Source organism: Anoxybacillus mongoliensis (assembly GCF_014201515.1).
GTDB lineage: Bacteria > Bacillota > Bacilli > Bacillales > Anoxybacillaceae > Anoxybacillus > Anoxybacillus mongoliensis.
The window spans coordinates 57,672-100,279 of sequence record NZ_JACHEQ010000010.1; the positions used below are offsets into that span (position 1 = coordinate 57,672).

The following is a 42,608-nucleotide window of genomic DNA, read 5'->3' on the forward strand; positions in this document are numbered from 1 at the left end:
ATCGCCGTTTTATACATTTTTCCTTCCAACGTTCCTTTTTGCATATCAACAATGAGTTCTTGTTTATTTTTTAAAATGACTTTCGTTTTCTTTTTTTCATACGGTTGTATCGTCTTGATGTGGGATTGTGCAATCCATATGCATCGATCGCTGTCAGGAGAACATGTTGGAAAGAAATAGAGCCGAAGTGCTTCACAAACGGAGATCGGAACCATTTGCCGAATGCCGAGAATATGTTTTGCTGCATGTACTTTTCCTTCATATGTACTTCCGTAGTAGCGGCAACTTTGTTGCATAATTTCTTTCGGTGATCGCTCGACGTTGTACGTATTGTACAGTTCGTAAACAATCGTGCCAAGCCGACCGTATTCATCGTATTTTGGCACAAGGGCAGCCGTTTCCTCCATAATAATATATTCTTCCATCCGTTCCATCTAAACTCCCCCTCACAAATATATGTTCGCCTTCATTATAATGAATTTTCATAATTTTAACAATAAAAAATCTCGGAAAACTCCGAGATTAAACGATAAATTGCTTCCCTTTTTCCGCTAAATGTTGCGCTTTGTCGCTTAACGTTTGTACATTTGCAGCAATCTCTTGCACAGCAGAAAGCAACTGTTCATGTGCGGCGGCTGCCGTTTGTGTTTGTCTTTCTGCTTCTTGTGCGATCGTTTCTGTCTCTTTCATCGTCAAAGCAAGATCGTCAAATGCGCTCGTCATGACCGCAATTTTTTGAGCGACATCGTCCATTTGAACCATCACTTCGTTTGTCGTTTGCTGAATGCGGTCGAACGTCTGATCTGCTTCACGCGCTAATGTCATGCTTTTTTCCGATTCATGCCGCACTTGTTGCATCGCTTCAACGGATTGCGATGTATCTGTTTGTACTTCTTGTAATAGTTCACGTATTTGTTTTGCGGATAAAGACGATTGTTCCGCAAGCTTCCGCACTTCATCTGCCACAACGGCAAATCCGCGTCCGTGCTCGCCTGCGCGCGCTGCTTCAATCGCTGCATTTAACGCAAGTAAATTTGTTTGATCGGCAATATTTGTAATCATCGTCGCCATTTGAGCGATATGAGCGGAACGTTGATGCAACGCTTGAATCCATTCGCTCGATTGCGTAATGAAATCGTTCATCGTTTTCATTTGTTCGATCATTTTATCCATCGCTGCCGTTCCTTTTTCCGCTTCACTCGTCATCGCCCGCGCCGCTTCTGCCGCTTGTTGTGAGCGAGATAAAATATAGTTTGTATCATCGACAAGCGTATGAACAGCTTCGACGTTTTGTTGCGCCCACATGCGTTGCTTGCTCGAACCCGCTGCCACTTCTTCCATCGTCGCTCCCACTTGTTCCATCGCGTGCGCCGCTTCTTCTGTAATGGCGGTTAATTCGTGCGCGGATGCAGATACGTCGTGTGTCAATTGTTGGTTCGCACCGATCATGGAACGGAATGAAGTAATAAGCGATTGAAATGACTGAGCAATTCGAGCAAATTCATCGTTTGACATGACGGACAATTGCACCGTTAAATCACCGCTTGCCGCTTGCATGCTCGCTTGTTCAATCGTTGCAATTTGTTCCCGTACCGCCATGTAAAAAGCAATAAATAAGTAAATGACGACCGCCACCGCAAGTGCACCGGCACCAATTGTCACCCATTTTTCAAACATGATTACCTCATATTCATGTTGTAAATGGTTTTGGAACGCATCTAGTGAAAAGCGGGAAAGCTCATGTAATTTTTCAAACGCACCGTTCGTTTTCTCATATAACTCGACCGACGTTAACGAAATTTGATTCGTTTGTAAAAATTCACGTTGAAACAAACTCACCATGCTTAATAAATCTGTCGAAATGACATCGTTGTATTGTTGCACTTTTTTACGTAGCGGTTCATCATCGACAAAAAGCGGCGCTGTTGAACGGCTAACGGTTTGCATCGCTGTTTCTAACACGTTCGTCCAATACGTCATTTTCGATCGTTCGATTTCATACAATTCACTTTTTAACGTTAGCTCTGCGGCAAACGATTGCGCTCCCCCGATCGTTTCCGTAAGCAATGGAACTTGTTCGACTACAAGACGCGCTAAATAATGATTGTTCATATCATTATCAAGCGAGACGTTCGAGCGATCGGCAACGTGAAGCAACATTTTTTGCAAGTCGTAAATGAGCGCATTATGACGTTTCGTTGCTTCTGATACAGTGAATGTTTTCCAATTTTCTTGTATGTCGTTCATTTGTTGTAAAAGCTGTTTCCATTGTTCTTCTTCAATAAACGAAGCTTGTTGTTGTTTATGGACGGTTTGCATCATGGTCATGGATTTTTTTATCATTTTTTGCGCTTCAGCAACGCTCGCTTCATTCCCATGACCGAGAAGGACAGTCGTTGTATGTTCCCGATGTTTTTGTATACCGTACATCGCATCCATCATCGGAGCGATGTATGCGATACCTTGTTGTTCTTTCTCAATAAACGTTTCTTTATGTATTAACAGTCGAAGATATAGCACGCTGACTGCAAACAACGTAAACATAAAAATCGTCGCTAACAACACGAATTTTTTACTAAAAGGCAACCGATTGAGTAGCTTTTTCCCGAACGTAAACATCGCGCCATCCACGCTCCTTATGAAAACAAGATGTACATATTGTTTTCTATTTTATCAGACGATTCATAAAAATTATATAAAAAAAATAAAAATTAGGCCATTAGACCTAATTTTTATTTCGAAACAATGCAAGCGCCTCTTCGGCAGTTTGTTGGGCGGTTTGTTGGAGCGGTGCGACAGCACGAATCAAGATTTCTTTTTGTTGTTCATGTTGAGCTATACATTGCTGAATATACGAAAATAGTGCTTCTCCATCCCAATGATCATCCTCGACATGTGCAAATACGGGCTGATTGGCTTGATTGGCAAATGCATCAATTTTCGGATCGTATGATAAAGCAACAAACGGTGTATGACCGACCGCTGCAAAAATTAACGCATGCAAGCGCATGCCGACAAGCAATCGGGAACTTGCGACCATCGCCATTTTTTCTTCAATGCTTGCATCATAAGGTGCAACGACGGCATGCTCTTTCATCATGGCTAATACGCGACGAGACGTTTCATCATCGTGATGCCCATGCATCGGAATAAATACGACATCAAAGCCTGCTTGAACCGAGCGATCAAGTGCAACGGCTATTTTTCTTTCAAAATCACGACCACGCGCCCACTCGCGCACCGAAACAGCAATGACAGGACGTGTAAACGATTGTTCTTTCCACCATGTTGTTGGGGATGTCGGTGGCTTTAGCCCCATGACTGGATCAGGCACGACCGTAATCGGCTTTTTTATCCCTAACGTTTTTAATAACTCGGCAGATGGCTCGTCGCGCACCGTTAGGCGATCGACTTGATTGAGCGTCCATTTCATGAGCCATTGATTTTGTTTTTTAGACACAGGACCCATGCCTTGCGCGTAAACCATGACCGGTTTGCCGAGCCATTTAGCGATTTGCATAACGCCTGTATAGTACGGAATGCTACGCCATCCCGTTTGGTCTTGAAGCAAACTTCCCCCACCGCTAATTAAGCCATCGCTTTCACGAAGAGCTTGAATGATGTCACCGATTCGCCAACGATTGACCGCACGAACCCCATACGTTTGTTTTGTAAATGTCGGATCGTTTGACAGCACCGTCACTTGCACGTTTGGATCATGTGCCCGAAGCGCTTGAATAATCGCATATAAAATTGCTTCATCGCCAACGTTATGAAAACCGTAATATCCAGAAATGACAATGTTCATCGTATCACCTTTTTCCATACCCACTCATATACGTAAATAAGCACAATACCAATGAATAGCCCAAGTCCAAGACTATACATTGTACGAATGAATGAAATAAAAAGTGGGATGTGCAAATGTGTAAATGTATTTATTATTGACAACCATCCGATCGTTCCGACAACAAAAAGAATAGACCCTAATTTTTTTTGTTTATTGATGACAAATAAAGCGAGCATGTACGCTGGAAAACCGAGCAAAAATTCTTTCGTACGTGGGCGTACATATAACCATTCTTCTAACTTTTGTCTCGCTGCTAACTCAAGCCCGCTCGCCGTACCTGTATTGCCAGAACGTAACACGTAATACGCTAACAAAGCAAAAACAAAGAAACTAACAACGACATGTCCGATCGTAATCGGCTGTTTCCATAGCCGTTTTATAAACGGAAGAAGCGGCTCTTGAATGATCGAAGGTAAAACGAGCACAACCATCGCTACAAGCGGAACGACATAAACGAGTTTCACCCCTCGAAACCCTTCACCGACATAAGCCATATACTCATTGCCATACAACATCGTGACAATCCAACTGATTCCGACAAACGAAATAGCGATGGCGCGACCGTATGCCATAAACGTTCCGCGCCAGCCTTCCCGAACGGAAGAAGGTTTAGCGGCATATATTGGGGTGATGATAGCAACAAGCAAGGCGACTGCCTTCAAGGCTAAATCTATCGCCAACACCGTTCCTGCAATACTTAGAACGAGCGTTCCGCCAGCGGCAAGCGATGCCAGCATCGGTGACGCGAGCGAACGAATCGCAAGAAAAACGAAAGCTGTCGCCCCAACAATCAATCCGATCGTTGCTATATTCGAGCGTTCAATTGGCGCAAACGGTTCACTTTTTCCGAGCGTATAATGACTTGGCATATGTTGAACGATTTGTTTCATCACAGCGACTGTTTTTTCAATATTTTGTACTGTTCCTGCGGATGTATACGGACGAACAAATAACGCGCGTATGTTTCGCTCTTTAATCGCACGAATAGCAACATCCACCGCTTCATTTGGTTTTCGTTGTTCTAAATTTAAACTATGCAAACGAACGACGTCCACATTCATTGCTTTCGCTAATGTCGTCAATCCTTTTGCTTCATAAAACTCGGTGGACAACAACGCATATCCTGCTTTCTTCCATCTTTTTCCCCATTTTTCGACATCGGTCGGATACCCAGCCACTTCTTCTCCCGTCGGCAACAGTTTAGATATATGTTCATTTTTTAACGTTTCGATTTGTCGAAGCACACGGACACTTGCTTCGTTCATATCACGGGCATCTGGAACACGAAGCACGACCATCAAGCCTTGTTCAATGAGACGAGCGATTTTCATTTCGTCATATCCGAGTGGAACGCGTTCGATTTTTTTTGCATTTCCTTCGATAACATAATACGTTTTTCCATTTACTTGCATGGCCTTGACATCGTCACCAAACGTTGCTTGTAGCGATGAAACGATCGGGAACGCCTGATCAAGCGGATAAACGACAAGTCCGCGCGAAGGAATATGATCGACCGTTTCATTCGATAAAACGAGTGTATGTTTAAATTCGTCCATTTTTAACAACAGAACATGTCCTAATTTTTCGAGCGAATCAAGCGTTTCTGCTTCCACGCTAACCGTCGTTAAACCTGCCTCTTTTAGTTGCTTCCATACATCTGTTTCATTTTCTTCTTGCAACCATACTTCAATTTCATCGTATGGCATGATCATTTCATACGTTCGATTGTTCCACTCTGCCTCATGCCGCTTGCTGAGTGCTGGGGCGATCAGCATAAGCGAAATGGCGATGATAATCAACAACCATTTTTTCACACGTTTCATCCTTTCTTCTTTTGATTCAACCATTGGCGAAGCTCTTGAAGGGTTGCCCCACCGAGCGCGAGTACAATTCCAAAATAAAACAAACCGCCTCCGATTGTTGCTATCGCTACATAAACAAGCGAAGCCATTCTTCCCCACGTCGGAGAAATAAAAAATAAACCTACGCCCATTAGTACAGAGGCAAAGAAATATACGAACATTTTTCGATTCCAAAAGACGAGCGACATACGACGGCGAATGGCAACATGGTTCATCCATGTAATAAACGCGTATGTCACAAGCGTCGAAATACCAGCACCAATTAATCCGTACCATGAAATAAACAAGACGTTCGTTCCCCATTTTACGAAACAGCCGATGACGATAATGACTGCAGCGCGTTTCGAATCGCCAATCCCTTGTAAAATGCCTGTTCCAAGCAATGCAAGCGATGTGAATACGGAGCTTGCTAGCACGATAGCCATCGTCAAACTTCCTTCGTTATTTGTAAATAAAGCGATATTTAAAGGAACAGCAAGAGCGGCTAAGCTAGCTGCGATTGGCCATGATAAAAAGTGCGATAGCTCGAACGACTTTTGAATCGTTTGTTGCGCTTGCCTTGTTTCCCCTTTTGCTAATTGCTTACTTAAAAGCGGAATGAGCGGAAGAACAAGGGAAGATGAAAACACCGTTGCTATTTGCACAAGTGCTGTTCCACGACTATATAGTCCGAATAAGTAGCTCGTTTCGCCCATTTCTGTCCCATGCCAACGAAGAGCAAGTGGCACGGAGAGTGAATCGACTAAATTTAAAAATGGCATCGCAAGCGCACCAAACGCAATTGGAATCGACAAAGCTAAAATCGTTTTGCTTGTCTGTATCCATTGCACACGTGAAAGCCGTACGCGCTTCGGACGGTAAGGAGAGCGGGCATACAACGCCCGTAAGTATACGAGACTTGCGAGCGCACCAAGCGGTGACCCGATCATAATTCCCCCGGCGATCATATCATCGGCATATGCAGCTTTCACCATATAAAAAGCGACAAGTAAAATAAAAGCGACGCGCACGAATTGTTCGAGCACTTGGGATGCGGCAGTCGGCTTCATATCTTCAAGTCCTTGGAAAAACCCACGATATACAGCCATATACGGTGAAATAAGCAACGTCGTTGATACGACAATAATGGCGAATCGTGCCTCTTGACCGCCAAGCGCCTTGGCAATCCATGATGAGCCTCCTGCAAGAAGTGAAAAACTGAGCACCCCGAAACTAAATGCCAATATGCTTGCGGTTTGCACGAGGCGCGCCACTTCATCTTCTTTTTGTTGCGCACGAGCTTCCGAAATTAATTTCGATACAGCAATCGGAATCCCCGCAACCGATAAAATGAGCGCAACCATATAGAGCGGATAAACGAGACTAAAAATGCCAAGCACTTTATCTCCTGCAATGTTTTGTAACGGAATGCGAAAAATGCTGCCGAGCACTTTCGAAATGATCGTGCCAATCGTTAAAATCATCGTTCCTTTTACAAATGACTGGTTCATTTTCCGACAACCTTTTGCTTTAAAATCGTCCACGCAAAGCGTGGCAATGCCAACATCCGTTTTGCTCGCGTCGGCTGCTTTACTAAGCGATACAACCATTCGAGATTTAGGCGAATCCATAGTTCAGGTGCTCGCTTAACTACTCCAGCGAGCACATCAAAGCTTCCGCCAACGCCCATCCAGACACCGCGCCCGACTGTATGCATATGTTCAGCGATCCATTGTTCTTGTTTTCCCATACCGAGCGCAACAAATACAAAATCGGGCGCTGCTTGTTTCACTTCTTCTACAATCGTCTTATCGTTCCAGTCAAAGTAACCGTTACGTACTCCGACTAAACGAACATGTGGATAACGATGGCGAATATGTTGTGCTGCCGCTTGCACGACTTCTTCTTTCGCGCCAATCATATATACGCGATATTGATGCTCATCGGCGAGCTGTAAACAACGACATAACACGTCGTAACCAGCGACACGCTCCGGAAGCGGTGTTCCGAGCCATTCAGCTGCTTTCACGACCCCGATCCCATCAGCAACGACATAATCGGCTTGTTGAATCGTTGCCATATATGTAGGCTCTTCATTTGCTTTCATCACAATTTCAGGATTCGCCGTCACGATAAAGCACGGCTTTTGTTGTTTGACGTGCGCATGAATGACGGAAACAACTTCATCCATCGTCGCACGTACAAACGGAACTCCAAGTATGTGAACCGTTTGAAACGACATACAAAACGCTCCTTTAATTCGATTGTTCGACAACATTATTAATCATATCACAATGAATATGACATTGACTATTTCTTCTTCGCCATAACATTGGTAAACTAATGGTATACATACATGCAAAAGAAAGGGTTGCATTTGCGATGGAATGGACAAACGATACGGTTAATCGAGCTGTCATGGCGCTCGTTCAACAATTAACAAAAGATTGGACGAAGACGAAAGTACACTCGGAAATATTAGAGATTTTCATGAACATGCGTTTAGAAACGAAAACGGAGGAAGAGTATGTCGGATTGCTTTTAACGAACGTTGCTTTTGCGACAGAGTCAAGCTTTGCATTAAACAAAATTTTTGAACTCATTTTACTTCATAAACAATTTCCACCTGCTGAAGCGGTGCAAGCATGGGTAACAGATGCACATAAAAAAATTCAAGAACAATTGCCAACGTTGCGCGAAGTATATCGCAAACATTTCGGTGACGAGGAAAATATAAAACGAAAGCTTGAACTGAGCTATTGCCCTGTATTGTTAGGCAATCGAATCAAAACAGATTTCATTTTCGCTTTCATTCACGAACAAAACCAACCGATGATGAAAGACTTTTTTGACGCCGATCCAAAAGTCGTGCTTGAGGCGCTTCATCATATTAGTGGATTTTTTGCAAGCAAAATTTTAGAAGGCATTGAACTCATATAAAAAGGGAGCGAGCAGCTCCCTTTTATTGTACTTTATTCATTAGTTTCGCAGATGTTAAAAACTCCGCCAACGCCTTTGCAATTTCTGCACGCGTCATGTAGCCACCTGGCACAAAACGATTATTCTCCCGTCCAGTGAAAATACCAGCTTGGTACATTTTTTCGACGCCTTCTTTTGCCCATGCCTGAATGTTTGTAGCATCTTTAAAATCTGTCACTTTTTTCGCTGTATTTAACTGTGTTTTATCATAATTCAAGAATGAAAGTTCTAGCGCTCGTTTGAACATGACCGCTGCTTCCGCACGAGTTACTGGCGCATTCGGTGCAAATACACCATTACCTTTTCCTTGAATAATGCCATATTTCACCGCTGCAGCAAGCTCGCCATTTTCGTTGAACCATTCTGTTCCTTTCACATCTTTGAATCGTTTATCATATGTCTCACTTGGCAATCCAAGCGCACGAACAAGTAAAACAGCAAATTGCGCACGTGTCATTTTTTCTTTTGGCGCAAACATTTGATCTGTTTTTCCTTTAATAATATACTTGGATGCAAGCGCCTCAACATATGCTTCTGCCCATGTTTTTCCGCCATCTACATCCGCAAATGTTTTATTATTTTCAACAACGACATACGTGGAGTTTGTTAGTGATTTTACCGTTGCTTGATCGCCGTTAAATACAGTTGGTACAGATACAAGCTTGCCGTTTGCATCAACTCGTACCGCCACCGAACGGTGCGGAATAAACATTTTCGAACCTTTTAATTCACGTTCCACATATTGTGTAAATCGTGTGATTGCCTCGCTCTTTCCGTTCGCTGTAGCAACAATGTGAAACTCCACCGCATCGGATACCGCAGATACTCCTTGAGGTGGGTTTACTTTTATCATTTCAATCGCAATTTTTATATTATCTATGCTTGAACCTAGCTTTTGTGCCAGTTCAGTAAGTTTCGCTTGCATTTCTGCCACAGGTAACTTATATGATGCTTTATCGGTCTGAACGTTCACTACCGCTTTTGACTCTTTTGTAGCAGCGTCCACAAATAGCTTCGCTGGCACTTCCGCTTTCGCCACCTCATTCGCAACAAGCGTACCGATGCCTAACACGATTTCTTTATTTTGAGCTGAAACAAGATTAACAATGTCCGCAATTTTCTCTACTTTCACTTCGGTTACTTTTTCTTTTTGTCCTTTGCTGTTTGTTTGTTCCTTTGTCGTTACCGCATCTTGGCCAACGCTCACTTTACCATTTTCCGCTCCTGTAGTTGGTGGAGGGGTTACAACAGAACCACCGCCTGTGCTGCCACCACCGCCTGTGCTACCAGATGTAACTGAAACTGTCTTTTTGGCGATTGTTATCCCGTCAATTTTAGCAAAAACATCAATCGTCCCTGTTTGACGAACAGTCAAGACATTACCACTAAATGTTGCAATCGTTGGGTTGGATGTTTCCCATTGAATAGATGTTGTTAAGTTAACTGTTGTGGTACTTCCTTGAACAATCGGAACACGCAGTTCATATTCATTTCCTATATTAGCAATTGTCGCGCCCTTCTCTGTAAATGCACTTTGAAGCATCGTGGAACGCGCTTGTTTATTTGTATCAATAACTTGATCATTCAAATTCGATTGCAATTGGAATAACTTCTCAACAGACAAACCAACAGAATTAAGCTTACCTTGTAAAGTAGAAAAACTCCCTGTGTTTAATGTGTTCTGCACAGCAGTTTGAATGATTGACGAATACGATACATTTGATCTCACTGCATTTTGTATAATAGCAGTTTCTAAATTAGACTCCATGGCTAATACGAAATCAATGAGTTGATCTGCTGTGACGTTGTTTGCTTCATCAAACAGCGTATTAAACTCATCCGCATAATTTGCACGGAAGTTTTTTACCGCCTGTGCAAGATCAGTCGAAGTCGCATGTTTCGTATAAATGACATTGGCTACACCTTTAATAAGTTCAACAAGTGCATTTTGTTTATCCGTTTCACTTAATGATAGCCCACTAACAGCGTTTGAAATATGAGAGTATTGAATAGTACTAATATTATTCTTTGCATTTTGCAAAGTCGTCGCATCAGCATTTTTGTAAAAAATATAAAATCGATTAGCTAGCTGATCAATTTTTTGATCAACTGTTTGTGCTGCTTCAACATGTGTAGCTTGTCCGCCAATCGCAACCGCTGGTGTGAAAGCAACCGTTGTAGCAACCATCGCCCGCAATGCCTTTTGACTCCATGGATACTTTTTCATTTCATCACCTCATTTTAAATATATGTAAATATGAAAATACCAACAAATGTGTTCTATACTTTTATTTCCATAAGTTTATAGTACTTCAATTCTATGACGATATCAAGATGCATTTCCATTTTTCACTTCATTTCATTCTCCTATGTTCATTCTCCATTAAAATCGTGTATCATAAACATAGTAGTGGAACAAGAGAAAGGAGATCATTCAAGTGAAAAAGTGGATCATTATCTCATTTAGCATCGTTGTTTTGCTTCTTGGGAGTGCAGGAGTCTATTATTATTTTCTTACAAATAAAAAAGTAGACTTGAAAAAAGAAGATGAAAAAGTAGCTGAAATTGTCGAAGAAGAGTACGAGATTTTATTGCCTGATGACAGCGAATCATCTACACCAGGAAACCAACAATCATCTACAACGAAGAAACAAAACAACAGAAACGATCCATCAAACAACAATGGAACAGAACATGAAGGGAAAAATGAATCATCATCTCCATCCAATGAAAAAGGAACAAATAATGAAAGCGAACCAAACAAACAAAATAACACAAATGAACAAAACGAGCCGATCCAACAAATCACCGTCGCAAGTATTAAAGAAAAATATCGTCCGTCGTTTGAGCATCTACAACAGCAAGCCAATGCAAAAATTGATGCTCTCGTCGATCATGCCATTGCGGAGTATCGTGAAAGAAAAGAGAGTGGACAATCTGTATCGTTTAATTATTTCTTCGTCAAATACAACACCGCAGCGCAAGAGCTTGAGGCAAAAACAGATGCAGCATTCAACATCATTTATAACGCTCTAGAAAACGAACTAAAAAAGAACGGCTTTAGCCCAAATCATGCAAAGGAATTTCAGGAAATATACGAACAACAAAAATCAGCGCAACGCAACGCACTATTAAAAAAAGCGTTGAATAAACTGTAAAGGGAGCCTTTTGCTCCCTTTTACTCTTCATCACAATCCTCACATACTTCAAAGATATCCTCATCGTCCCAATCCTCGTCGTCCCAGTCTTCATCTACCCCAAGCGCCTCGGCTAATTCGTCGATCTCCTCTTCCAAAATCAAATCTAAATCTTCAAGAGTGGTATATAAATCATCAATGCGCCTAGAAAGCGTGCTTGCTGATATGCCATAAACCTCCGCAAGTTGTTTTTGCGACATCCACTCTTCTTGTAAAGCCGTTTCCAAAAGAATGTAATGCAACGCAGCCGCGTATACTTCCGGTTTTCGAATATTCGGGTTTTTCGCACGACAATATTGGCGCCATATGATGCGTACTGTATCCATCGCACTCATGTCGTCAATGGTTGCTTTTTGTTCGAGTATCGTTAATACTTCTTGATGTTTTGGTGACAGCTCGTCCGTATCAATGAGTGTAATAGATAAAGATTGTTGGAAAATATATGGATATTGCTCAATCCATTGGTGAATGTCTTTGTTGCATTGCTCCCAATGTGTTTGCACAAAATGTTTCACAGCATTCGAAGCGACAGTCGGCATAGGGAAAAATGTCGAAAAACAAGTTGTATATATCCCATGTGGAACGAAAATGCATGTAATCACCTGTCCTATTTTGAGTTCGTAATCAACATGCTGATCTAAAAACTTTATTTGTTTTGTTTCACCTGTAATAAGATCTGTTCCAAATGCGAGGGAACCGTCGATATGATCGATTTGCACAAATGACGGAAAAGCTTCTTTCCAAGACGTCAAAATAGATAGCACAGATGGTCGAACGTCGCGTTTACGAATGGTGCTCAAGTAATAGTCGAGAATCGTCATACCGCGCATATCTTTTTTAAAAAACATGACCCATGTGCTAATGAAAAATCGAAAAATGATAAGTGTATCTTCGTCACGTTCTTTTTTGTTTATGTATGCTTTTGTATGTTGATATAAAAATGACTCATGTTCGAAAGCGGCATAGCGAATGAAATCATGCATATGCTGCTCAACCTCTTGGTCGACGAGCTTATGAATAGAAATGACATTATTTCCACAACAATGTTTATATTTTTTCCCACTCCCGCACGGACATAACGCATTTCGCGCTACTTTGCTCATCCTTTTCACCCCAATGCTTTTTCTTCCATTGTAACACGCCAAAATGAAAGAAGATACATCCTTTGTTTCTTTCATTTTTATCGTGTACAATGGAAAATAAACTACTAATAAAAAAGGAAGAGATACATGATTGGACAAGTTGTTACATGGCAAGTGAAAGAACAAAAACCGTTCGGTTACATCGTCACAAATGAAAAAGAAAGCGCCTTGCTTCATGAAAGTCAATGTGAAGGCGAATTACAAATCGGCGAAAAGGTGAACGTATTTTTATATCACGATCATGAAGGGCGTATGCGAGCAACGATGAAACGACCGCTCATTACGACGTCATCATACGGTTGGGTTGAAGTCGTCGATGTCGTGCCACAATTAGGTGTTTTCGTTCATATTGGCATTGAAAAAGACGTGTTATTATCGCTCGATGACTTACCGCCGCTTCCAGCGCTTTGGCCGCAAAAAGGAGATCAATTGTACTGTTCGCTTCAAGTAGATAAACGCGGGCGGCTGCTCGCGAAATTGGCAGATGAAGAAACGATGAAACAAATAAGCGTTCCCGCCCCTGCTTCTGCGTTTAACACAAACGTACGCGGTCGCATTTATCGTTTAATTAAAGCAGGATCTTTTCTCATTACAGACGTTGGCTATGTCGGATTTATTCACGAATCGCAACGAAGACGTGAGCCACGCCTTGGCGAACTTGTCGAAGGGCGCGTCATCGCGGTGAAAGAAGACGGAACGATCAACGTATCACTACTTCCGCGAAAACAAGAAAGTTTACAAACAGATGCAGAAACCATTTTCCGCTATCTTGAAAGCCGGGGCGGCGCGATGCCATATAGCGACAAAAGCGATCCAGAAGACATTCAGGCGCGTTTTCATATGAGTAAAGCGGCATTTAAACGCGCGCTCGGACGATTAATGAAAGAAGAAAAAGTGTACCAACAAGACGGTTGGACATATATCAAAGGGAGAGAAAACGAATGATTCGCTTTGCGACAATCGGAACGAACTGGATTACGGAGACGTTTATTCGTGCCGCAAAACAAGTGCCTTCGTTTCATTTACAAGCTGTTTATTCTCGTCAACAAGAAACCGCAAACGCCTTCGCTGAAAAAACAGGAGCGACCGAAACGTTTACAAACTTACATGAGCTTGCAGCGAGCGAACATATCGACGCCGTATATATCGCAAGTCCAAACTGTTTTCATGCCGAACAAGCGATTATGCTCATGAATCACGGCAAACATGTCATTTGTGAAAAACCGCTTGCTTCTAATGTCAAAGAAGTGAAAGCGATGATTGAAGCGGCACAACAAAACGGTGTCGTGTTGATGGAGGCGATGAAAACAACATGTTTACCAAACTTTCAAGCGATTCAACGTCATCTCACAAAAATCGGGCGCGTCCGTCGCTACGTCGCAAGCTATTGCCAATATTCTTCGCGCTACGATGCGTTTAAGCAAGGAACGGTCGCAAACGCCTTTAACCCTGCCTTTTCAAGTGGCGCATTGATGGACCTTGGCGTATATTGCTTATATCCGCTCGTTGTTTTATTTGGCGAACCGAAAGCCATTCAAGCTCACAGCGTTCGCTTATCGTCGGGCGTAGACGGCGAAGGAAGCATCATGCTCGATTACGGTGATATGGATGCAGTTGTCATGTATTCAAAAATCGCAAACTCGTATGCTCCTGCCGAAATTCAAGGAGAAGAAGGTACGATCGTCATCGATACGATCCATACGCCAACACGCGTACATATTCATTACCGTGACGGTCGCATCGAAGACGTCACCGTTCCGCAACCGTACGAGCCAATGTATTACGAAGCGCTCGAGTTTATAACGCTCATTGAACGTGGTGAGAAACAATCAACCATCAATTCACACGCTCGTTCACTTGCAACAATGAAAATTATGGACGAAGCAAGAAAACAAACAGGCATTGTATTTCCTGCTGATGAACATTTCGCCTAAAGCGGAATGTTCTCTTTTTTTATTTCATGAATATATTTTTATAAAAAATAATTGGGTGTGCTATAATTTAATATAATCATTTGCACATGAGGTGATATGATGCGCATCTATAATTACGAGTTGCTGAAACATCTCTCTTATTCGATGGAAACTCTTCAATTACTTTCAAAAATTGATGAATACAAAGGGAAGCAAGATTTGTATAAGAAACAATCCCCCCAAATACTCGAAACACTTAAAAATGTAGCCATCATTCAATCAACAAAATCATCAAACGCGATTGAAGGAATTATCATTACAAATAAACGGCTGAAAAGCATTATGGCAGAACAGACGTTACCGATGGATCGATCAGAAGGGGAGATTGCTGGGTATCGGAACGTGTTGAAACTGATCCACGCCTCATCTGATGCCATTCCGATATCCCCTTCTATCATCAAACAACTACACCGTGATTTATACGAGTATGTCCCTTCACAAGGAGGAGAATGGAAAAGTCAAGATAACTATATTAGCGAAACGTTGCCGAATGGGGAAAAGTTTATTCGTTTCATTCCCGTACCTGCTTTTCAAACAGATGAGCACATGCGTCTTCTCTGTATGACTTTTCAAGATACAGTTCAAAAAGGTGACGTACATCCATTGATCGCAATTGCAATCTTCATTTTAGATTTCCTTTGCATTCATCCATTCCACGACGGCAATGGACGGATGTCACGTTTATTAACGCTTCTTTTATTATACAAATTTGGGTACGAAGTCGGTCGTTACATTAGTATTGAAACGCTCATTGAAGAAAGCAAAGAAACATATTACGACGTGCTAAAACGCTCATCAATTCATTGGCATGAAGGGAAAAACGATATTTTTCCTTGGCTACATTACTTTTTATCGATTATCGTTGCGGCATATAAAAAACTTGAAGAGCGTGTGGGCTATGTAGAAACAAGTCGCGGAAATAAACGAAAGCGCATTAAAGATTTTATTGAAGGGAAAATCGGATACTTTACAAAAGAAGATATTCGCCATGCCTGTCCTGACATTAGTGAAGCAACGATCAATCGCGTATTAAACGAATTAAAAGAAGCAAAAAAAATCACCCCAATTGGTAAAGGAAGAAGCGCAAAGTGGAAAAAAACTAGTGAATAAGCGAGCGTCTATGCTCGCTTATTTGCCTTCCAAACCATCCATAACACAATCGTCGCCCCGATCATATCGATGATGACATCAGAAAATAGGGCTGTTCGCTTTGGTTGAAACGATTGATGCCATTCGTCAAACATGGCGCAAAAAAGCGTCAATAACCAAGCGACACGGTAGGAAGCCGTTGCTTTCCATACAAAAAACGCAAACGTTCCAAATACCGTCATATGCGCACATTTTCGAATAATGAAATTCCATGAAAATAATCCGTCGCTCACCGGACGGTTCGTATGAATGCCAACATATTCAAGCCAATAGCGAATCCATTGTGCCGTTTGTTCTCCGGTAAATAGCGGGGACTCGGTAAAATAGTAAATCAACACACACCATGCAACGACAAGCCCCCACCATATGACACGATTTGTTTTAATCATCATTCGGACCCTTTCTACCTAATAGAAATCTACAAATCATTTTACCACTTTTATCCCTGTTGTACGACTGATTTATTCCATTTGTAAACAAACGGAGAGCATGCTAAAATGAGGACAAATTTAAGAGAAGGAGATGCTGTAATGTTACAGACGATGTTGCCGCAAGAGCTGATGACGAAAGCGGCTCAACGTGTCATGAAGCTGCTACCGTACAAAAAACATAGCGACTTAATTAAACGTGCGTGGCAGTTGTATCGCACCGGGCATGTATACAACGTGACGATTGAAGACAATGTGCTAAAAGGGAAAGTAACGGATAAGGGACATACGTATGAACCGTCTTTTCGGTTAAAGCAGGCGGCTGGTTCATCGTGTACTTGTACAGCTGTCGGTCTATGTCCGCACAATATTGCGTTATTTTTATATGCATACAATCAAATTGATGCAGTCGGGAATTTGATTAGAACATGGAAAGAACCAGCGACAAACCGAAAAAAAGCAGAAAGCAATGAAAAACAAAAAGACATTCAAGTGAAACAACAAACCGTTCAGCAACAGAAGCCAAACGGGAAAGATAGAAGCAATACGTCAAACAACGCAAATATCGTTGACGCGTGGTGGCAATCGTTTGAAGAAAAATATCGCCGCATCCCGCTATACAATGTAACGGAAGAAGAACATATGCGTAGGCTCGTTCAATCGTTTTTCCCAACTTTCGAGCGACCGAAGTCAAAAGCGCCGTTTTTAGATCATTTATATTATGTCCATGCCGCCTTATTTACATTTATTAAACTTGTTCATATTCCGCAACAACCATGGGGCTACTCCGCAATGATGCAAGAGCGGCATGTGGAACAATTTTCTTCAACCGTACAACAAGCACTCACAAATTTAGCGAAAAAACCGCGTACAAAAGGACATGAACAGCTTTTATACGCCACCATCCCATACGTAAGAAACGTATTATCAGGCGAATTAACGTACTTTAGCCAAATATTAGATGTATACGAAATCATATGGACAACCGTATTGACTGACGAAACATATCGCCAAGAGGAATGTACATGGGCGATTGAACAGTTAAATAAGAAACAAACCGTAGAAGAAAAAATACCGTTTATCGGCGCAGCTTCGTACGTGTCGTTTTTGCTTGAAAACGATCATCGTGCGTATCAGCTCATTGAACCGTTTCCATACTTAGCAACGGAACATATCGTCCGTTTTATGCATATGTCATTTGCGAAAAAGCAAATTCAACGTGGAGCTGATTGGTTTCATCGGCTCGAACAAAATGTGGAAACATACTTATATTCACTTCATATAACTGACCGTGAGTGGTTTGTTCAACATGTACTATCCGCCTATGTCCAATATAGTATCGCTACAAAAAATGAACAAACTGAACGGTACGAACAGCTTCTTCAAAGGCTGCTTCCGTACAGTTTTTATACGTACATCGATTACTTATTTGATGAACAAAAATGGAAAGAGCTCATTGAATTATATATGCTTGAAAAAGCAACGGTCGACATGATTCATCCGTTCCATTTAAAAGCAGTCGAACAAGCGGACCGTTCGCTCGTTCTTCCTTTGTATCACCAAACGATTATGCATTATATTGAACAAAAAAATCGTAGCGCATACGAACAAGCAATGAAACATTTACGCAAGCTGCGCGCCCATTACCGAGCATTAAAACAAATGCCTCGCTGGGAAGCATATATCGCAACATTAGCTGAACAAACGAAACGGTTACGTGCCTTTCAAGATTTATTACGGAAAGGGAAATTCATATGATGCAACTCGAACTAAAAAGCCGTTGGCTCGATGAACAAAAACAGTTTTTTATTTATAGTGATGATGAACATCCAAATTATTGGAAAGATCTCGTTTTCTGTTGGCACGAGGAAACGTTTCACGGAACATTTGCGACAGTCGATACGATCGGAAACCATATTGGCGTTCTTCTTTCGCCTTGGGAGGCACTTACGTTTTTTGCTTATCCATCGACAAACGTATTCATCGACACGATATGGGACGAACAAAGTAAACAATTTCAAATATGGGCAAAACAAATCATAGCGGACATTGAACAAAAACAATTCATGCCGGATTTTGACGCGTGGAAACAAGGACGGTTCGGATGGAAAGGAACGACAGAAGATGAGCATCCGTTTATTTCCGTCTGGCGATCTGAAGCAATAAACGACTGGATTCAATTGGACGTGGAACTCAAACAAACGTGGCAGCAAATCGCTGAAACGTATCCCGTTCTCACAAGCGACAGCGCTTCGTTCATGGACGAGCATGACTGGCTCACCGAAATTGGCTGGGATAAAAACCGCCCACCATTTATCGTCGCCATCCGCTTAAATGAACCAGAGGAAGATGGTAAAGCATGGTCGCTTGAAACGGTGCTCATTGACACAGCAACAAACGACATCACCGTGTATCCGCATATGCCAAAAACTTGGGAGGCGTACGTTAGCCATATCGAACGAGCACAGCAACGATGGCAAACGATCGTTCCATGGCTGAGCGAAAATGGGGCGTTGCGCACGCAACTAAACGAAGAAGAAGCGTGGCGCTTTTTAGTGGAAGCGACAATCGAACTCACTGAAGCGGGTGTGCGCGTTATTGTTCCAGAATGGTGGGAAGTCGTCAAACAAACAAAACTTCGCGTGAAAGCACGTGTAAAATCATCCGCAACATCTGTATTCGGACTCGATGCGCTCGTCGATTTCGATTGGCGTATCGCTACAAACGGAATCGAACTAACGGAACAGCAATTTGCGGAGCTTGTTGAACAAAAACGTCGTCTTGTCCGCATTCGCGATCAATGGGTGCAACTTGATCCAGCCGTCATTCAACACGTACAAAAACTAATGAAACAAGCCAAACAAGAAGGTTTATCGATTCGCGACGTACTGATGCAAACGCTCGCGGAAAAAACAAACGAACAACATGAAGACGATGAACCAATTGACATCGAACTAAACCGTTCATTTACGTCGCTTGTGAAAAAAATGAAAAACATTGACCATATCCAAACGGTCACTGTTCCAAAAACGTTTCAAGGCACGTTGCGACCATATCAGCAACGAGGCGTCGATTGGCTCGTCTTTTTACGCCAGCTTGGCTTCGGAGGATGCTTAGCGGACGATATGGGGCTTGGAAAAACGATACAAATGCTTGCGTATTTAGCATACGTAAAAGAAAACGAGAAACGAAACGGGCCTGCTTTGCTTATTTGTCCAACGAGCGTCATTGGCAACTGGCAAAAAGAATGTAAGCAGTTCGTTCCGTCGCTTCACGTTTACGTTCATCACGGACAAGCGCGGGCAAAAGAAGAAGCGTTTCTTACCGCTGTAAACGAAGCCGATGTCGTCATTACATCATACAGTTTGGCTCATTTAGATTTCGACGACCTCGCAAGCATCGATTGGGATGTCATTTGTTTAGATGAAGCACAAAACATTAAAAATGCCCAAACGAAACAAGCGCGTGCCATTCGTAAACTAAAAGGGCGTCATAAAATTGCGCTCACCGGTACACCGATTGAAAATCGACTAAACGAACTTTGGAGCATCTTCCACTTTTTAAACCCGGGCTACTTAGGCTCACAAACAGAGTTTCAACGTCGCTTTGCAACGCCGATTGAAAAAAACGGAGATGCGCAAGCAACGGAAAAACTACAAAAACTCATTCGTCCATTTTTATTGCGGCGAACGAAAACAGACGAACGTATTACGCTCGACTTGCCTGATAAACTCGAACAAAAAGAATATTGCCCGCTCACCGTCGAGCAAGCATCCTTATACGAACAAATTGTGCAACAGTCGCTTGAAAAACTTGACCAAGTGGACGGCTTTGCGCGACGTGGCATCATTTTACAAATGTTAAATAGTTTAAAACAACTATGTAACCATCCTGCCCTTTATTTAAAAGAAAAGCAGCCAAAACAAATTGTTGAACGGTCGCATAAAGTCGAAAAGCTGCTTGAACTTGTTGAACAAATTCGCGAAAATGGGGAAAGTTGCTTAATCTTTACCCAGTACATTCAAATGGGCGAGATGATCCAACACGTTCTTTCTACGCATTTGAAAGAAACGGTCGTCTTTTTAAACGGAAGCACACCGAAACAAACGCGCGATGAGATGATCGAACAATTTCAAAACGGACAGTTTCATATATTCATTTTATCGCTCAAAGCAGGTGGAACAGGGCTCAATTTAACAGCCGCCAACCATGTCATTCATTTTGACCGTTGGTGGAACCCGGCCGTTGAAAACCAAGCGACAGACCGAGCGTATCGCATCGGGCAAACGAAATTTGTTCATGTGCATAAATTTATTACAACCGGGACGATTGAAGAAAAAATTGACGATATGCTTGAGAAAAAACAAGCGCTCAATGAACAGCTCATTCAAAGCGAAACGTGGATTACCGAACTGTCGAACGAACAATTGCGCGAACTATTTACCCTTTCGTGAGGTGACACATGGCGAAGAAAAAAGGAACGAAACAACAAACATTATGGGAAAAACTGCTTGAACAAATGGCAAAAAAACTAGAAGAGCGAAAAAAATAAACAGCCGGTCGCGTCGGCTGTTTATTTTTGAATATAAAACTTTCTCGATAACGTAAAGCTATACACAACTGGAATGACGAATAACGTTAAAAAGGTGCTGCTAATTAGTCCGCCGATAACCGTAATCGCCATCGGCTGATTAAGCTCCGCCCCATCCCCAACGCCAAAGGCGAGCGGCAATAAACCTAAAATCGTCGTCAACGCCGTCATGAAAATTGGACGAAGGCGAAGTTTAACCGCAGTGACAATAATATCTCGCTCCCCGCGCTCCCGCAATTGATTCATATAATCGACAAGAACGATCGCATTGTTGACGACAATACCCGCAAGGACGATGCCACCAATAATGACCATAACACTCATCGGCGTTTGCGTGATCCATAATCCACCCGCAATACCGATGATCATAAGTGGAATCGTAAACATAATAATAAACGGATGTTTAAACGATTCAAATTGCGCTGCCATAACAAGATAGACAAACGTCACCGCCAACGCAAAGGCTAATGCTAAATCGTCAATGGACGACTCAAGCAACTCACGATCGCCACTAAAGACGATATCCGTTTCTGACGGGAGATCGAGCTTTTCGATTTCACGATCAACAATCGCCGATATGTCGCCAAGCGTCACGGAATTTTTATATTTCACCGTAAACTGAACGGCGCTTTGTTCATTCACCCGTTGAATTCGGACGCGACTTTTTCCAATTGAAACGGATGCAATGTCGCCAAGTTTCACAAACGATCCGTCCGATTTTTTCACGAGCAATTGTTTTAAATCGGCAACGGAATCTTTCACATTTCGATCGTATTCTACCGTGACATCATATACATTGGCGTTTGTGTCAATGATGCGTGTCGCTGTCATTCCGCGCGTCATTTGTTGTGCTACCATTGCTACTTGTGCAGGCGTAAGCCCATGTTGCAACGCTTTTTCCCGATCGATGTTGACTTGAATTTCATCCACTGTTTCTGACAAATCGGTTGTCACTTCTTTCACTTCTTTTAACGACTTTAATCGTTTTTCAATTTGACTGACTACTTGTTTGAGCCGCTTCTCATCCGTATCTTTCACGCTAAAGGTTAACGTATTTGGCGCACTTCCGGTCGATGCTTGCAAGTTAAACGACACTTCCGCCGTTTTGTTCACTTTTTTCGCCGCTTGTTGTACAGGGGATTTTAATTCATCAACGACGACGAACACCGAGCGATTGCGCTTATCTTTCGGCTTCATTTTCACATATATTTCAGCTACGTTGCTTTGCGTCGTTCCGCGAAATGACTGTTCTTGCGTTGAACCAATGAGGCTTACATACGTCTCGATCTCATCGACTCGTTTTAATTCATGTTCAATCGCCTTGACGACACGCTCTGTCGCTTCGAGAGAATAACCGTCATCTGTTTGCACACGAATCGAGAAAAATCCTTCGTCTGTATTCGGCAAAAACTGCATCCCGATATTTGTCAGCCCGACAACGCCAACGCCGAACAAACTAACGGCCACCAACAACACAACAAAACGATGGCGCAATGACCAACGTAAGCTACGTTCGAGCGTGCGCATCGGGGCAGAAGATAACCGCGCCTCTTCACGATAACGTCTGCGCGGACGCAACCAACGGCTCGCAAGCATCGGCACAACCGTCAGCGCCACAAATAATGAAGCAAGTAAACTAAATGCAATCGTCATCGCAAATTCGGTAAATAAATCACCGATTAATCCGGTAATAAATAACACGGGAATAAACACGGCAACGCTTGTTAACGTGGAAGCAACAATAGCACTTCCGACTTCGCTTACTCCATCTTTTGCCGCTTCTTTCGGCTCTTTCCCCATCGCTAAATGGCGGGAAATATTTTCAATGACGACAATGGAGTTGTCGACAAGCATCCCAATCCCGAGCGCTAGTCCACCGAGCGTCATAATGTTTAACGTAAAATCAGAAAAATACATGAGCACAAACGTCACAATAACAGAATACGGAATGGCGATACCAATAATGATTGGACTTTTGATGTTCCGTAAAAAGATAAACAGCACCGCCATCGCAAACGCTCCACCTAACACGAGCGACTGCGCGATATTTCGAATCGTTCGCTCAATAAACTCCCCTTGATCAAATAATATATCGGCACGGACGTGTTGAAACTGCTCTTTTTTCAATAACTTGTCTAACTGTTTTTGGAACGCTTTGGACACTTCCGCTGTATTTGCGTCTGCTTTTTGCAGTACACTCATTAAGACAGACGGCTGTTCATTCGTTCTTGTGATCGTTTGTTGTTCGTCTGAAACGAGTTCGACTTTCGCTACATCTTGGAGACGAATGCGCTTTTTTGTCAATGGATCAATCGTAATCACGAGTTTCTTTAATTCATCGACTGATTGCACCGTGCTTAAAATGCGCGTCGATAATTGCCGCTCATCGATGACAACCGTTTCCCCCGGCAACGAAACGTTATTTGCCGAAATGAAGTTTGCAATGTCTTGTTGGGAAAGACGATACGTGCGCAGTTTATTTTGATCGACGAGCACGCGCACTCGTTTTGTTAGCGTGCCCGATACGTTCACGCTCGCTACACCTTCCGCTTTTGCAAGCTCTGCTTTTAACTGTTGGGCTAACGATTTTAACTCGTCTGTTCCTTTTTTACTCGTTAATGTCAGTTGAATGACGGGAAACTGCGACGGGTCAAATTTTAAAAATCGTGGCTTTTGCACGTCATCTGGGAGCGGCGTTTGATCGATCCGCTGCATGACGTCATTTTGCATGTCATCAATGACGGTCGCCCATGAGAATTGGAGTAAAATAAGTGTCGATCCTTCTTGCGATGTCGATGTCATCGACTTTAATCCCGGTAGCGTGGCTAAGCTGCTTTCTAACGGTTTCGTCACTTTTTCAAGCACTTCTGTTGGCCCCGCTCCCGGATACGTCGCCACAACAACGCCAACGGGAGGCTGAATATCGGGGATGAGTTTCATCGGAATATTAAACAACGATACCGCCCCTAAAAGAATGACGATGATCATCGAAACAAACGTCAACACCGGTCGCCGAATCGAAAAATGGCTAATGTTCATTATGTATCCCCCTTCATATATGTTCTAATGATAGAGTAACGAAGGGTTAAATTCGTTGTCAAATTTGGAAACAAATATCAACCTCTTTTCGATGCATGCCAACGCCATGCGCTTGCGATAATGTCTTCAAGCGAACGTGTCGCCTTCCAACCGAGTTCACGCGCAATGTTTTCTGACGATGCGACAAGTCGCGCAGGGTCTCCCGGACGGCGCACCGTATATTCAATCGTTGCTTTTTTCCCTGTGACGCGTTCGCACATGTCGATCACTTCTTTAACCGAATAGCCGAGCCCATTGCCTACATTGTATACTGCCGTCTTTTTCTCATCAGAAAGAAGGGCGTGTAGCGCGAGAATGTGCGCCTCCGCTAAGTCCGTGACGTGAATGTAATCGCGAATACATGTGCCATCTGGTGTATCGTAGTCTGTACCGAACACCGAAATTTTATCGCGCAATCCAAGCAAATGTTGCAAAATGAGCGGAATTAAGTGCGTTTCCGGGTGATGATCTTCCCCGATTTCACCGCTTTCATGCGCACCTGCCGCATTAAAATAACGCAAGACGACGTAACGTAAATCATACGCTGATGCAAAATCTGAAAGCATATGCTCGACCATTAATTTCGAACGGCCGTATGGATTAATCGGATTCGTTGGACATTGCTCTGTAATGATATCAACGTTTGGAATACCGTACACAGCAGCTGTCGATGAAAAAATAAATCGCTTTACCCCGTATTCCATCATCGTTTCTAACAACGTTAACGTCGCAGCGACGTTGTTTTTATAATATTTCATCGGTTCGGCAACCGATTCGCCTACTAAACTATTTGCTGCAAAATGCATAACCGCATCGATCGGATATTTTTCAAAAATGCGCACGAGCGTCGCCCGATCGCCTAAATCGCCATGCACAAACACCGCTCGTTTATCGACTAAATACCGATGCCCTGTCGATAAATTATCGAGCACAACGACGGGCTTCGTTTCAACTAATTGTTTGACGACATGGCTACCGATATATCCCGCTCCACCAACGACTAAAATCATATAGAAGCTCCTTTCGTTGTAATATACTTCAATATTACTACACATATATGGAAAAATCGATGAAAAGGCGAGCATCTTTCCGCTCGGCTTTCTTTTTTATTTCACCGGCTTTCGCCCGATCGAATCATATTCGATGTCATATTTTTTTATATCGTCAAGGGCATAACAATTGCGCCCATCAAAAATAATTGGCGTTTTCATTTGCTTGACATATACAGATAAGTCCAGTTGGCGAAATTCATCCCATTCGGTTAAAATCATCGCCGCATCCGCATCTTTCAACGCCTCTTCCACACTGCTTGCATATATGACTTCCTTCGGTAACACACTTTTCGCTTTGTTCATCGCAATCGGATCGTAGGCAACAACGATGGCCTGTTCCGCCACAAGCTCACGAGCAACAACAAGCGATGGGGCTTCGCGCATATCGTCCGTGTTTGGCTTAAATGACAAACCGAGAAGGGCGATTTTTTTCCCTGCGAGATGCCCAAATCTTTTTTTCGCTTTTTCAATTAGCTTGCGTTGTTGTTTATTGTTTACTTCAATCACTGCCTTCAACAATTCGAAATCGTGATCGATATTTGCCGCAATTTTCGCTAACGCTTTCGTATCTTTCGGAAAACAAGAGCCCCCGTAACCGATGCCTGCACGTAAAAACGAGGCACCGATGCGTTCGTCCATCCCCATCCCAGCTGCTACTTGTTCAATGTCTGCGCCTACTTTTTCACATATGTTCGCAATTTCGTTAATAAAACTAATTTTCGTCGCTAAAAAGGCGTTCGAGGCATATTTAATCATTTCCGCGCTGCGAATATCAGTTTGAAAGATCGGAATGCCAAACGGACGATGAATGTCTGCAATAATAGCCGCTGCTCGTTCATCATCCGCACCGATGACAATACGGTCGCCATGAAACGTATCATGAATCGCCGAACCTTCACGCAAAAATTCAGGATTGGATACAACTTCAATGCGTACATGTGGAGCCAGCTGCTCAAACATACGCTTTATTTCGTGATTCGTTCCGACCGGCACCGTACTTTTCGTTACGACAATGACATCTTTCGTCACTGATGAGGCAATGTCTTTGACCGCCTGTTTCAAATATGTCAAATTCGCAGAACCATCTTCCTTTTCAGGCGTGCCGACCGCAATATAAATGACATCCGCCTCTCGATACGCACTCGCACCATCTGTCGTAAAAAACAACCGATTCGCTTCCATATTTTTTTTCATTAACGGCTCAATACCCGGCTCATAAATCGGCGAGATGCCTCGTTTCATCCGCTCTACTTTTTCTTCATCTACATCAACGCATACGACCCGATGACCGATATGTGCAAGCGCCACACCTGTCACTAAACCGACATATCCTGTTCCGACAACAACAATGTTCATAGCCAACCTCCGTGCTTTTTTTTCAGTTTACACAAATGTGAGCGTTTTTGCACGATACAGCTATTGAAAGAAAATGAAAGATCCCTCTTATAAAAACATAGAAATTTGTCTATCATTATAGTAAAGAAAGGAGGAAACACCTTGCGAAAAAATGAAACTGTTTATCAATTAAAAATTACGTTACGAGGCATTCGACCACCCATTTGGCGACGGGTACTTGTTCCAAGCAACATCACATTTGATCAACTTCATCTCGTCATTCAAGAAGCAATGGGTTGGGGAAACTATCACTTATATCAATTTGAAACGGGCGACGCGATCATCGATGTGCCACATCCTCTGGATGATTTTTCACACCCTTGGAAAGATATGCTCGATTCTCGAAAAATACGGATTAAAGAATATTTAAGCGAAGAAAAGGACAAAGTTTTATATACGTATGACTTTGGAGACAATTGGGATCATATCATTACATTAGAAAAGATTGAAAAAAGAATGGAGCCGTTGACACATCCTATTTGCATCAAAGGAAAACGAGCGTGCCCCCCAGAAGATGTTGGCGGCGTTTGGGGATACCAAGATGTCATCGACATCATGCAAAACGATAAACGAAAACAAGAACGGGAAGAGTTTCTCGAGTGGTATGATGAATGGTACGGAGATGACTTTAACCCAGAACACTTTGACATAGAGGAAGTAAATAGTCGATTGGCGACGATCAAATTAAAATAAATGCATTTTTTAGGGCTGCTTGGCAAGAAAGCAGTCCTTGCGTATTTTACGGTGACTATTACGGAATCCCGAAATACAATATCTCGGGATTAAAAAGTAAAATTGACCCGCTTTTAATTGCTCGTCGGGACTACGCATATGGAACGCAACGTGATTATATTGATCATCAAGATATTATCGGATGGACACGTGAAGGAATTGACGCGAAACCAAATTCGGGGCTTGCGGCTTTAATTACCGACGGTCCTGGTGGAAGTAAATGGATGTATGTCGGTAAAAAACATGCTGGAAAAGTGTTTTATGATTTAACTGGCAATCGAAGTGACACAGTAACGATTAACGCTGATGGCTGGGGAGAGTTTAAAGTAAACGGCGGATCTGTTTCTATTTGGGTGGCTAAAACATCACAAGTTACCTTTACAGTTAATAATGCAACAACAACAAGTGGACAAAACGTATATGTTGTCGGCAACATTCCAGAGCTAGGCAATTGGAACACCGCCAATGCAATTAAAATGAATCCATCTTCCTATCCGACGTGGAAAGCAACGATAGCGCTTCCACAAGGAAAAGCAATTGAATTTAAGTTTATTAAAAAAGACCAAGCTGGGAACGTGATATGGGAAAGCATTTCAAATCGAACGTACACCGTTCCGTTCGCATCAAGTGGGTCATACACGGCGAGCTGGAATGTACCTTAAGATTAAAATCTTGTATTTGAAATAGAAAAACAGCTTGTCAGTTCTCGCCGACGAGCTGTTTTTATTTAGAAGGTATGACAGTCACCAACAATCCTCACTCTAAATGTAGTTTATAAATAAACGTACCTACATAAGATGATGAATACCAATATACATCGTTTTCAATGACAAGCGGATGCATGTTTCCTGGGGTAGGGATACCGACCTTTTTCGGATCCTTCACTAAGCGACCTTCCCCATCGACAACAGCATAAAATGTCGACGAAAATCCGTCATCGTCGTCCACACTCCAAACAAGAAGGAAGCGATCATCACTTATCTTTCGAATATGCACTTCTTCTACTGATTTTCCAGATGAAACCGAAAAATTTGTCAACCAATTTATTTTTACAGCTGTATCGTCTTCGGCATCTTTCGACACGGTCGCTATAAATAAATTTTTCACTTCACTTAATCTGTATGGATTTTTTGGGTACACACTCGATCCGACAACAAGATAGTTGTTTGTTGCTACTTCAAATCCTCCGAGTTTCGCACCAGTGTAATTAATACATTCCTCTTTTACTTTCGGAAAACGAAGAATATCGATGACATTTGTAATCATTCCATCCTCTTCCGTTTGAAGAACAATCGAGCGTGGATACGCATCACCATGATCTACGTACACGACACGATCACCATCAAACCGTACAAACGTCGCAAACGAATGGCTTACGTGATTGTTCGGCCATTGGTAGCTATCTTTCGGGAGTAGAGTCATAGTTTTTGTATCAACAAAAAATGAAATATTCGATTGATGACGCTTTCCATCTTCAGATGTATAACGCAAACGCGCTGTATGAATAGCTAAAATACCATTTCGGTTGTCCATCTCCAAATTACTCGCATGAAAAGGTTGTGTTACGTAAACATCACGAATACGTAGCTTCCCAACTTCTTTCCACTCCTTATTATACTTCACAATGGAAAACACATCTTTTGAGTTTGATTCATTATTGTTGTTAGCCCCATAAACAACATAATAATATCCATCGTCAGAAGCGTGAAAACCACCAAATATCGGTAAATTCATTGGAATAACAGTTTGTTGATGGGAGCGAAACATCGGATCAAAATGATGAATATATAATTTCCCGTCATAACTCTCCAAAATGTGTATTTTTCCTTGATCAGCAAACATATAACGATTGGCAACTTCAAAATAGTTACCATAACGATAGTCGTTCGTGTATACATTCAAAATCGTTGGAATATACGTCACGTTTAGTCCTTGTAAAGAAAAAATATGTACTGCACGTTCCTTTGCATTCCAAAACACTTGACAGCCAAGACCTTCCGAGATGAAACGCAAAGGTACAAAAACTCTCCCGTATTTTGAAAACGCTGGGACACCTAAGCGAACTTTTTCTCCGTTGACCATTGCTGTTTTTTCATTTAAGCGAAGCGTAATCTTTCGGTTATTCAGTTGCCCTGTAATCTTCTTTGTTCCCTCATCCCATAGCAGCGTAGCACCCAGAGCCTCAAATATGCCACGAAACGGAACGAGGGTATAACCATCCTTAACATAAGGAGGCTGTGGAGAATCAAAAAAAACTTCCTTACTATTTACAAAGACAGAAACCACATTTTCTTCCCAGTCATCCTCAACAATTGAACTAGCTACAGCAACTTGATGTCCAAAAGAAAACATCGCAAACATCATTCCAAACGCCAACATAAAGCACCAAACTTTTTTCACGTATATCTCCCTCCACACTCATTTTCCCTATCCTTCATCGGAGCGTGACAGGCACCATAAAAAAATTAAGCCTCTCGCAAAAAGTGAATCAATGACTGTAACGAAGGATGCGTAAAATTCCAATATCCTTTCTTCGCCGCCACCCCTATACTAGTTACTAATTCCGGTCGGGAGGCTAAAAATACATGAGCTTTGGCTTTAGCTAAATTTTTAGGGATACATCCCTTTCCTTTTACGCATTCAAAAAACTTCTCAATGCATTCTATGACAGGATCATCAGACACAGAAGACATACACAAGTCTTCCAACATTCCTTTTTCAAAGTTACCAGGCATAATGAAAATACCTACTTTTCTCCCCAGATGTTCCTTGAGCTCGTTTTGTCGATTAGGTGCATGCAAGTGGATCGAATGTAGCGCGCTTTTTACACTCGCAAACGCTGCATCTGGATTGTTATCCGCATCTCGAATAATAACTAACGTTTTGACTCTCTCAAATCCCGTTAACAAACAAAGCATCTTCAAATGCTGCATAAAGTTTCCTTTCCCCTCAACGTTAATCATTTCGAAGCCTTCAATTCCTGCTTTATCTAGCAGGGCCTCAAAGAAATTCACTTCATCCTTTCCCTCCACTAAAAGGAGCTTCTCACTTGTAATCTCCTTCGGCTTCAAGGTCACCGCACTTCCCACCCTTGCTCAATAGCCATTTCAAGTTCAGAAAAAGTAAATGTTTTCGGAATGATCTTCTCACCAACACGCTCAAGTCGTATATAACGGAAATCCCTGTTTCCTTCCGATATTCCCGATACAGCGCTACTTAAGCATTCATAGCTATGAGTGGTTGCGAAAATTTGACACCCATAATCTGTGGCTGCCTTCATTAAAATCTCCCAAATTTTCGGCATCTTCGAATAATGGAATCCATTTTCAATTTCATCAATAAGAATAATCCCTTCTCTCGTATAGGCGATGGCTAATAATATTGTTAATAGTCTAGACAAGCCATCTCCCATATAGGCAAATGGCACTTTTTTCGACAACCCGATATCTCCATATAACATGGATTCACCATTTGGCAATGCCACAGAGACAAGCTTTTTCAAACGGGGTTCTATTGTTTGTAAATAAGGTAATAATTGTTCTGCTTCACCGCGGATATCTAGCTCACCATATCGAACCGCTGTTTCTACAGGATTGAACGGAATTTTAGAACCGAGAAAATAAGCGTTTTGTATTTCTTTAAATTTTGCCTGTACAATCTGCATGCCAAATCCGCCGCTCGTGTTAATGAAAAAATGAAAAAGATCTCTTTCTCCTCGCTTTCCATCCCTATATTCAATTTTCACCATACTTTGAATCGCTTCATTAGAACTCCCAAAACTCTCTTCTCTGTTTATTGGGATAGAAAACACTTGTTGGTTTTCATCTTGAAAACAAAGGGACATCACCTCTTCCACACCATGTTCTCTTAAAATCTTTATTTTGATCGTTTCCTTTAAATCAAAATTATAAAAAATAGGCGCAAACATCGTATCAGATCGAACAGGTATGCCTGTCACCCCACGCCAATTGTACTGCCTAATTAACATGTTTGGATTCATACGATCAAAAAATAAAAATAGAGCCTCTAATAAAGTCGTTTTCCCTACATTATTTTTACCTCCAAATAAGTTTAATCTTCCCAAATTATTTAAAGCGATATGATTTAAACTTTTGAAATTTTCAATTTCGACTGAACGAATCATATGTATCCACCTACTATGCTACATGTTTTATTTACAAATAATGTCCAAGTGTACCCCATCTACCATTGAAAAGAAAGCGAAACTCCTCACAACAATCAGATAACATAAACGATGAATGCTTATTATAAAAAGACTATTTAACCATTTATTTTGCCACACATATATTCTTTTCACTACTACCGTCTGGATTCCTGCATGTATCGAAATAAATTTTTTACTTTTACATCTATTCGGAAAAATCCCTCAGTGCAGGCAATCAGCTATAAAAATACTTGAATAAAGAGAAGCAAAAATGTCGCAGAGAGGAAAATAAGCGAGTGGCGATGATTCAATTGGAGGGAAGGACTGCCTACCGAAGAATGACAGCCCTCTAATAAACATTTTCTCTACTTTACCAATTCCCAAAGATAGGGCTATTTATCAAGTCAAGACGAAATACTACAAATCGATATCCAAATGCTCCTTTAACCGTTGTGAAATGGCAGCGCGTTCTTCCTCTGGTACAATCAAATAGTAGATCCCGTTTATTTTTTGACCTTTTCCTTGTATGTGTAGCTGCTCGATATGACGTCTTGCTTCTTTGTAGTTCGCTTGAATTTGTTTCATGTCATCAAACGTTAAATTCGTTTTTATATTTTTTCCTATCGCTTCAAGTATGTCATTATAGTTTGTAAGTAAAGAGAAGCTAGCTCCTTTTTTAATAATTGCCTCAATCACTTGTTTTTGCCGATCTTGTCTGCCAAAATCGCCACGTGGATCATCATAGCGCATACGGGCGTATTTTAATGCCTTTTCCCCATTTAAAGTAATTTCTCCTTTAGGAAACGACTCTCCTTCATATTCAAATGAAAAAGCATTATTTACTGTTACACCGCCAACGGCATCTACGATATCTTTAAAGCTTTCCATGTTCACTTTAATATAATAATCAATTGGAATGTCTAAAAATTGTTCGACCGTCGCAAGCGTCATTTCCACCCCACCAAAAGCGTACGAGTGGTTAATTTTATCCTCTTTCCCTTTACCAACAATCATCGTACGTGTATCTCGTGGAATGCTTACCATTTCTATCGATTGTTTTTTTGGGTTCACTGTCATGACAATTAACGAATCTGCCCGCCCGCGATCATTTTTTCGTTCATCCACACCGATCAGTAAAATCGAGATAGGTTGTTGCTTTGTAAATGATAGTGCATCTGGACGTTTGTCTGAATTTGCCCGTTCAATCGGTGCATGTATTTCGTTCATTGTTTGTTGTAGTTTGTGATAAACCGAAAACACGTATGCCCCTACCAACGCAAGAAATAAAACAATTGCTCCAATCCATATACGTTTTGTCCTTTTTCGCCCCGATGTCATTTGCCTCTTCCTTTGGTCATGGATATTTTCATGTGAAGCGTAACATACAGCTTGAAAAAAAACAAGGAATGTTTCGCTATCTCTTCAAGCAAACATTTCACTCTCCAAATCAACTCGTCAAATATTTTTTGTAAGAATGCGATAAAACAGATTAGCATCGGTGTATTTAAGAGGGGGATGATAGCCATACTTTTTCACATGTTTCAATCACCTTTTGAACAGGATGATGATAAGCATCGATCATAAATATGTTGCATCTCCAACATGAGCAATCCTTATTTTTGGGGCAACCGTGTTACACAAAAGTGTGACGGAAGCAAGACAAAAGCTCGCTTCCGTCAATCGAAAAATGAAGTTAAACTTCGTAGTCGTAGCTATATAGCGGCGACCAAATTTCTTTTATGATTGGCATAGGGAACACTTCATCATCTTAACCGTCAATACAATTGAACAACCTCTCCCTTTTGTACAATCTTAAAATGATTGTGTTTTTCGGGTGATCCTCACATTCAACATAAACAAAACGACCACCGAGTCTTTTGTGCAAATCACTAATTAGCTCCATCGCAACGCTTAGTATCTCTTCCCCCTTTATAGTTCATCCAATAAGAGACTTTAATAAACTGTACTTTTTACTATTCATCTATATGCTTCTTAGAAAAATACGCAAAGAATCTCTCCAATTTGGCATTACCTTAAAACCATTTAATCTTAATGCCATATGTTCAAACACTGAATACATCGGTCTTGGTGCTGGTCTTGGAAACTCTTTTGTCGTGCAAGGATTGACTTTAACCTCGATATCTGCTTCCTCAAAAATCGCTTTCGCAAATTCATACCAGGAACAATGTCCCGAATTGGAAACATGATAAACACCGTACTTTTCCGTCTGAATGAGCTGTAAAATGCAATTTGCTAAATCGACCGTATATGTCGGGCAGCCGATTTGGTCGTTGACGACCATTAACTCATCTCGCTCTTTGGCTAGCTTTAACATCGTCTTGACAAAATTGTCCCCATGTTTCCCATACACCCAAGACGTTCTCACGATAAAAAACTTCGAATGCAAGTCGCGGACAAACTGCTCGCCAGCTAGTTTGCTCTTCCCATACACGCTAAGTGGATTGGTCGGCGTAAATTCGTTGTATGGGGTAGTTGCCATTCCGTCAAAGACGTAGTCTGTGCTAATGTAAACAAGTTTTGCCCCTACTGCTTCCGAGGCAGCCGCAACGTTTCTCGTTCCGTAAGCGTTAATTAAAAACGCTTGATCTGGCTCGGATTCCGCTAAATCGACTTTCGTATACGCTGCGGTATGAATGACCACATCAGGACGAACTTCGCTAGTCACTTGTTTCACTTGGTCAGAATTTGTAATATCTAACTCTTCCCGTCCATAACCGTAAACTTCATACCCTTGATTAGCGAGTAAATGGACTAAATCTGTACCAAGCTGCCCTTTTGCGCCTGTTACAACTACTTTCATAACTTGTCACCATACTGTTTTTGATAGTAGTTCATATACTCACCAGATTTAATGTTTTTCCACCATTCTTCATTGTCAATATACCATTGAATCGTTTCCACAATGCCTGTTTCAAATGTATACTGCGGTTTCCATCCAAGCTCATTCATAATTTTTGTCGGATCAATCGCATAACGGCGGTCGTGCCCTAGGCGGTCTGCCACATACGTAATTAACTCTTTTGACACTCCTAGTTTTTCAACGATGAGATGTACAATTTCATTATTCGTGCGTTCGTTATGTCCGCCGATATTGTACACTTCCCCTGGTTTCCCTTTATGAATGACTAAATCAATCGCCGCACAATGGTCTTTGACGTGCAGCCAGTCGCGAATATTTTGACCGTCCCCATAAATCGGGAGTTCTTTTCCTTCTAATGCATTTGTAATCATTAACGGAATAAGCTTTTCCGGGAAGTGATACGGCCCATAGTTATTAGAACATCTCGTAATGTTCACATTGAGACCGTACGTTTCATGATACGCCCTAACAAGCAGATCCCCACCCGCTTTACTTGCCGAATAAGGGCTATTTGGTGCCAATGGCGTCTCTTCGGTAAAATACCCTGTTTCCCCAAGCGTTCCGTACACTTCATCTGTTGAAATTTGCACATATTTCTTTATTTTATTTTCTTTCGCTACATCCAATAACGCTTGTGTACCTAATACATTTGTTTTCACAAAAACACTAGGATCGGTAATACTCCGGTCGACATGCGATTCTGCCGCAAAGTTAACGATGACATCAATTTCATATGTTTTAACTAAATAATCTACGAGTTGACGGTTATTAATATCCCCTCTAACAAAAGTATAGTTCGGATGATTTTCGACATTCTTCAAGTTCTCAAGGTTGCCTGCATACGTTAATAAATCATAGCTAACTACTTTGTAATGTGGATATTTTTCTAGCATATAACAAACAAAGTTGCTGCCGATAAAACCTGCTCCGCCTGTGACTAAAAGGTTCATCACATTCTCTCCCATTCAAAGTTAATTTCCGCGTCTGCCAATAGTGGATGCTTTGCGTCTTTTTCCGAAAGAATCGGATTTGCCGTCGGCCAGTCAATTCCTAATGCCGAATCATTCCAAAGAATGCCGCGATCATGTTCTGGTGAATAATATTCATCCACCTTATACTGCACTTCCGTATTTTCCACTAAAGTACAAAACCCATGGGCAAATCCCTTTGGCACAAGCAATTGTCGCTTATTCTCCGCGCTTAAAATAACCCCTTGCCATCTTCCAAACGTTGGCGAGCCTTTACGAATATCAACAATGACATCATAAACCGCCCCGCGCGTCACGCGAACTAATTTCGTTTGTGCCTTCGGGTGTAACTGATAATGAAGCCCACGCAACGTCCCTGCCTGTTGCGACAACGAATGATTGTCTTGAATAAAGTCAAAATCAAGCCCATATTCCGCAAAAAGCTTTTTATTGTAGCTTTCCATAAAAAACCCGCGGTGGTCGCCGAATATTTTCGGTTCGATCAATAACACACCGGGCAGTGAAGTCTCGATCACTTTCATAACAAGCACCCCGCCATTTTATAAATAGATTGGTTTCTTCTTCTGATTCGCGATATCTATTAAATATTGGCCGTACTGGTTTTTCTTTAACGGCTCCGCTAACTTTAACAACTGTTCCCGCGTAATATATCCTTTCACATAAGCGATTTCCTCTAGGCAAGCAACCTTTAAGCTTTGGCGTTTCTCGATTGTCTCGATAAACTGCGAAGCTTCAAGCAATGACTCATGTGTACCTGAATCTAACCAAGAAAAACCACGACCTAAAATTTCAACATGCAATTCGCCAAGTTCCAAATATGTTTTATTCACATCTGTAATTTCTAATTCTCCACGTGCAGATGGCTTAATACTTTTGGCGATTTCAACAACACGATTATCATAGAAATATAGTCCAGTTACCGCATAATTCGACTTGGGATTTTGTGGTTTCTCTTCAATAGAAGTTACTTTTCCATTCTCATCAAACTCCACAACACCAAAACGTTCAGGATCCTTGACATAATATCCAAAAATCGTTGCCCCAGTTTTACGCTCAACCGCTCTCTGCAACAACTGAGTTAAACCGTGACCGTAGAAAAGATTGTCCCCTAAAATAAGCGCAACATTATCGTCACCGATGAACTCTTCACCAATAATAAATGCCTGTGCCAGACCATCCGGAGAAGGCTGCACGGCGTAAGACAACGAGATTCCTAGCTGTGACCCATCTCCTAATAGCTCCGCAAACCGTGGCGTATCATCAGGAGTGGAAATAATTAAAATATCACGGATACCTGCTAACATTAACACCGACAATGGATAATAAATCATAGGTTTGTCGTAGATAGGAAGCAGTTGTTTAGATACTGCTTTTGTTAAAGGATAAAGGCGGGTGCCACTCCCGCCTGCTAAAACAATACCCTTCATTAACTAACAGCCCCTTAATTAACTTTCTAGAAATAATCGTTCATATTCGCTGACAATTTTATTCCATGAATACTCGCTAACAATACGATTTTTTGCTTTTTTTCCTAACAGCCCTATCTGCCCTTGATCATATTGATCTGTCCTATTAATCAATTGACTTAACGAACCTTGTTCTTTTGTAAAGTATACAGCTCCATCGGCACCTACCTCTTTATTAAAAACAACATCTAGTAACAAATTAATCTTTGTGGATGCTAAAGCTTCTAGTAGAGAGGGATTTGTTCCTCCGACCTCATGGCCGTGCAGATATCCGTAAGCTTGTTCACGGATTTTCTTTAAAAGCTCTTGATCATATACAGTCCCTACAAATTTAATGCGAGGGTCAAGATCAAATTTTGTTCGTTCAAGCAACTGTTGATAGAAAGCATTTTGCTCAACATTTGAAATAATCACCAAATCCTTTTTAGTGTTAGATGCCATAAACTCACGAATCATTAGTTCATAGTTGTTTTCAGGAACAAAACGTCCCACAATTAAATAGTATTCAAACGGCTTTACCTGATGTTGACGATACCAGTCCACTAACTTCAAATCGTCATTTGCAAGCAAAGATTCCTTCACATCCGCTCCATAAGCAATAAACGTGGTTTTAGGGCGATATTGTCTATATTCATCTTGAATGTATGACTCAATCCCACGCGAATCACATACTAATAAATCTGCATGTTTCACCATTAAGCGTTCTGAAAATTTCCAATAACGTTTAATCCAATAATTCCATTTACTTCGTTTCCATTCATGACCATCGGGATTTACAAACACCTTTACTCCCATTTTTTCTAGTTGTTTCTTATAGAAAGCAAAAAACGGCCCAATTCGGCAAGCCAGAATATAAACAATGCTGTTAGTTAGATTGTTCTCTTTAATATATCGAATACATTCCCGTAAACTCAATAAATCATAAAAAACCGCTTTCGCACTTCCCACATCAGGAACCTTTATATTAAAACATCTGGCATTATTATAATAAAATTCATCGTTATTCTCCCCTAAACATGAAACATGGTAAGTGATATCCTCACTTACCTTTCTTTTGGTCAAGTATTCTACAAACGTTTCAAAACCGCCGTATTTAGCAGGAATGCCTTTAGATCCTATAATAAAAACATTAACCATTTATAAATCACCCAGTAACTAATTTAATATTTTTCTGTATGCTTCTACTGTTTTCATTGCTGTATTTTCCCAAGTATACTCCTCTAATATTCTTTTTTTAAGATTTTCATTGTACTCTGATTGGAAAGCTTTAATAATTGCATTGCGAATACTCTGTACATCGTTAGGCTCACAGTAAAACGCATAGTCTCCAAAATATTCTTTGGTAGTACCACGATCTGTCACAACAATATTACAACCATTTACAGCTGCTTCCAAAGAAACTAATCCAGGAGTATCATACCAACTTGGAAGAACATGAACCTTTGCCCTTCTATAAAATGTGCTGAGTTCATTCTGATCTAACTCATCTATTATTTTTACATTACTACTCTTGCTAACATATCTCTTAATTTTCTTAAAGTATCCTTTTTGAGTACTATGAACTTTCCCGATAAGATAAAGTTCATAAGGCAGTCCTTGCATTGCCTTAACCAAATTTAATTGATTTTTCCTTGGCTCTATTCTTCCTACACATAAAATTAAATTCCGTTCCGTATTTATCTTATTACTATCATTATTAGAGAAAAAAATGTTTTTATCTATAGCGTTAGGGACAACAACGTAATTCGGTATTTTATCCAATTTTAATTCTTTCTTTAATAAATAAATTTCTCCTATACCATTAGGTAGAAGAATATCAGAATGTTCAACAATATATTTCTGCAAATTTTGAAATCCTTCTTTAATAACTTTTAATGTACCTTCATGCTTCTCTCCATCAAAGTAATATCTAAAAAGAGCTCTTAGTTTTTCAATACTTTCGTACCCTAATAAATTATTAACTATTTTTCTTAAACCTATTTGTCCCTTTTTTTCAAATTCCTCAGACTTCCAGTATATAGTTGATAATGCTACTTTTTTATTTTGCCTTTTTGCATTTTGTATAAATAATATTGTTTCTTGGGGTCTCAAAAGATTAAACACATGTACTAAATCATACTTAGATAAGTCTACATTAGGTCCGGTGATAATGTCTATTTGAATATCTGGAAATAATTTTTCAATATACTCTTTTGTTTTTAATAATTGAACAGTGTCTCCACCTTTTCTATCAAATACATTAAACCGTGTTTGAAAAAGAACTCTCAATTGGCAATCCTCCAAAATCAGAATCATATTTAATATTCTATATACATCCAAATTGACATTTTAATCTCTGATTCACGCAGCACACCCGATGCGGCGTAACACCTCATCTGGGTGCTGTAAGACATATTGTTCAAAACGAGTAATCGACTGGGCGATGTCTTTTTGATCTCTATGCAAGACGTTGGCAATGACTTCATCTTTTAGCCACTTCCATAGCCGTTCAATAGGGTTTAACTGTGGGGAATACGGTGGCAAAAAGATAAAGTGAAAAGTAATACCTTCTTCACTATCAAGGAACGCTCGCACCATCTTGGCATGATGAATACGCGCATTGTCCAACATAAGCACGATGAATCGATTCGCATATTTCTCTTTCAACAAATGTAAAAAGTCTAGAAACGTCATGAAGCACGATGAAATACGACGTCCCCTTGTTGCACGTCGACTGCGCCAAAAATGGACACGTGGGCGTGATGACCGTAGCTTGGCACTTGTTTTTGATTGCCTACTTCTGCCCATGTCGTACGAAGCGCTTGATATGCGCGAACATGCGTCTCATCGACATGAAGAAGAACGATTTCGTCCGTGATTAGTTTTTTTTATAAACTCGAGTTCTTTTTCAAAGGCTGCTTGAAGCACCGAATCGCCTTTGACGAGCTTATAGGTCGGGCGTGTCCATGACAAACGAAGACGATGCAATAACTTTCGGATGCCTTCCCGTGACATCGAAACGCCATAAGTTTGTTGGATGTAAGATTGTAATATGCGAGTGTTCCATGACGAAGAAATGCCCCAGCCGATATCCACAGGGGTGGTGGTTAACACGAGTTGTCTGATCTCTTGTTGTTGTTCTTCCGTGAGAAAAGGCACGCGACCCGGTGGCAACCGACGGTCGAGTAAATGATCGAGCCCTCCTTCATTAAAACGTGCAACGTAGATGGCAATGGATTGACGGCACAGATTGATCATTTTGGCGACATCTTTGCCCAGATGCCCTTCCATGACGAGGCGAACGGCAGTCACCCGAACGCGAAGGGAAGCATCTTTGATTTTCCGTTCTTGTTTCCGAAGTGTTCGAGGCGTCCAGCCGTGATCATTTGTAATTTTAAGACGTTTCATGTCCTTTCCGCTTCTTTTACACATGAGTATTTAGGAGCAGTATAACCATGTAAAAAGGTGTTCATACAGAAGTTATCACTTTAAAGTGCATGTATATATTTACTGTTCGTTCGAATTTATAATATTTTCTATATAGTTTATTATTTTAGACGCTTGTGTTTCTCTAGAATACAACATTCTATTTGAAAAATCATACTGGCTGTTCAAAATTTTTTTTAACTTTTCTTTTATATCGTTTGAATTATGACTTGCACATTCACCATATTTTCCATTAACTAAGGAAACTAATTCCTTATCTTCCGTCACAGCTATAATTGGTTTACACGCACCTATATATTCAAAAGTTTTTCCCGGTATAGCAAAATCACTACCATGCTTATGTGTTAGAATAACGGCTATATCACATTCTTTCAAATATTTTATTGCAACCTCATGTGGCACAGTCCCAATCACATTGATTTTTACTTTTTCAGGTGTTTCAATATCACTAATTTCGTTATATGCTTGATTATCAATAGCTCCTACAATATTAAAAATAACTTCAATACCTGTAGCATCAGAAAAAGCTACTAATCCTGCTATAAAGTCTTTAATATTCCTCCCCTTATAAATTGATCCTATATGAGCCAACACCAATCTTACTTTATGAGCCAATCCTTGATTATAAGAACAATCTAGAAATTTTATATGATCATAACCATTTTTTATTACTTCAATGTTCAATTTCTGATTAGTAAGCTTACTATAATAATCTTTTATACCTTCGCTTAATGCTATAATCCCATCAGCATGCCTCATTAAGATTTTTTCTGCTTTTTTATAAGCTAATTGAGGATTTCCTTTACCGATAGAATGATTTATAATGTCTCTAACCTCTACAATTACTGGGATTTTAGGTTCCTTTTTCTTTATTAAATCTACTATATATAATCCATATATTTCAGGCACTGTTACAAAAATAGCTGCTATATTATCTTCAACTATTAGTTTGCTTATATTATTATACAGATCTTTATTTTTAAAATTAAAAAGTAGTTTGCTATATTTAAAATTTCTCCATAATTTCAATATTACTCCGGTTCTTAATAATTTTTCTAAATTATTTTTTCTCTTGATATTACTCTGATCTAGATTATTGGTATATCTAGATTCAGTAGTTTTAAATTTTAAATTTATATCGGCGTACTTACTTTGTTGATGCCCATATTTAAAATCATTAACTATAACTAGGGAGTACTTTTTTTGAAAATATTCCATAAGCTCTGAAAATCTCACAGAGGCTATTACAGGCTGTCCCTCTATGAAATCACTTATTACAAGGATTCTCTTCAAAGGATTTACCTTCCTTTCATTGTTTTGCATTATTAATAATAATTTTTGCCGGATTACCTACAACAGTAGAATTTGCTGGAATATTTTTAACTACCACGGCATTTGCACCTATTTTTACATTATCACCTATTTTAACATCCCCTATAATTTTGGCCCCTACACCAATAAAGACATTATCACCTATAATTGGAGCTTTTGTACTTTTACCTAATTCTCCTGGATTTATACCTATTGTTACTTGATGAAATATGGTTACATTGTTACCTATTATCGCATCCGGATGAATGACTACTCCATTTCCTCCATGGGCAATAATTAAGTTTTCTCCAATCGTAACTATTCATCCCGATAGTAGTATGTAAAGAAGCGTGGTATTATGTCAAGAAAATAGACACGTAAAATCGAGAAAAACTTTAAAACCCTACTACCGCACTTCGTTTGGTGGCCTCTTGAGAAGGAGAACGGTTTGGTAAACCCTTCCCCTCCTCAAGAGGAAAGATGCCCCTTATATCGTGACTTTGTGGAGAGAAGAGTTCACTGCTTTTTGCCTTGCTGATACATCTTCTCATACGCCATCGGAGACATGTACTCGTTAGCGGAATGAATTCGTTCGGCATTATAAAAACACTCAATATATTCAAAAATCCGTTGTTTGGCTTCTTTCCTTGTCGCAAAGGTTTCGTGGAAAATGAGTTCCTTTTTAATGATGCTGTGAAACGATTCGGCACATGCGTTGTCATAACAGTTTCCTTTTCGACTCATGCTGGTTTGCATTCCGTGCTGTCGTAAGATGGCTTGATACTCGTTCGATGCATATTGGCTCCCTTGATCCGAATGGTGAATCAGACCTGGTTGAGGCTTTCTCTCGTTGATGGCTCGGTTTAATGCTTTGATCACTAACTCTTTTGTCATTCGCTCGGAAAGACACCAGCCAACGATTTTACGAGAAAACAAATCCATGACCGAAGCTAAATACAGCCA

At 40.9% G+C, this 42,608-nt stretch carries 36 protein-coding genes and 1 pseudogene (1 of these 37 only partly in view); 9 read left to right on the forward strand and 28 right to left on the reverse strand.

Annotated features, from left to right (window positions below):
* From HNR43_RS09945 to HNR43_RS09970, 6 genes are all read right to left on the reverse strand, one after another.
* Window positions 1-434: the 5' portion of a competence protein ComK gene (locus HNR43_RS09945; protein WP_183243508.1), read on the reverse strand. The gene continues 49 nt to the left of window position 1, outside the view; 434 of the gene's 483 nt are visible here — the first part of the coding sequence; it begins with the start codon at window positions 432-434; the stop codon falls past the left edge of the window.
* A gap of 88 nt (window positions 435-522) precedes the next feature.
* On the reverse strand, window positions 523-2,631 hold the full coding sequence (locus tag HNR43_RS09950; protein ID WP_183243509.1) for a methyl-accepting chemotaxis protein: 2,109 nt from the start codon (window positions 2,629-2,631) through the stop codon (window positions 523-525).
* A gap of 94 nt (window positions 2,632-2,725) precedes the next feature.
* Window positions 2,726-3,808 (reverse strand): polysaccharide pyruvyl transferase CsaB, encoded by a 1,083-nt coding sequence (gene csaB / locus HNR43_RS09955; protein WP_183243512.1) that lies wholly within the window; start codon window positions 3,806-3,808, stop codon window positions 2,726-2,728.
* On the reverse strand, window positions 3,805-5,697 hold the full coding sequence (locus HNR43_RS09960; protein WP_183243514.1) for a DUF5693 family protein: 1,893 nt from the start codon (window positions 5,695-5,697) through the stop codon (window positions 3,805-3,807). The genes csaB and HNR43_RS09960 overlap by 4 nt, the downstream gene beginning before the upstream one ends.
* Window positions 5,670-7,202 carry a putative polysaccharide biosynthesis protein gene (locus HNR43_RS09965; RefSeq protein WP_183243516.1) on the reverse strand — a complete coding sequence of 511 codons (1,533 nt, stop codon included), beginning with the start codon at window positions 7,200-7,202 and terminating at the stop codon, window positions 5,670-5,672. Before HNR43_RS09965 ends, HNR43_RS09960 begins: the two co-directional genes overlap by 28 nt.
* Window positions 7,199-7,933, reverse strand: a complete 735-nt coding sequence (locus tag HNR43_RS09970; RefSeq protein ID WP_183243518.1) for a WecB/TagA/CpsF family glycosyltransferase — start codon at window positions 7,931-7,933, stop codon at window positions 7,199-7,201. The genes HNR43_RS09965 and HNR43_RS09970 overlap by 4 nt, the downstream gene beginning before the upstream one ends.
* A 101-nt stretch (window positions 7,934-8,034) precedes the next feature.
* Between HNR43_RS09970 and HNR43_RS09975 the strand changes: the two genes are divergently transcribed.
* Window positions 8,035-8,631, forward strand: coding sequence for a hypothetical protein (locus HNR43_RS09975; protein ID WP_183243519.1), 597 nt, complete (start codon window positions 8,035-8,037; stop codon window positions 8,629-8,631).
* Between the two features lie 22 nt (window positions 8,632-8,653).
* On the opposite strand, the gene HNR43_RS09980 is transcribed toward HNR43_RS09975, so the two are convergent.
* The gene (locus tag HNR43_RS09980) at window positions 8,654-10,897 is read right to left on the reverse strand and encodes an S-layer homology domain-containing protein (protein ID WP_183243521.1); all 2,244 of its coding nucleotides are present in this window, start codon (window positions 10,895-10,897) and stop codon (window positions 8,654-8,656) included.
* Between the two features lie 211 nt (window positions 10,898-11,108).
* Between HNR43_RS09980 and HNR43_RS09985 the strand changes: the two genes are divergently transcribed.
* The gene (locus HNR43_RS09985) at window positions 11,109-11,828 is read left to right on the forward strand and encodes a hypothetical protein (RefSeq protein ID WP_183243523.1); all 720 of its coding nucleotides are present in this window, start codon (window positions 11,109-11,111) and stop codon (window positions 11,826-11,828) included.
* Between the two features lie 20 nt (window positions 11,829-11,848).
* Here HNR43_RS09985 and HNR43_RS09990 read toward each other — a convergent pair whose 3' ends face one another.
* Complete coding sequence (locus tag HNR43_RS09990) at window positions 11,849-12,970, reverse strand: SEC-C metal-binding domain-containing protein (RefSeq protein WP_183243525.1); 1,122 nt, start codon at window positions 12,968-12,970, stop codon at window positions 11,849-11,851.
* Window positions 12,971-13,096: 126 nt separating this feature from the next.
* Between HNR43_RS09990 and HNR43_RS09995 the strand changes: the two genes are divergently transcribed.
* The 3 genes from HNR43_RS09995 to HNR43_RS10005 all read left to right on the forward strand — a co-directional run bounded on the left by HNR43_RS09995 (window position 13,097) and on the right by HNR43_RS10005 (window position 16,092).
* Window positions 13,097-13,954 (forward strand): CvfB family protein, encoded by an 858-nt coding sequence (locus tag HNR43_RS09995; protein ID WP_183243527.1) that lies wholly within the window; start codon window positions 13,097-13,099, stop codon window positions 13,952-13,954.
* Complete coding sequence (locus tag HNR43_RS10000; protein WP_183243529.1) at window positions 13,951-14,943, forward strand: Gfo/Idh/MocA family protein; 993 nt, start codon at window positions 13,951-13,953, stop codon at window positions 14,941-14,943. Before HNR43_RS09995 ends, HNR43_RS10000 begins: the two co-directional genes overlap by 4 nt.
* A gap of 99 nt (window positions 14,944-15,042) precedes the next feature.
* Window positions 15,043-16,092 carry a Fic family protein gene (locus tag HNR43_RS10005; protein ID WP_246346300.1) on the forward strand — a complete coding sequence of 350 codons (1,050 nt, stop codon included), beginning with the start codon at window positions 15,043-15,045 and terminating at the stop codon, window positions 16,090-16,092.
* An 8-nt stretch (window positions 16,093-16,100) separates the two neighbouring features.
* On the opposite strand, the gene HNR43_RS10010 is transcribed toward HNR43_RS10005, so the two are convergent.
* Window positions 16,101-16,520, reverse strand: a complete 420-nt coding sequence (locus HNR43_RS10010; RefSeq protein WP_183243533.1) for a VanZ family protein — start codon at window positions 16,518-16,520, stop codon at window positions 16,101-16,103.
* A 141-nt stretch (window positions 16,521-16,661) separates the two neighbouring features.
* Between HNR43_RS10010 and HNR43_RS10015 the strand changes: the two genes are divergently transcribed.
* Both HNR43_RS10015 and HNR43_RS10020 read left to right on the forward strand, forming a co-directional pair.
* The gene (locus HNR43_RS10015; protein ID WP_183243535.1) at window positions 16,662-18,317 is read left to right on the forward strand and encodes an SWIM zinc finger family protein; all 1,656 of its coding nucleotides are present in this window, start codon (window positions 16,662-16,664) and stop codon (window positions 18,315-18,317) included.
* Complete coding sequence (locus HNR43_RS10020; RefSeq protein WP_183243573.1) at window positions 18,317-21,013, forward strand: DEAD/DEAH box helicase; 2,697 nt, start codon at window positions 18,317-18,319, stop codon at window positions 21,011-21,013. The genes HNR43_RS10015 and HNR43_RS10020 overlap by 1 nt, the downstream gene beginning before the upstream one ends.
* Before the next feature lie 119 nt (window positions 21,014-21,132).
* Here the strand turns inward: HNR43_RS10020 and HNR43_RS10025 are convergent, their stop codons facing one another.
* The 3 genes from HNR43_RS10025 to HNR43_RS10035 form a co-directional block, all read right to left on the reverse strand.
* Window positions 21,133-24,189, reverse strand: coding sequence for an efflux RND transporter permease subunit (locus HNR43_RS10025; RefSeq protein ID WP_183243537.1), 3,057 nt, complete (start codon window positions 24,187-24,189; stop codon window positions 21,133-21,135).
* Window positions 24,190-24,266: 77 nt separating this feature from the next.
* Window positions 24,267-25,238: a UDP-glucose 4-epimerase GalE gene (gene galE, locus HNR43_RS10030; RefSeq protein WP_183243539.1), complete on the reverse strand. Its 972-nt coding sequence runs from the start codon at window positions 25,236-25,238 to the stop codon at window positions 24,267-24,269.
* Between the two features lie 96 nt (window positions 25,239-25,334).
* Complete coding sequence (locus HNR43_RS10035) at window positions 25,335-26,636, reverse strand: UDP-glucose dehydrogenase family protein (protein ID WP_183243541.1); 1,302 nt, start codon at window positions 26,634-26,636, stop codon at window positions 25,335-25,337.
* Window positions 26,637-26,777: 141 nt separating this feature from the next.
* Here HNR43_RS10035 and HNR43_RS10040 point away from each other — a divergent pair, with 141 nt between their 5' ends.
* Window positions 26,778-27,368: a plasmid pRiA4b ORF-3 family protein gene (locus HNR43_RS10040; RefSeq protein WP_183243543.1), complete on the forward strand. Its 591-nt coding sequence runs from the start codon at window positions 26,778-26,780 to the stop codon at window positions 27,366-27,368.
* Between the two features lie 26 nt (window positions 27,369-27,394).
* Window positions 27,395-28,069, forward strand: a pseudogene (locus HNR43_RS10045) (CBM20 domain-containing protein); the annotation flags it as partial.
* A 94-nt stretch (window positions 28,070-28,163) separates the two neighbouring features.
* Here HNR43_RS10045 and HNR43_RS10050 read toward each other — a convergent pair.
* The 16 genes from HNR43_RS10050 to HNR43_RS10120 all read right to left on the reverse strand — a co-directional run.
* A complete protein-coding gene (locus HNR43_RS10050; RefSeq protein WP_183243545.1) occupies window positions 28,164-29,807 on the reverse strand; it encodes a stalk domain-containing protein in 1,644 nt (547 codons plus the stop codon).
* Between the two features lie 65 nt (window positions 29,808-29,872).
* Window positions 29,873-30,484: a DUF3226 domain-containing protein gene (locus HNR43_RS10055; RefSeq protein ID WP_183243547.1), complete on the reverse strand. Its 612-nt coding sequence runs from the start codon at window positions 30,482-30,484 to the stop codon at window positions 29,873-29,875.
* The gene (locus tag HNR43_RS10060) at window positions 30,481-31,551 is read right to left on the reverse strand and encodes an AAA family ATPase (protein WP_183243549.1); all 1,071 of its coding nucleotides are present in this window, start codon (window positions 31,549-31,551) and stop codon (window positions 30,481-30,483) included. The genes HNR43_RS10055 and HNR43_RS10060 overlap by 4 nt, the downstream gene beginning before the upstream one ends.
* 438 nt (window positions 31,552-31,989) lie before the next feature.
* Complete coding sequence (gene tagU, locus HNR43_RS10065; protein ID WP_183243551.1) at window positions 31,990-32,910, reverse strand: polyisoprenyl-teichoic acid--peptidoglycan teichoic acid transferase TagU; 921 nt, start codon at window positions 32,908-32,910, stop codon at window positions 31,990-31,992.
* Between the two features lie 643 nt (window positions 32,911-33,553).
* Window positions 33,554-34,393, reverse strand: coding sequence for a dTDP-4-dehydrorhamnose reductase (gene rfbD, locus HNR43_RS10070; protein ID WP_183243553.1), 840 nt, complete (start codon window positions 34,391-34,393; stop codon window positions 33,554-33,556).
* The gene (rfbB, locus tag HNR43_RS10075) at window positions 34,390-35,403 is read right to left on the reverse strand and encodes a dTDP-glucose 4,6-dehydratase (RefSeq protein ID WP_183243555.1); all 1,014 of its coding nucleotides are present in this window, start codon (window positions 35,401-35,403) and stop codon (window positions 34,390-34,392) included. Before rfbB ends, rfbD begins: the two co-directional genes overlap by 4 nt.
* Window positions 35,403-35,963: a dTDP-4-dehydrorhamnose 3,5-epimerase gene (gene rfbC / locus HNR43_RS10080; RefSeq protein ID WP_183243557.1), complete on the reverse strand. Its 561-nt coding sequence runs from the start codon at window positions 35,961-35,963 to the stop codon at window positions 35,403-35,405. The genes rfbB and rfbC overlap by 1 nt, the downstream gene beginning before the upstream one ends.
* A gap of 18 nt (window positions 35,964-35,981) precedes the next feature.
* Window positions 35,982-36,869 carry a glucose-1-phosphate thymidylyltransferase RfbA gene (rfbA, locus tag HNR43_RS10085; RefSeq protein ID WP_183243559.1) on the reverse strand — a complete coding sequence of 296 codons (888 nt, stop codon included), beginning with the start codon at window positions 36,867-36,869 and terminating at the stop codon, window positions 35,982-35,984.
* Window positions 36,870-36,887: 18 nt separating this feature from the next.
* Entirely contained in the window at window positions 36,888-38,045 is a 1,158-nt protein-coding gene (cps2T, locus tag HNR43_RS10090) for a beta 1-4 rhamnosyltransferase Cps2T (RefSeq protein ID WP_183243561.1), read from the reverse strand.
* Between the two features lie 18 nt (window positions 38,046-38,063).
* A complete protein-coding gene (locus HNR43_RS10095; protein WP_183243563.1) occupies window positions 38,064-39,176 on the reverse strand; it encodes a glycosyltransferase in 1,113 nt (370 codons plus the stop codon).
* 72 nt (window positions 39,177-39,248) lie between these two features.
* A complete protein-coding gene (locus HNR43_RS14300; protein ID WP_343055756.1) occupies window positions 39,249-39,581 on the reverse strand; it encodes a transposase in 333 nt (110 codons plus the stop codon).
* A complete protein-coding gene (locus HNR43_RS14340) occupies window positions 39,578-39,766 on the reverse strand; it encodes a transposase (protein WP_183243575.1) in 189 nt (62 codons plus the stop codon). Before HNR43_RS14340 ends, HNR43_RS14300 begins: the two co-directional genes overlap by 4 nt.
* Window positions 39,732-40,295 (reverse strand): helix-turn-helix domain-containing protein, encoded by a 564-nt coding sequence (locus tag HNR43_RS10105; RefSeq protein WP_183243565.1) that lies wholly within the window; start codon window positions 40,293-40,295, stop codon window positions 39,732-39,734. Before HNR43_RS10105 ends, HNR43_RS14340 begins: the two co-directional genes overlap by 35 nt.
* Before the next feature lie 99 nt (window positions 40,296-40,394).
* Window positions 40,395-41,627 carry a glycosyltransferase family protein gene (locus tag HNR43_RS10110; RefSeq protein ID WP_183243567.1) on the reverse strand — a complete coding sequence of 411 codons (1,233 nt, stop codon included), beginning with the start codon at window positions 41,625-41,627 and terminating at the stop codon, window positions 40,395-40,397.
* Between the two features lie 16 nt (window positions 41,628-41,643).
* Window positions 41,644-41,967, reverse strand: a complete 324-nt coding sequence (locus tag HNR43_RS10115; RefSeq protein ID WP_183243577.1) for a DapH/DapD/GlmU-related protein — start codon at window positions 41,965-41,967, stop codon at window positions 41,644-41,646.
* A 194-nt stretch (window positions 41,968-42,161) separates the two neighbouring features.
* A partial coding sequence (locus HNR43_RS10120) for an IS3 family transposase (RefSeq protein WP_183243569.1) occupies window positions 42,162-42,608 on the reverse strand: 447 nt, incomplete at its 5' end.

Coding starts and splice junctions, on each gene's coding strand:
- csaB (WP_183243512.1), bottom strand. CDS start 3,808: ATGAACATTGTCATTTCTGGATATTACGGTTTTCATAACGTTGGCGAT.
- HNR43_RS09960 (WP_183243514.1), bottom strand. CDS start 5,697: ATGGTTGAATCAAAAGAAGAAAGGATGAAACGTGTGAAAAAATGGTTG.
- HNR43_RS09965 (WP_183243516.1), bottom strand. CDS start 7,202: ATGAACCAGTCATTTGTAAAAGGAACGATGATTTTAACGATTGGCACG.
- HNR43_RS09970 (WP_183243518.1), bottom strand. CDS start 7,933: ATGTCGTTTCAAACGGTTCACATACTTGGAGTTCCGTTTGTACGTGCG.
- HNR43_RS09975 (WP_183243519.1), top strand. CDS start 8,035: ATGGTATACATACATGCAAAAGAAAGGGTTGCATTTGCGATGGAATGG.
- HNR43_RS09980 (WP_183243521.1), bottom strand. CDS start 10,897: ATGAAAAAGTATCCATGGAGTCAAAAGGCATTGCGGGCGATGGTTGCT.
- HNR43_RS09990 (WP_183243525.1), bottom strand. CDS start 12,970: ATGAGCAAAGTAGCGCGAAATGCGTTATGTCCGTGCGGGAGTGGGAAA.
- HNR43_RS09995 (WP_183243527.1), top strand. CDS start 13,097: ATGATTGGACAAGTTGTTACATGGCAAGTGAAAGAACAAAAACCGTTC.
- HNR43_RS10000 (WP_183243529.1), top strand. CDS start 13,951: ATGATTCGCTTTGCGACAATCGGAACGAACTGGATTACGGAGACGTTT.
- HNR43_RS10005 (WP_246346300.1), top strand. CDS start 15,043: ATGCGCATCTATAATTACGAGTTGCTGAAACATCTCTCTTATTCGATG.
- HNR43_RS10010 (WP_183243533.1), bottom strand. CDS start 16,520: ATGATTAAAACAAATCGTGTCATATGGTGGGGGCTTGTCGTTGCATGG.
- HNR43_RS10015 (WP_183243535.1), top strand. CDS start 16,662: ATGTTACAGACGATGTTGCCGCAAGAGCTGATGACGAAAGCGGCTCAA.
- HNR43_RS10020 (WP_183243573.1), top strand. CDS start 18,317: ATGCAACTCGAACTAAAAAGCCGTTGGCTCGATGAACAAAAACAGTTT.
- HNR43_RS10025 (WP_183243537.1), bottom strand. CDS start 24,189: ATGAACATTAGCCATTTTTCGATTCGGCGACCGGTGTTGACGTTTGTT.
- galE (WP_183243539.1), bottom strand. CDS start 25,238: ATGATTTTAGTCGTTGGTGGAGCGGGATATATCGGTAGCCATGTCGTC.
- HNR43_RS10035 (WP_183243541.1), bottom strand. CDS start 26,636: ATGAACATTGTTGTTGTCGGAACAGGATATGTCGGTTTAGTGACAGGT.
- HNR43_RS10060 (WP_183243549.1), bottom strand. CDS start 31,551: ATGATTCGTTCAGTCGAAATTGAAAATTTCAAAAGTTTAAATCATATC.
- tagU (WP_183243551.1), bottom strand. CDS start 32,910: ATGACATCGGGGCGAAAAAGGACAAAACGTATATGGATTGGAGCAATT.
- rfbD (WP_183243553.1), bottom strand. CDS start 34,393: ATGAAAGTAGTTGTAACAGGCGCAAAAGGGCAGCTTGGTACAGATTTA.
- rfbB (WP_183243555.1), bottom strand. CDS start 35,403: ATGAACCTTTTAGTCACAGGCGGAGCAGGTTTTATCGGCAGCAACTTT.
- rfbC (WP_183243557.1), bottom strand. CDS start 35,963: ATGAAAGTGATCGAGACTTCACTGCCCGGTGTGTTATTGATCGAACCG.
- rfbA (WP_183243559.1), bottom strand. CDS start 36,869: ATGAAGGGTATTGTTTTAGCAGGCGGGAGTGGCACCCGCCTTTATCCT.
- cps2T (WP_183243561.1), bottom strand. CDS start 38,045: ATGGTTAATGTTTTTATTATAGGATCTAAAGGCATTCCTGCTAAATAC.
- HNR43_RS14300 (WP_343055756.1), bottom strand. CDS start 39,581: ATGACGTTTCTAGACTTTTTACATTTGTTGAAAGAGAAATATGCGAAT.
- HNR43_RS10105 (WP_183243565.1), bottom strand. CDS start 40,295: ATGAAACGTCTTAAAATTACAAATGATCACGGCTGGACGCCTCGAACA.